This window comes from Vaginisenegalia massiliensis, assembly GCF_900604935.1.
In the GTDB taxonomy this organism is placed as follows: Bacteria; Bacillota; Bacilli; order Lactobacillales; family Aerococcaceae; genus Vaginisenegalia; species Vaginisenegalia massiliensis.
This window is the reverse complement of the sequence record NZ_UWPC01000004.1, coordinates 57,672-115,166: the sequence shown is the minus strand read 5'-3', so window position 1 is coordinate 115,166 and position 57,495 is coordinate 57,672. Positions and strand designations below refer to the sequence as shown.

The 57,495-nt window shown below is 39.7% G+C and carries 61 protein-coding genes and 2 pseudogenes (2 of these 63 running past the window's edge); 11 read left to right on the top strand and 52 right to left on the bottom strand.

Features of this window, described 5'->3' with window-relative positions; genetic code table 11:
• From gap to EIH20_RS03695, 18 genes and pseudogenes are all read right to left on the bottom strand, one after another.
• Positions 1-548 carry the 5' portion of a type I glyceraldehyde-3-phosphate dehydrogenase gene (gene gap, locus EIH20_RS03780; protein ID WP_124058032.1) on the bottom strand. The gene continues 454 nt to the left of window position 1, outside the view, so 548 of the gene's 1,002 nt are visible here — the first part of the coding sequence; it begins with the start codon at positions 546-548; its stop codon lies off the left edge, out of view.
• A gap of 32 nt (positions 549-580) precedes the next feature.
• Complete coding sequence (locus EIH20_RS03775) at positions 581-1,621, bottom strand: sugar-binding transcriptional regulator (protein WP_124058031.1); 1,041 nt, start codon at positions 1,619-1,621, stop codon at positions 581-583.
• A 335-nt stretch (positions 1,622-1,956) separates the two neighbouring features.
• Positions 1,957-2,553: pseudogene (gene clpP, locus EIH20_RS03770) on the bottom strand (ATP-dependent Clp endopeptidase proteolytic subunit ClpP); the annotation flags it as partial.
• A 137-nt stretch (positions 2,554-2,690) separates the two neighbouring features.
• On the bottom strand, positions 2,691-2,876 hold the full coding sequence (gene rpmF, locus EIH20_RS03765) for a 50S ribosomal protein L32 (RefSeq protein ID WP_124058029.1): 186 nt from the start codon (positions 2,874-2,876) through the stop codon (positions 2,691-2,693).
• Between the two features lie 34 nt (positions 2,877-2,910).
• The gene (locus EIH20_RS03760; protein WP_124058028.1) at positions 2,911-3,462 is read right to left on the bottom strand and encodes a YceD family protein; all 552 of its coding nucleotides are present in this window, start codon (positions 3,460-3,462) and stop codon (positions 2,911-2,913) included.
• A 94-nt stretch (positions 3,463-3,556) separates the two neighbouring features.
• Positions 3,557-4,735 carry a tRNA(Met) cytidine acetate ligase gene (locus tag EIH20_RS03755; protein ID WP_164470858.1) on the bottom strand — a complete coding sequence of 393 codons (1,179 nt, stop codon included), beginning with the start codon at positions 4,733-4,735 and terminating at the stop codon, positions 3,557-3,559.
• Positions 4,736-4,744: 9 nt separating this feature from the next.
• On the bottom strand, positions 4,745-5,488 hold the full coding sequence (locus tag EIH20_RS03750) for a class I SAM-dependent DNA methyltransferase (RefSeq protein ID WP_124058026.1): 744 nt from the start codon (positions 5,486-5,488) through the stop codon (positions 4,745-4,747).
• Positions 5,485-5,850 (bottom strand): ribosome silencing factor, encoded by a 366-nt coding sequence (gene rsfS, locus EIH20_RS03745; RefSeq protein ID WP_124058025.1) that lies wholly within the window; start codon positions 5,848-5,850, stop codon positions 5,485-5,487. The genes EIH20_RS03750 and rsfS overlap by 4 nt, the downstream gene beginning before the upstream one ends.
• A gap of 17 nt (positions 5,851-5,867) precedes the next feature.
• A complete protein-coding gene (yqeK, locus tag EIH20_RS03740) occupies positions 5,868-6,473 on the bottom strand; it encodes a bis(5'-nucleosyl)-tetraphosphatase (symmetrical) YqeK (RefSeq protein ID WP_164470857.1) in 606 nt (201 codons plus the stop codon).
• Positions 6,466-7,149 (bottom strand): nicotinate-nucleotide adenylyltransferase, encoded by a 684-nt coding sequence (locus EIH20_RS03735; protein ID WP_124058023.1) that lies wholly within the window; start codon positions 7,147-7,149, stop codon positions 6,466-6,468. Before EIH20_RS03735 ends, yqeK begins: the two co-directional genes overlap by 8 nt.
• 17 nt (positions 7,150-7,166) lie before the next feature.
• Positions 7,167-7,481: a ribosome assembly RNA-binding protein YhbY gene (yhbY, locus tag EIH20_RS03730; RefSeq protein ID WP_124058022.1), complete on the bottom strand. Its 315-nt coding sequence runs from the start codon at positions 7,479-7,481 to the stop codon at positions 7,167-7,169.
• 13 nt (positions 7,482-7,494) lie between these two features.
• A complete protein-coding gene (yqeH, locus tag EIH20_RS03725; RefSeq protein WP_124058122.1) occupies positions 7,495-8,595 on the bottom strand; it encodes a ribosome biogenesis GTPase YqeH in 1,101 nt (366 codons plus the stop codon).
• 4 nt (positions 8,596-8,599) lie between these two features.
• On the bottom strand, positions 8,600-9,124 hold the full coding sequence (locus EIH20_RS03720) for a YqeG family HAD IIIA-type phosphatase (RefSeq protein ID WP_124058021.1): 525 nt from the start codon (positions 9,122-9,124) through the stop codon (positions 8,600-8,602).
• Between the two features lie 211 nt (positions 9,125-9,335).
• On the bottom strand, positions 9,336-9,563 hold the full coding sequence (locus tag EIH20_RS03715) for a YkuJ family protein (protein WP_124058121.1): 228 nt from the start codon (positions 9,561-9,563) through the stop codon (positions 9,336-9,338).
• Between the two features lie 155 nt (positions 9,564-9,718).
• Complete coding sequence (locus EIH20_RS03710) at positions 9,719-10,582, bottom strand: NAD(P)-dependent oxidoreductase (RefSeq protein ID WP_124058020.1); 864 nt, start codon at positions 10,580-10,582, stop codon at positions 9,719-9,721.
• A complete protein-coding gene (locus EIH20_RS03705; RefSeq protein WP_124058019.1) occupies positions 10,575-11,792 on the bottom strand; it encodes a glycosyltransferase family 4 protein in 1,218 nt (405 codons plus the stop codon). Before EIH20_RS03705 ends, EIH20_RS03710 begins: the two co-directional genes overlap by 8 nt.
• Before the next feature lie 230 nt (positions 11,793-12,022).
• Complete coding sequence (gene ptsP, locus EIH20_RS03700; RefSeq protein WP_206424102.1) at positions 12,023-13,762, bottom strand: phosphoenolpyruvate--protein phosphotransferase; 1,740 nt, start codon at positions 13,760-13,762, stop codon at positions 12,023-12,025.
• Positions 13,755-14,021: a phosphocarrier protein HPr gene (locus EIH20_RS03695; RefSeq protein WP_124058017.1), complete on the bottom strand. Its 267-nt coding sequence runs from the start codon at positions 14,019-14,021 to the stop codon at positions 13,755-13,757. The genes ptsP and EIH20_RS03695 overlap by 8 nt, the downstream gene beginning before the upstream one ends.
• 316 nt (positions 14,022-14,337) lie before the next feature.
• On the opposite strand from EIH20_RS03695, the gene EIH20_RS03690 reads away from it, so the two are divergent.
• The 3 genes from EIH20_RS03690 (at position 14,338) to ahpF (ending at position 16,853) form a co-directional block, all read left to right on the top strand.
• Positions 14,338-14,640, top strand: a complete 303-nt coding sequence (locus EIH20_RS03690) for a DUF1827 family protein (protein WP_124058016.1) — start codon at positions 14,338-14,340, stop codon at positions 14,638-14,640.
• 102 nt (positions 14,641-14,742) lie between these two features.
• Positions 14,743-15,312: an alkyl hydroperoxide reductase subunit C gene (ahpC, locus tag EIH20_RS03685; RefSeq protein WP_124058015.1), complete on the top strand. Its 570-nt coding sequence runs from the start codon at positions 14,743-14,745 to the stop codon at positions 15,310-15,312.
• An 11-nt stretch (positions 15,313-15,323) separates the two neighbouring features.
• Entirely contained in the window at positions 15,324-16,853 is a 1,530-nt protein-coding gene (gene ahpF / locus EIH20_RS03680) for an alkyl hydroperoxide reductase subunit F (protein WP_124058120.1), read from the top strand.
• A gap of 97 nt (positions 16,854-16,950) precedes the next feature.
• On the opposite strand, the gene EIH20_RS03675 is transcribed toward ahpF, so the two are convergent.
• From EIH20_RS03675 to EIH20_RS03660, 4 genes are all read right to left on the bottom strand, one after another.
• The gene (locus EIH20_RS03675; protein WP_124058014.1) at positions 16,951-18,528 is read right to left on the bottom strand and encodes a peptide chain release factor 3; all 1,578 of its coding nucleotides are present in this window, start codon (positions 18,526-18,528) and stop codon (positions 16,951-16,953) included.
• Positions 18,529-18,648: 120 nt separating this feature from the next.
• Positions 18,649-19,317, bottom strand: coding sequence for a hypothetical protein (locus EIH20_RS03670; RefSeq protein ID WP_124058013.1), 669 nt, complete (start codon positions 19,315-19,317; stop codon positions 18,649-18,651).
• Between the two features lie 259 nt (positions 19,318-19,576).
• Positions 19,577-20,929 carry an FAD-dependent oxidoreductase gene (locus tag EIH20_RS03665; RefSeq protein ID WP_124058012.1) on the bottom strand — a complete coding sequence of 451 codons (1,353 nt, stop codon included), beginning with the start codon at positions 20,927-20,929 and terminating at the stop codon, positions 19,577-19,579.
• A 128-nt stretch (positions 20,930-21,057) separates the two neighbouring features.
• The gene (locus tag EIH20_RS03660) at positions 21,058-22,134 is read right to left on the bottom strand and encodes a M42 family metallopeptidase (RefSeq protein WP_124058011.1); all 1,077 of its coding nucleotides are present in this window, start codon (positions 22,132-22,134) and stop codon (positions 21,058-21,060) included.
• A gap of 86 nt (positions 22,135-22,220) precedes the next feature.
• On the opposite strand from EIH20_RS03660, the gene EIH20_RS03655 reads away from it, so the two are divergent.
• Positions 22,221-22,658 (top strand): GNAT family N-acetyltransferase, encoded by a 438-nt coding sequence (locus tag EIH20_RS03655; RefSeq protein ID WP_124058010.1) that lies wholly within the window; start codon positions 22,221-22,223, stop codon positions 22,656-22,658.
• An 84-nt stretch (positions 22,659-22,742) separates the two neighbouring features.
• On the opposite strand, the gene mgtE is transcribed toward EIH20_RS03655, so the two are convergent.
• From mgtE to yjbM, 5 genes are read right to left on the bottom strand one after another with little or no spacing between them, the layout of a single operon-like run.
• Positions 22,743-24,107: a magnesium transporter gene (mgtE, locus tag EIH20_RS03650; protein ID WP_124058009.1), complete on the bottom strand. Its 1,365-nt coding sequence runs from the start codon at positions 24,105-24,107 to the stop codon at positions 22,743-22,745.
• A 31-nt stretch (positions 24,108-24,138) separates the two neighbouring features.
• Positions 24,139-25,029 (bottom strand): RluA family pseudouridine synthase, encoded by an 891-nt coding sequence (locus tag EIH20_RS03645; protein WP_124058008.1) that lies wholly within the window; start codon positions 25,027-25,029, stop codon positions 24,139-24,141.
• A 3-nt stretch (positions 25,030-25,032) separates the two neighbouring features.
• Positions 25,033-25,632, bottom strand: coding sequence for a DUF6568 family protein (locus EIH20_RS03640; RefSeq protein ID WP_164470856.1), 600 nt, complete (start codon positions 25,630-25,632; stop codon positions 25,033-25,035).
• Positions 25,629-26,474 carry an NAD kinase gene (locus EIH20_RS03635; protein WP_124058006.1) on the bottom strand — a complete coding sequence of 282 codons (846 nt, stop codon included), beginning with the start codon at positions 26,472-26,474 and terminating at the stop codon, positions 25,629-25,631. Before EIH20_RS03635 ends, EIH20_RS03640 begins: the two co-directional genes overlap by 4 nt.
• An 18-nt stretch (positions 26,475-26,492) precedes the next feature.
• The gene (yjbM, locus tag EIH20_RS03630) at positions 26,493-27,104 is read right to left on the bottom strand and encodes a GTP diphosphokinase (RefSeq protein ID WP_206424101.1); all 612 of its coding nucleotides are present in this window, start codon (positions 27,102-27,104) and stop codon (positions 26,493-26,495) included.
• Positions 27,105-27,332: 228 nt separating this feature from the next.
• Here yjbM and EIH20_RS03625 point away from each other — a divergent pair, with 228 nt between their 5' ends.
• Complete coding sequence (locus EIH20_RS03625; protein WP_124058005.1) at positions 27,333-27,938, top strand: CYTH domain-containing protein; 606 nt, start codon at positions 27,333-27,335, stop codon at positions 27,936-27,938.
• An 82-nt stretch (positions 27,939-28,020) separates the two neighbouring features.
• Complete coding sequence (locus tag EIH20_RS03620) at positions 28,021-28,713, top strand: DsbA family protein (protein ID WP_124058004.1); 693 nt, start codon at positions 28,021-28,023, stop codon at positions 28,711-28,713.
• 127 nt (positions 28,714-28,840) lie between these two features.
• Here EIH20_RS03620 and rplT read toward each other — a convergent pair whose 3' ends face one another.
• The 5 genes from rplT to EIH20_RS03600 are packed head-to-tail and all read right to left on the bottom strand — an operon-like array spanning position 28,841 to position 31,353.
• Positions 28,841-29,200: a 50S ribosomal protein L20 gene (gene rplT / locus EIH20_RS03615; RefSeq protein WP_124058003.1), complete on the bottom strand. Its 360-nt coding sequence runs from the start codon at positions 29,198-29,200 to the stop codon at positions 28,841-28,843.
• 30 nt (positions 29,201-29,230) lie between these two features.
• Entirely contained in the window at positions 29,231-29,428 is a 198-nt protein-coding gene (rpmI, locus tag EIH20_RS03610) for a 50S ribosomal protein L35 (protein ID WP_124058002.1), read from the bottom strand.
• Positions 29,429-29,446: 18 nt separating this feature from the next.
• Positions 29,447-29,947 carry a translation initiation factor IF-3 gene (gene infC / locus EIH20_RS03605; protein WP_124058001.1) on the bottom strand — a complete coding sequence of 167 codons (501 nt, stop codon included), beginning with the start codon at positions 29,945-29,947 and terminating at the stop codon, positions 29,447-29,449.
• A gap of 57 nt (positions 29,948-30,004) precedes the next feature.
• A complete protein-coding gene (locus EIH20_RS08640; RefSeq protein WP_277423380.1) occupies positions 30,005-30,127 on the bottom strand; it encodes a hypothetical protein in 123 nt (40 codons plus the stop codon).
• 44 nt (positions 30,128-30,171) lie between these two features.
• A complete protein-coding gene (locus EIH20_RS03600; RefSeq protein WP_124058000.1) occupies positions 30,172-31,353 on the bottom strand; it encodes an O-antigen ligase family protein in 1,182 nt (393 codons plus the stop codon).
• Positions 31,354-31,513: 160 nt separating this feature from the next.
• On the opposite strand from EIH20_RS03600, the gene EIH20_RS03595 reads away from it, so the two are divergent.
• Entirely contained in the window at positions 31,514-32,707 is a 1,194-nt protein-coding gene (locus EIH20_RS03595) for a D-alanyl-D-alanine carboxypeptidase family protein (protein ID WP_124057999.1), read from the top strand.
• Positions 32,708-32,801: 94 nt separating this feature from the next.
• Here EIH20_RS03595 and EIH20_RS03590 read toward each other — a convergent pair whose 3' ends face one another.
• From EIH20_RS03590 to pepA, 13 genes are all read right to left on the bottom strand, one after another.
• Positions 32,802-34,220 (bottom strand): basic amino acid/polyamine antiporter, encoded by a 1,419-nt coding sequence (locus EIH20_RS03590; RefSeq protein WP_124057998.1) that lies wholly within the window; start codon positions 34,218-34,220, stop codon positions 32,802-32,804.
• Between the two features lie 128 nt (positions 34,221-34,348).
• Positions 34,349-36,283 (bottom strand): threonine--tRNA ligase, encoded by a 1,935-nt coding sequence (thrS, locus tag EIH20_RS03585; RefSeq protein ID WP_164470855.1) that lies wholly within the window; start codon positions 36,281-36,283, stop codon positions 34,349-34,351.
• A 332-nt stretch (positions 36,284-36,615) separates the two neighbouring features.
• Positions 36,616-36,816: a hypothetical protein gene (locus EIH20_RS03580; RefSeq protein WP_124057996.1), complete on the bottom strand. Its 201-nt coding sequence runs from the start codon at positions 36,814-36,816 to the stop codon at positions 36,616-36,618.
• 17 nt (positions 36,817-36,833) lie between these two features.
• On the bottom strand, positions 36,834-37,763 hold the full coding sequence (gene dnaI / locus EIH20_RS03575; RefSeq protein ID WP_124057995.1) for a primosomal protein DnaI: 930 nt from the start codon (positions 37,761-37,763) through the stop codon (positions 36,834-36,836).
• A 4-nt stretch (positions 37,764-37,767) separates the two neighbouring features.
• Complete coding sequence (locus tag EIH20_RS03570) at positions 37,768-39,246, bottom strand: replication initiation and membrane attachment family protein (protein WP_124057994.1); 1,479 nt, start codon at positions 39,244-39,246, stop codon at positions 37,768-37,770.
• Positions 39,230-39,757 carry a transcriptional regulator NrdR gene (gene nrdR, locus EIH20_RS03565; RefSeq protein ID WP_124057993.1) on the bottom strand — a complete coding sequence of 176 codons (528 nt, stop codon included), beginning with the start codon at positions 39,755-39,757 and terminating at the stop codon, positions 39,230-39,232. Before nrdR ends, EIH20_RS03570 begins: the two co-directional genes overlap by 17 nt.
• Before the next feature lie 83 nt (positions 39,758-39,840).
• Positions 39,841-40,428, bottom strand: a complete 588-nt coding sequence (gene coaE, locus EIH20_RS03560; protein WP_124057992.1) for a dephospho-CoA kinase — start codon at positions 40,426-40,428, stop codon at positions 39,841-39,843.
• Between the two features lie 10 nt (positions 40,429-40,438).
• Complete coding sequence (mutM, locus tag EIH20_RS03555) at positions 40,439-41,290, bottom strand: DNA-formamidopyrimidine glycosylase (RefSeq protein WP_124057991.1); 852 nt, start codon at positions 41,288-41,290, stop codon at positions 40,439-40,441.
• A 14-nt stretch (positions 41,291-41,304) separates the two neighbouring features.
• The gene (gene polA / locus EIH20_RS03550) at positions 41,305-43,974 is read right to left on the bottom strand and encodes a DNA polymerase I (RefSeq protein ID WP_124057990.1); all 2,670 of its coding nucleotides are present in this window, start codon (positions 43,972-43,974) and stop codon (positions 41,305-41,307) included.
• Positions 43,975-44,048: 74 nt separating this feature from the next.
• Positions 44,049-45,383 (bottom strand): UDP-N-acetylmuramate--L-alanine ligase, encoded by a 1,335-nt coding sequence (murC, locus tag EIH20_RS03545; RefSeq protein ID WP_124057989.1) that lies wholly within the window; start codon positions 45,381-45,383, stop codon positions 44,049-44,051.
• Positions 45,384-45,395: 12 nt separating this feature from the next.
• Entirely contained in the window at positions 45,396-45,998 is a 603-nt protein-coding gene (locus tag EIH20_RS03540) for a hypothetical protein (RefSeq protein ID WP_124057988.1), read from the bottom strand.
• A gap of 21 nt (positions 45,999-46,019) precedes the next feature.
• Positions 46,020-46,649: a YtpR family tRNA-binding protein gene (gene ytpR / locus EIH20_RS03535; protein ID WP_124057987.1), complete on the bottom strand. Its 630-nt coding sequence runs from the start codon at positions 46,647-46,649 to the stop codon at positions 46,020-46,022.
• 20 nt (positions 46,650-46,669) lie between these two features.
• Positions 46,670-47,746 carry a glutamyl aminopeptidase gene (gene pepA, locus EIH20_RS03530; protein WP_124058118.1) on the bottom strand — a complete coding sequence of 359 codons (1,077 nt, stop codon included), beginning with the start codon at positions 47,744-47,746 and terminating at the stop codon, positions 46,670-46,672.
• A 207-nt stretch (positions 47,747-47,953) separates the two neighbouring features.
• Here pepA and EIH20_RS03525 point away from each other — a divergent pair, with 207 nt between their 5' ends.
• From EIH20_RS03525 to trmB, 3 genes are all read left to right on the top strand, one after another.
• Positions 47,954-48,286 (top strand): PepSY domain-containing protein, encoded by a 333-nt coding sequence (locus EIH20_RS03525; protein ID WP_124057986.1) that lies wholly within the window; start codon positions 47,954-47,956, stop codon positions 48,284-48,286.
• A 105-nt stretch (positions 48,287-48,391) separates the two neighbouring features.
• Complete coding sequence (locus tag EIH20_RS03520; RefSeq protein WP_124057985.1) at positions 48,392-49,189, top strand: phosphotransferase family protein; 798 nt, start codon at positions 48,392-48,394, stop codon at positions 49,187-49,189.
• 12 nt (positions 49,190-49,201) lie between these two features.
• Entirely contained in the window at positions 49,202-49,876 is a 675-nt protein-coding gene (trmB, locus tag EIH20_RS03515) for a tRNA (guanosine(46)-N7)-methyltransferase TrmB (RefSeq protein ID WP_124057984.1), read from the top strand.
• Between the two features lie 88 nt (positions 49,877-49,964).
• On the opposite strand, the pseudogene pepF reads toward trmB, so the two are convergent.
• The 6 genes and pseudogenes from pepF to EIH20_RS03485 all read right to left on the bottom strand — a co-directional run.
• Positions 49,965-51,737: pseudogene (gene pepF, locus EIH20_RS03510) on the bottom strand (oligoendopeptidase F); the annotation flags it as partial.
• Between the two features lie 100 nt (positions 51,738-51,837).
• The gene (locus EIH20_RS03505) at positions 51,838-52,332 is read right to left on the bottom strand and encodes a hypothetical protein (protein WP_124057983.1); all 495 of its coding nucleotides are present in this window, start codon (positions 52,330-52,332) and stop codon (positions 51,838-51,840) included.
• 5 nt (positions 52,333-52,337) lie between these two features.
• Positions 52,338-52,952, bottom strand: coding sequence for a competence protein CoiA (locus EIH20_RS03500; protein WP_124057982.1), 615 nt, complete (start codon positions 52,950-52,952; stop codon positions 52,338-52,340).
• 49 nt (positions 52,953-53,001) lie between these two features.
• A complete protein-coding gene (locus EIH20_RS03495) occupies positions 53,002-53,703 on the bottom strand; it encodes an adaptor protein MecA (RefSeq protein WP_124057981.1) in 702 nt (233 codons plus the stop codon).
• Between the two features lie 166 nt (positions 53,704-53,869).
• Positions 53,870-54,268: a transcriptional regulator SpxA gene (gene spxA, locus EIH20_RS03490; protein ID WP_124057980.1), complete on the bottom strand. Its 399-nt coding sequence runs from the start codon at positions 54,266-54,268 to the stop codon at positions 53,870-53,872.
• Positions 54,269-54,452: 184 nt separating this feature from the next.
• Positions 54,453-55,004 (bottom strand): Fur family transcriptional regulator, encoded by a 552-nt coding sequence (locus EIH20_RS03485; protein WP_241152376.1) that lies wholly within the window; start codon positions 55,002-55,004, stop codon positions 54,453-54,455.
• Positions 55,005-55,186: 182 nt separating this feature from the next.
• On the opposite strand from EIH20_RS03485, the gene EIH20_RS03480 reads away from it, so the two are divergent.
• Complete coding sequence (locus EIH20_RS03480) at positions 55,187-56,281, top strand: FUSC family protein (protein ID WP_124057979.1); 1,095 nt, start codon at positions 55,187-55,189, stop codon at positions 56,279-56,281.
• Between the two features lie 72 nt (positions 56,282-56,353).
• Here the strand turns inward: EIH20_RS03480 and EIH20_RS03475 are convergent, their stop codons facing one another.
• Positions 56,354-57,495, bottom strand: partial view of a GntP family permease gene (locus tag EIH20_RS03475; RefSeq protein ID WP_124057978.1) — the 3' portion only. Its footprint extends 127 nt past the window's final position; 1,142 of the gene's 1,269 nt are visible here — the last part of the coding sequence; its start codon lies beyond the right edge, outside the window; the stop codon is at positions 56,354-56,356.

Here is a 57,495-nt window from a genome sequence, read left to right as displayed (position 1 = left end):
TCACCTGTGTAAGCGTGGATAGTAGTCATGATACCTTGAACGATACCAAATTTTTTGTTTAATACATCGGCCATTGGTGCTAAGCAGTTTGTTGTACATGATGCACCAGAGATAACTGTTTCATCACCTTTAAGGATTTCGTGGTTAGTATTGTAAACAACAGTTGGAACGTCGTTACCGCCAGGAGCTGTAATAACAACACGTTTTGCGCCACCTTGTAAGTGTAATTCAGCTTTTTCTTTTGAAGTGAAGAAACCAGTCGCTTCTAAGACGATTTCGACACCATTTTCACCCCAAGGAATTTCGTTAGGATTTGGTGTTGAGTAAACTTTAACTTCTTTGCCATTAACTTTGAAGGCACCATCTAACACTTCTACTTCACCATTGAAACGGCCTTGAGTTGTGTCATATTTTAATAAGTGGGCTAACATGTTAGCGTCTGTTAAGTCATTAATCGCTACTACTTCGATTCCTTCCAATTCTTGAATCCGACGGAATGCTAAACGACCAATACGTCCAAAACCATTAATACCAACTTTTACTGTCATAATTTGACTTCCTCCTTAAGGAATTTTTTATTTTAATGGGTTTCCCCGTTTAAAACCTTGAGTGCAATGCTTTCATCACAAATTAACCAACCGTGATGAGAAGCTAATTTAAAATAAGCGGTGACTGCTTGAGCTTTCGAAGCTCCAGCCACAATTGTTAAGAGTACCGGAATGTGTTGTAAATCTTCTAACTGTATGCCAATTCGTGGTAAACGTAAAACTTCTTGGCCGGCTTTGTTGAAGAAAACGCCAAACGCTTCACCTACCGCATCCGCTTCTGCTAAAATTCGTCTTTGTTGCGAATTTAAATCGCGACGTTGAGCCATCACTTGTGCTTGACCTACACTGAATAATAAACAATCTGCCCGTTTACTCAATTCAATCGTTTCTTTAATTTTTTCATCAGCTAAAAGGGCTTTAGACGTCGTCTCTGCTAAATTCTCAGGAATAAAGAGTGAGCGATAATGTCCATTGGTTTGCTGAGCCATAATCCCCGCAACCGTGTTCGATTGAATCGTGAAAGACCCATCGACTCCACCCCTAGCTGGGACAAAGGTTACATCACGTTGGCGACTTAATTCAGGCGTAAAACTTTGTCCGATTTGCGCAATCGTTGATCCACCTGTGACGGTGACCACAGCTTCTTTGGACGGTAAATACCGTAACAAAACTCGCTGTACCATCTTACCCAAGCTTTCATAAACGAGGAGATGAGTATCACCATTGCCAGGAACAATCCAACATTTCTGTATACCTAAACAACGTTTCAAATTCTGTTCCAATTCGTAAAACCGATTGGAAGCTTGCATAGACTGATCAACGAGCTCTAAGATTTCTCTGCCTAAGTCAGAAAGCTTAATACCTGCACGTGATACTTGGACCAATTGTTGCTCTTTAAGATCATCAATAATAGTCCGCGTCGCTCGCTCTGATAAATTAACGCTTTGTGAAAGAGCCTTACGTCCTAGCGTCTGATTAGTCTGTGATAAGGTCCGAAGAATGCTGATCCGGCTTGAAAAAGCATCACTAAGTTCGGGAACAACAACCTGCATGATTGAAAAAATATCGTCCATGTAGGCCTCCTTGTTGGTCGATATACGACCATATCATCATAAGATTATGTGCACATCTTAATCATATTATGTTTGAGAATCTTTGTCTCAACCACGGTTTAATAATACCATAGCTCAACGGTGTTCGCAAGCCTCACTCTATATCTGGCTTGTTCACCATTTCCCACCTTTGTACAAGTCGTCACAAAGGACAGTAAACGACCATATTTTCACAATTTAGGGCTAGATTTCTTTACTTTATGAAAAAATAATTTGTTATCCTTTTATGATAATCTATAAGGATTCTACTGCTAAACAAAAAAACAGATTAACATCAAGCTAATCTGTTTCGTCTTTTATTTTAAATCTTTTGAAGAGACCATCACTTCATCAATAAGGCCATACGCTTTCGCTTCTTCTGCTGTCATAAAGTTATCGCGATCTGTGTCCTTCTCAATGACCTCTAATGGTTGACCCGTCCGTTCACTTAATATCGCATTCAAGCGCTCACGCGTTTTAAGAATATGACGAGCTGCAATTTCAATCTCAGTCGCCTGACCTTGGGCTCCACCTAAAGGTTGGTGGATCATAATTTCTGAATTTGGTAAGGCAAAACGTTTACCTTTAGTCCCAGCCGTCAAAAGGAAGGATCCCATTGAAGCCGCTAAACCAATGACGATCGTCTGAACATCAGCATGAATAAAATTCATGGTGTCGTAAATAGCTAAACCAGCTGTCACACTTCCGCCAGGAGAATTTATATATAGGTAAATATCTTTCTCAGGATCTTGTGCGTCCAAAAATAATAGTTGAGCAATGACACTATTCGCTACTTGATCATCTATTGGACCACTTAACATAACAATGCGATCTTTTAATAAACGCGAATAAATATCATAGGCACGTTCGCCACGAGATGATTGTTCGATTACTGTTGGAATTAAATTCATTTTGTCTTCCTCCTCATCAAGTCAAAAGGACTTGTTGGTATATATTGCTACTGTTTGATTGTAACCTAAAGGTCAAACAAGGTCAAGCAACAGCCTCCAATAAAAAAGAATCGAAGCAGAGCTCCGATTCCATAATGACATTATTTTTCGTTTGCAACTTCTACAACTTTTTTACCATCATAGTGGCCACATGCTGGACATACACGGTGGCTCATTTTTAATTCACCACATTCAGGACATACGTTCATTCCAGGCACTTCTAATTTGAAGTGAGTACGACGTCTGTTTTTACGAGCTTTAGATGTTCTTCTTTTTGGTACTGCCATGATTTTACACCTCCTGGTTTATGAATAACTAATTTTAGTCATTCGTATGATCTTCGTTTAATAGAGCTTTTAAGTTAGCAAACCGAGGATCAATCGTTTCCGATTTCAGCTTCTCAATCTGCTCCTTGTATTCTTCTTCCGTTACAACTGTCCAATCATTCCCCGTAGGCAATGGTTGATCTTCTTCATCTGGGCCAATGACTTGCATTGGCAAATTCAAAAGAATCACATCTACGACAGCTGGTTCGAGGTCAATATAATCGTGTTCAAGAACGATTGTGGTTTCCTCGTACTCATCGGCTTCAACGTCATCTTCTACACCGACATAGCGTTCTCTAATTGGTAGCTCCATAGGCAAAGCTACAGGCTCTAAAGTCCGCGTTGACGGTAAAGTGATAATCGTCTTAAGTTGACAATGTAAAACATATTCCTGTCCCCGAGCAACGAGATCGCCGGTTACTTGAACGGGATCCAAATGGATGACAGATGATTCTCTAGCTTTCAAAGCAGCTTCAACATCAATCATGAGATCAAATGAGAGGCAACCTTGTTTACTATCACGAATCTGTTTCAGTGTCCATTTCATCTATAATCACCTCTAAAACGACAAAATTTATTATACTCAACAAACAGTCAAGTGTCAATGCTTCTAAACATTCTTAGCAAAAATCAAGCAAAGTTCATGGTGAATAAGTAATAGGATAGCGGGCACGAATTTGCTCAGCTATCTTTACCTCAGGATTCAATTGATAGACACGATCCGCTTGTAAATTGAAGCGGTATGAGTCTTCTCTATTCTTCCTTAAATTAGACCAAATGTCTAGCCCTAAATTGGCGTTATTTTGGTTGAGATACGCTTGCCCCCTCGAAGAAAAAGCTAGCAAACGTAAATTTGGCTCATGCCAAAAAGCATCTTGAGCTTGTCTCCACTCATCATCCTTGATATTCAATAAAATCGATAACAACAAGCGCGCGAATTGATTATAAGACCAACGCTTTGTTTTTAGGTCAGAAATATATTGACTATAGGTCGATTGTTCGGCCAATTTTTCTTTTAACCTATTTTGGATTCCTTCTTTTGCTCCGTAATAGGTAGCTAATTCGCTAGGAGAACTTACGGTCAGTTTATAGCGAAGAAACGGCCAATAATCTTCCATCGTAACCGGTCCATGGTTGTTTAACATTTGAGCTACAAGCATTGGTACGGCAAGCTTTAAGGAATTGGGTTGTGCCACTGCTTGTTGACGAATAGCTGATCCCGATAAGATTGGCTTGCCTTCCAAATCAACCTTGGCACGTTCTAGCGCGTAACTCTTAAGTGGTTGAGGCAACTTGGCATTAGCCGATAAATATTGCAAGCCTAATAAATGATTCGGACTAAACGGGTTAATGGCCATATTCTTTGGTGCAACTTCTTGCCATGCATTTTGAAAGGCAACATTATAAGCTTTACCTTGTTTTAATTGGGCTTGAATGTGATTTTGTAACAAGCTATGATGTTGCTCTTGCCAGTCTACAATCTGCCTTAATTGCTCATCTGTGGCTGTTTCTGTACCATACAGGAAAGATTGACACCCTAAAGCAGAAAGTAAACGAATACTAAATTCAGCAAAGTAATCAGCTGACTGCAACGTCGCTAAAAGCGGCAACTCTATTACTAAATCAGCCCCATGTTGGCAAGCAGCAGCCGCTCTTGTCCATTTATCGATGCAAGCAAATTCACCACGTTGGACCACATTTCCACTCATTAAGGCAATCAAGATACCTTCAGACCCGATTAATTGACGTCCATAGTTTATTTGACAAGCGTGACCATTATGAAAGGGATTATACTCACAAATAATTCCTAAAACTGACACAGCAATCCCCTACCCTTTTTGACATATAAAGAACCAACGCTTAACTGATTCAGCTGATTGTTCATCCAACACTTGACTGCCAAAATCCGCACAAATTTGTATCTGATTGAAGCCCGCTTGCGCCAAGGCTTGCTGATATTGAGTCAAGCCATATGTACTTTCGACTAAGTGCGTCTCTTGTTTTTGATAGTCATTTGATTCGCTCACGGGACTAAAAATCGTCAAATGATGATCAACTTCATATTTTTGTCGATCGACAGAACTTCGCCAAAGCAAATAAATCTCTTCATCTTCTTCAATATAGACATAATCATCAAAAGCTAGTAGCCCCATTGGCGACCAAACATCAAAGAGAAAGAGACCCTCTTCATTTAAACAGGTTGCCACTTGGAGGAAGGCTTGTTGAACCGCTTCGAAATCAGGCAAAAAACATAGAGAGTCGGCGTAACAAGTCACTAAATCCATCCCTTTATAGTCCGAAGATAAAGTCAACATATTCCCTTGAGCAAAGTGAAGATTGGCATCATTGTCTTGCTTTTGGGCTTGAGCAATCATCAGCGGATCTAAATCAACAGCCCATACTTGCTTAGCAAACGGGGCCATCAAGCGGGCAAAAACGCCTGTTCCACAAGCAAGGTCTAACATTTTTTCCGGTGCCTGATTTAGACAAGATAGGGTGAAATCTAACCAATCATCATATGCTTCTTGATCTGTAAAGCGATTATATACCTCAGCGATGCTTCCAAAACTCATTCTGCTTTAACCCATTGAGTGATGTCCACAAGTTTGGCGTCCTTCCATAATTTTTCTAAATTATAATGCGGACGTTCTGAATAGTAAAAGACATGGACCACCACATCGACCAAATCAACAAGAATCCACTTACCACCATCTTTACCTTCAATATTCTTTACTTCAATCTTCGCTTCATGAGCCGCTTCAACAATTGATTGAACAATGGCTTCTACTTGTTTTTCGTTTCGACCATGCATGACAACAAAATAATCTGCAATTGGCGTTAGATTACTTACTTCTAAGGCCATAATATCTTGGGCTAAACGGTCATCTGCTGCCTTAACAATTAATTCTAATTTTTCTAATGATTTTTGGGTCATAATTTCTCCTATCAAATTTAGTTTTGTTGTTGTATCCAATTATTATAAATATCAAGTGTGCCCGGGAAGATGTAGATTTGGCGAGACAATAGATGCTGTAACGTCGCAACCATCTCAAATGTCGTAGCCTTAACTAAACTATCTTTAGCTAAAAGTCGAGCTTGATCCACACCAGGAAAATCTCTTGCAGGTTCAATATAATCAGCCAAATAAATAAGCTGAGCTAAGACATCCATCTCATGCCAACCAATCGTATGGCCAGCAATCGCCTTTAAGATACCCTCATGTTGGCAGGCAAAGCTTTCTTGCGCAATCGTTGCAGCTGCCAAGCCATGCCAAACACCATCGCTTGCTTTAGGCAAATCAGGATGGTTCCAAAACTTTTGGGCTAATGGCAACATCTCTGCTTTGGGCATCTCTTTAGCATAGTCATGTAAAATAGCAGCAACTGATACAGCCTCTAAATCAGAATAGTTATGTTGCTTAGCTAATTTCAAAGCCGTTTCTTCGACCCGTAAAATATGCTTGAAGCGTGAATCCTTCATTTGCTTCTGTGTCTTATTTAATAAATCTTCCCGACTGCAATTGATGTAGCCCTTTTGATATTCGATTTTTTTACTCATCAAGTTCCTCATTTCTAGTAAAGGCATAAAGCTGATTCTCTTCAATATAATTTAAAACAGCTTCTGGCACTTGGTATTTAATCGACTGGTCCAAATAGACTCTTAATCTTAAATCGGTTGAACTAATATCAACCATTGGAGAATCTAACCAAAGAATAGGATAGGATCCTTGATAAGCTTTTTCGCCTGGCCGATGAATGCCTACAAATTGAACCAATGTCATCAACTGATCAATCTCAAGCCAAGTATGCAAATGATTGGCACTATCTGTCCCGATAATAAAATAAAAATCGGTTTGCGGATAGAGGTCACGGAAGGCTTGCATCGTTTCAATGGTATAGCTTTTGTCACCTTTGGTTATCTCGTAAGTTTGTAATTTAAACCGCGGGTTTCCTTCGATAGCCAACTGAGTCATTTGAACGCGATGATGAGCCGAGATGGTTTCTTTCCCTTCAATGTGTGGCGGTATAAACGTTGGCATAAACCACACTTCATCAAGTTCAAGTTGTGATCCTGCTTGTTCAGCCATTAATAGATGGCCTAAATGAGGCGGGTTGAATGTGCCACCTAGGATACCTATTCGATGCCGCGCTGTCTGTTCTAGCTGAGGTTGCCATTGAACTTCAAAGTCTGCTTGCGTAAACTTACGCCTAACCTGACATGAACATTGGGTCATTGACACTCCTCCTAGGTCTATTGATGTGCTAATTCTTGACTAATCCGTTGATACTTTTCTTTTGTTGATGGTCGATATAAAGTGGCTGTATTTCCAATAATCTGGAGCCACTCCGCTCCCACTGCTTGAGCGATGGATTGTGCTGCTTGAGCCAAATCTTCTTCTGAATTCTGTAAGATATTGAATTTAATCAATTCCCGCTTTTCCAACGCCAAATCAATTTGTTCAACGAAAACATCAGTTAACCCAAGTTTCCCCATCTGGAAAATTGGTTTTTCTTTTTGAGCCATTTTGCGTAAATATTTCATTTGCTTTTTATCTAACGAAGTCATAGTATCTCCTTTATTAAATGATTGCATCCCTGATTGATAAACCAACGCCTTTAGGAACCCAGACGACAATTTCAACCGCTTGATGGGTTGTGAGCCAGCCCAAACCTGAAATGGCTACATCTTGATTGGCTTTTAATTTTATGGTTTGAGGAACTAGTTTAGGAAAATCCTCACTCCGTTCGGCCGAAGGAGGACTTAATAAGCCACCTAAGTGTTTCCGATAGAATTCATCCGCTTCAGCAAATTTTGTTCGATGGATATAGCAATCATTTGAAACATAATAGGTAAAGGAATTCCGTTCACCTTTTACATAATCTATTCGAGCCAAGCCCGCTAAGAAAATAGTCTGACCCGCATTTAATTGATAGGTCTTCGGTTTAAGCGGTTTACTTGGTAAGACAGTCTTAATTTCCTTCATGCTGAGATAATGGGCTAACTGACTTGGGCGAATAATTCCCGGTGTGTCTATTAAGCTGTGTTGATCTGTAAACGGAATACGAATCATATCCAAGGTTGTACCCGGATGATTCGAAGTTGTAATAATTTCCTTTTGGCCACCATAATGACGGATTAACTGATTTATGAGAGTTGATTTACCAACATTTGTGGTTCCAACAATATAAATATCTTTAAATTGAATGGTCGCTTCAATAAGTTCGGTCAATTTCATCAAGCTTTGAGGTTTGTTAGCTGATAAGACCATAATATCGGTTGGAAAGAGTCCATTATCATGCAAGGTCTTCTTTAACCATTGTAAAACCTTATCTTCCCGTGTCACTTTGGGTAGCAAATCGAATTTGTTAGCGGCCACAATAAAAGCCTGATTGCCAATAAAACGGCTCAAGCTCGGAATCATGGAACCTTCGACGTCAAAGATATCAATCAAGTTAATAATTAAGGCATCTTGATCAGCAATTTGACTTAATTTTTCCAAAAATACGTCATCTGAAATTGGCACATCTTGCAATTCATTGTAATGACGCAAACGGAAACAGCGTTGACAATAAATATCAGCATCCGCTTCTTTTTTCGCTAAGGCTGACGCGGGTAAGTAGCCCGCTTGCTCTGAGTCAGTCGTTTGAATCATCGCTCCACATCCAACACATTGAATCATTTCTTCAGTCAAGTTCCTGCCCCCAATCTGCTTTTCGGTCAATTTTTAACACTTTCATTAATACGCGCTCGAGTCTACGGTTTATTACAGTATAAATAATATCATTTTGTGCGAGTGGTTTTACCAATACTGAATCGACACCCGTCAAATTCGCACCCACGATATCCGTCAGTAATTGGTCTCCAATTACCAAAATTTTCTCTTTAGGAAACCCCAATTGCTCAATCGCTTTTCTAAAATGACGTGGAAAGGGTTTTAGGGCATTCGCTTGATAGGGAATCTGTAAAGGTTCGGCTACCTTGGCTACCCGTTCAACATTATTGTTCGATAAAAGATAAACTTTTAACCCTGCCAGGTCCATTTCTTGAATCCATTCGGCCATTGTTTGATTATACACATATTCATTCCAAGCTAACATGGTGTTGTCCAAGTCGACTATCACCGCTCGGTAACCCTTATCCCAAATATGGTGGGGTTTTAAATCATAAACAGAATTCACCATCCAAGTCGGTTTAATTTTTAATTTCATTCTATAAATCGCTCCAATTATGTAATTAAACTAGTTTTATTCATATACACATTCTCATTATAACATACCCCTCCCTGAATTCGTTGATTAATCACTAGAGAGGACCTAGCTAAATTGATAAAAAAGAGCCTAAGAGTCTAGTGGCAGCCATCCCTACGCAAGGATTGGGCGCGCTAGCTTCTTAGGCTTATTCAACCATTTGATTTAATGTTTATGCTAATAGTTCAAAAATTTCAATCGCAACCAAATCAATATCGTCGAATTGGAATACATCACCATTATGGCTATCTACCATTTCAAATGAATCTGTCTCGGGGATAAAAGCCACTTGGCATTTTTCTACGCCATCTAATTCAAAACGGCGAACCTCGCGTTCATTATCTGTATGTGTCATCGCTTCTAATCTTGTAATAATACCGGTTAAAACTGAAGGTTTCATCGAAAAATCCTTTCCGTATCTAAATTCAGGAATCTTATTTCGCTTTAAACTCTGCTTCATATCTCCGTCAATCAGGAATCAGTCAGTAAAGCTAAAGGCTTTTTTAGGATAGTAATATCCTATCAAACTCAACGAAAATTGCAAGTAATTCCTTACTATTTCCACCATAATTTAATCAGTGCTTGAGTGCCTTGATTCTCATAACCTAGATGACATAACTGTTCATATAAGAGCAAAGCCAGCTTCGTTCCAGGTAAGTCTACTTTTAATGTCTGTGCTTCGTCGATAGCAATCTTCAAATCTTTTAAAAAGTGTTTTGCAAAAAAGCCTGGTGAATAATCTTCCTTTAGAATACGCGGCCCATAATTGGCTAAGGACCAATTCCCAGCCGATCCAGCACCAACTGTATCAATTACCGCCTCTGGATCTAGGCCGGCTGCTTTCGCATAAACTAAAAGTTCTACCATCCCTATCATTGTCGCTGCAATCATAATTTGATTGGCCATCTTGGTGTGCTGGCCTGCCCCAGCTTCACCTTGCAAGCGAACTTTTTGAGCAAAACAAGATAGTAAAGGCTCAGCAATCTTAAAAGCAACTTGACTACCCCCAACCATTACCGTTAGCCGACCTTCTTTAGCGCCTAAATCGCCGCCTGATACAGGAGCATCAAGAGCTAGAAGTCCATGACGTTCAGCTTCTTGAGCAATTTTCTTTGCCAACGATGGGGTAGACGTCGTTAAATCAATCAATAATTGACCCGGACGACTTCCTTCAAATATTCCTTTGTGATCAAAATAGACTTGTTCCACATCTTGAGGGTAACCTACAATTGTCATCACGACATCTACCTGTTGCGTAAGCTCCCGTGGATTATCCGCCCAAGTTGCTCCCATAGCCAACAATTCTTCTGCTTTGTGACGTGTCCGATTATAAACAACCAGATCATGACCAGCTGCCAGTAAATGTTTCGCCATGCTTGATCCCATCACACCTAAGCCAATAAAGCCTATTTTAGTCAATCTTGTCTCCCCCAATCACAATGTCCCGGATAATTTCTTTGACACCACCATAGAAGCGATCGAATATTTTTGAGTCGGCCTTGTTATAATTCTGAATAACTTGCTGATAGAATAATTCTACTTGCTCGCCGAAGTACTCAGACGACAAGGCGTACAAGTCATCTTGTTGAATCGGTTCAAATGCTTTATTATCAGCAGCCTGAATAAAATCAATCACTGTTTGAGCAAACGCCTCTTGATGGTCAAATAGAGCACCAAAATTAGCATTCAACATCACTGACTCAAGATAAGGATTGGCTTTAGCAATGATCGGCAACCGATTGGCAAAAGCTTCTAAGTAGGTGAGCCCTTGCGATTCGGATTCACTAGCATTCACATATAAATCTGCCATTTGATAATAGGCCGCTACATGTTCATGATCGATTTGACCGACAAACTGAATATCAGGCGCTATCGTTTTAGCTTGTTGCTCTAGTTCTTCTCGGGCTGGACCATCACCTACAATAACCAATTTTGCTCCGGGAATAGCTGCTTTCACTTGCGGAAAGATATCGATAACGCGATCGATTTGCTTCTCTTTCGATAAACGGGATAATGACAATAAAACTCTGTCTTGATCCGAGAAACCGAACTTGTTTCTCATGCTTTGACACAGGTCTGGATCGTATTGCGGCATTTCAACGCCAGTTGGAATAATTTGCATAGGCGTTTTAACACCATAGTCTTTAAGTTTGTCATAAGTTATTCGACTCGGAGAAATAATGCCACTTGTTTGACCACAATACAGGCGTGATAAGACTTTTACTTGATTTGCCGAAATTAAATGCCCGTTCCAAATATAATGGGTATAGTTCTCGTACATCGTGTGATAGGTATGAATCGTTGGGATTTTCATTCGGCTAGCGACAAATTTTCCTGCCAAGCCTAAAGAAAATTCGGTGTGAGTATGAACAATATCCAATTTGTATTTCTTGGCTATACGCAAGCAACGATCGAAACCTGCATAAGCAATGCGCCGATCCTCAAAAGAAATAAAAGGAATACTAGGTAAGCGTACAATTCCTTCTTCTACTTCGGCATCGGGATCGGTTGTGGTAAAAATGATGACCTTATGTCCCCGTCGCTCCAATTCATCACGTAAAATTTTAACGGAGGTCGAAACCCCGCTCACTTGGGGAAAATAGGTATCTGTAAAAAATCCAATATTCATATATACACCAACTTTATTTTCATTGCTTATCTCAAACAGACAAGTTTAATACAATCATTCATGTTCCATTATAAGGAATTCTTAAATGAATTAAAAGTCAAAATCCCGACAAACTGTTTTGCGCTCTCATAATATAGTAAACAAAAAACCGAAACCTCCATTGCTCAACTTACGGATCAGTAAGTTGACATAGATGTTTCGGTTAATAATTCTATTAGCTGGATAGAGAACTACGCTTGTGCTTTAGCCACAGCTTCTGCTACTAAAGCCTGAACCTCTTCCACAGTTTGGCAGTCATTAACAGCTTTTTCAGCTAAGCGTTGCATGTCGGTCAAATTAAGTTTCGCAATTAAGCTACGTGTTTTTAAAACAGAGGTCGCACTCATGGAGAACTCATCAAGACCTAAACCTAACAGAAGCGGCACTGCCGTTTGGTCACCGGCCATTTCACCGCACATTCCTGTCCATTTACCTTCAGCATGAGACGAATCAATGACATGCTTGATAAGAGTCAAAATAGACGGATTGTAAGGTTGATACAAATAAGACACGCGTTCATTCATCCGGTCTGCCGCCATCGTATATTGAATTAAATCATTGGTCCCAATCGAGAAGAAGTCAACTTCTTTAGCGAACTGATGCGCCAAAACAGCTGCTGCTGGAATTTCAATCATGATGCCAACTTGTACAGAATCTGACACCTCAACTCCTTCAGCCACCAATTCGGCTTTGATGTCTAATAGAAGTTGTTTTGCTTTTCTAAACTCGCTTAGCGTAGCAATCATCGGGAACATAATGCGCAAGTTACCATAGACTGAGGCTCTTAATAAGGCCCGCAACTGTGTTTTAAACATATCTTGCCGGTCTAAAGAAATACGAATCGCCCGATAACCTAAAAACGGATTCAATTCTTCTGGTAATGGTAAATATGGCAGTTTCTTATCGCCACCAATATCCATGGTACGTACCACCACGCCTTTGTCACCCATCGATTCAAGAACCGTTTTGTAAGCTTGGAATTGATCGTCTTCACTTGGAAAATCAACTGAATCCATATAAAGGAATTCTGTCCGATATAATCCGATGCCATCGGCCCCGTTTTCTAAAACGCCAGTTACATCTTTTGGTGTACCAATATTAGCCGCTAATTCCACTCGATGTCCATCTTTAGTTACCGATGGAGCGCTGACTAACTTGGCCCACTCTTGACGCAAAGCTTGATATTCAGATGCCTTTGCTTGATATTCTTCAATTTCAGCCTGAGTCGGATTTAAGATAACTTGACCCTCTAAAGCATCAACAATAATCACTTGTCCATCCTCTACTGAATCAACAATCGTTTTTGTACCAACAATAGCCGGGATTTCTAACGACCGAGCCATAATAGCTGAGTGAGAAGTTCGACCTCCAATGTTGGTTACAAAGGCTTTAACATAATCTTTATTTAATTGTGCGGTATCGCTTGGTGTTAAGTCATAAGCAATCACAATCACTTCTTCAGCAATCGTAGCCGGACTAGGTAATTTAACTCCTAACAAGGCCGCTAACACCCGTTCAGATACATCTTTAATGTCTGCTGCCCGTTCTTGCATATATGGATTGTCTTCCATAGCTGCAAACATAGCAACGAACATATCACTTACCTGTTTTAATGCCGCTTCTGCATTCATTTTCTCATCTTTAATTAAAGTCTTAACCTGATCCATAAGTTCTGGATCTTGAACGACTAAAAGGTGAGCTTCAAACACTTGAGCTTCTTCTTGCCCAAGAGTCTGTTTAGCAATATCACGAATAGTTGTAATTTCTGAAGTCGCTTGAACAATGGCTTGTTCAAGACGATTGACCTCATGATCAACATCATTCACGGCCACTTTCTCAAAGCTTAAGTCTGGTTCAGTTAACAGATAGACAGGAGCAATGGCAATGCCATCACTCGCTGCAATTCCCTTAATTTTACCCATATTACTCAGCTAATCCTTCTTTTTTCATTGTTTCGGTTACGGCAGCAATAGCTTCTTGTTCGTCTGCACCTTCAGCAGAAATCACAACATCAGCACCTTGACCAACTCCAAGTGACATAACACCCATAATGGATTTAAGGTTTACTGACTTGCCTTTATATTCTAAATTCAAATCAGATGAGAATTTGCTAGCAGTTTGAACTAATAAAGTGGCTGGACGTGCGTGGATACCTGTTTCTGCTACAACGTGAAATTCTTTCTTTTCCATATTAAATAGTCTCCTTTATTAAGAAAATAATGCTTGGATAAGGCCGAATTCGCCGAATGTATCCGCCTTCTCCTAGACTCCCTAAGGATACCATTATTTTGCTCAATGAACAACTAAATTCATCATAACTTGTCTAAAACTTGTCTTGTTTTTACGGAAATACCCCTCATTCTCAGATATAATATTAAAATCTAATTAAAATCTTTGTGATTTGAGTTAAGTCAAACTGTCAAATTTCTGCTTGAATTTAAACGTTTTCACTATTTTTTTTGCGATTAAAAATGATATAATACTTATAACAGAGGAGGCACAGTGTATGAAGATGATTGACGTCACAAATAGCCACTATGAACTCGTTACACAACAGTTAGCCAATACGGATGCTAGCGTCATTAAAGTATTCACCATTGGCCCTACTTCGGTAATTTATTCTGAAGCCCCAAGCCACACCAACATTGTCATGGTCAACAAGAAAAGACCCATTCGCCAAAAAGAAATCGATTTTACAATTAAACGCTTGTTACTACAAGACAACCGCGATCAAGTCGATATTCTTGAAGGTCATAACTTTATTGAGATCGAATACTATGGTGAAATGAATAAATTATCTCATGCTTAGGTCTAAGACCTAAGCTTTTTTTGTGACCATTTTACTATTCATTTTTGTTAATTAGTAGTATAGTTTATTTATAATCATTCTAATTTATGGAGGGAAAATTTTATGTCAATTATCGGAAAAGAAATCATCGAGTTCAGCGCCAACGCTTATGATCCAGTTAAGGAAGAATTCACTACTGTAACAAGCGAAGATCTTAAAGGTCACTGGAGCATCCTTTGCTTCTATCCAGCAGACTTTTCATTTGTCTGCCCGACTGAATTAGAAGACTTACAAGAACAATATGAAATCTTAAAAGGCTTAGACTGCGAAGTTTATTCTGTATCGACTGATACACACTTCGTACACAAAGCATGGCATGATCATTCTGAAGCCATCAGCAAGATCCAATACAAAATGATTGCTGATCCTAATCAAATGATTTCTTACAATTTTGATGTACTAGATGAAGAAGCAGGTCTTTCCCAACGCGGAACATTTATCATTGATCCCGACGGTGTGGTTCAAGCTATGGAAATTAATGCCGATGGCATCGGACGTGACGCATCAAGTTTAATTGACAAGATTAAGGCTGCTCAATATGTCCGTACCCATCCAGGTGAAGTTTGCCCTGCTAAATGGAAAGAATCTGGCGAAACATTGACTCCTGGTTTAGATTTAGTCGGCAAGATTTAGGTCGTGATATCATGGCTCTTACCCAGGAAATAAAGCAACAATTCGCTCAATATATGGCCTTGCTTGAACACCCAATCCAAATCCAACTTAGCTTGGATGAATCTGAGTCTTCACAAGCTATGCGAACCTTTATTCAAGAAATAGCTAGTTTGTCAGATAAAATAAGTATTGAGGAAACATCGCTTCCTCTCACTCCTAGCTTTTCCTTAAATCGCCAAAATGAATCAAGCGGCATTAGCTTTGCCGGAATTCCTTTAGGCCACGAATTTGAATCATTTGTCTTGGCACTCTTACAAGTGGGTGGCCGAGCGCCAAAAATTAGTTCTGAAGCCAAAGAGCGCATTCAGGCAATCGACCAAGAACTTCATTTTGAAACTTTCGTAAGCTTAACCTGTCATAATTGTCCCGATGTGGTTCAAGCGCTTAATATCATGTCAGTATTAAACCCAAAAATTAGCCACACGATGATTGAAGGCGGCACATTCAAAAACCTAGCTGAAGAAAAAGCTGTGATGGCAGTACCTACTGTCTTCTTAAATGATGAGGAAGTTGCCAGCGGACGTATGACTCTTGATCAACTGTTAGATAAGGTTTCTAACCCAATTGCAACTCACTCCTTTGACCAAAAACCTTGTTTCGATGTTCTCGTCATTGGTGGCGGTCCAGCTGGTGGCGCAGCCGCTATATATGCTGCTCGTAAAGGGCTCCAAGTTGGTTTAGTTGCCAAAGATTTTGGTGGCCAAGTTATTGAGACACTCGGGATTGAAAACATTATTGGTATTCCTTACACCGAAGGTCCTAAATATATGAATCAAGTAAAAGAGCATTTAAACCAATACAAAGTAGATATCATTGAAAACCAAACAGTGACTAAAATTGATTCCAACGACCTCATCACTATTGATTTAGAAAGCGGGCATCAACTTAAAGCTAAAACCCTTATTATTGCAACCGGGGCTCGTTGGCGTTTGCTAGGTATCCCGGGTGAATTAGAGTTTCGTAACAAAGGGGTAGCCTACTGTACGCACTGTGATGGGCCTCTTTTCAAAGGGAAACGAGTAGCCGTTATTGGTGGCGGAAATTCAGGTGTCGAAGCCGCTATTGATTTGGCTAGTATGGTTAAAGAAGTCGTCTTGCTTGAATTCATGCCACAGCTAAAAGCCGATCAAGTTCTTCAAGATCGGTTAAACTCCCTCACCAATGTTAAGGTGATAACCAATGCTCAAACCACTGAAATCACTGGTGACAAAATGGTCAATGGTATCCAGTATATCGATCGCGTATCTGGTCAAGCCCTAAGTGAAGATATTCAAGGATGCTTTATTCAAATTGGGTTAGTTCCTAATACTGATTTTGTTAAAGATCAATTAGACCTAACTAAATTTGGTGAAATTATCGTAGATGAACACGGGGCAACCAACCTTAAGGGCGTTTTTGCTGCCGGCGATTGTACCAATACCGCCTATAAACAAATCGTCATCTCCTTAGGTTCTGGAGCCACCGCTGCTTTAGGTGCCTTTGATTATCTCATTCGGCAATAAGCTATTTCAATACACAAAAAAGTCTGAAGTTGGCGTCACTCACTGTGACCCCAACTTCAGACTTTTTATTTACAACTTAAATGAACAACTTACTTGATTACAGCAATTGTTTCAATTCGATATCCGGATATTTATCGCGGAACCAATTTTCAGCAAAGGTATTTTCAAATAAGAATACCGGGTTACCAAAACGATCTTTGGCTAATAAATTTCGACTAGAAGACATATTTGGATTCAAATCTTTAGGATCAATCCAACGCGCAATTTTAGAACCCATTGGTGTCATATCGACTTCAGCATTATACTCATTCAATAAACGATATTGGAAGACTTCAAATTGCAAGGCCCCTACTGCCCCAATAATGTACTCTTCCGTATGATAGGTCTTATACAATTGAATGGCCCCTTCTTGTACCAATTGCTCAATTCCTTTATGAAATGACTTCTGTTTCATGACATTTCGTGGTGTGACCTTCATAAACAATTCTGGTGTAAATTGGGGTAAGGCTTTGAATTGCACGGCTTTATTACCCGAATAAATCGTGTCGCCAATTTGAAAATTCCCCGTATCGTAAAGGCCAATAATATCTCCCGCTACGGCTTCTTGAACTTCCTCACGTGAGTCAGCCATAAACTGAGTAGTATGAGCCATCCGAATGGTCTTGCCTGTTCGACCAAGTGTGACGTTCATTCCTTTTTCAAAAGCTCCTGAACATACCCGTACGAAAGCAATTCGGTCACGATGGGCGGGATTCATATTCGCTTGAATCTTGAAAATAAAACCCGTAAATTGAGACTGAGTGGGCTCAACAAGTTGATCATCAATGGTTTCGGTGACGCTAGGGCTTGGCGCTAAGTCGATAAAAGCATCAAAAAACGTTTGTACCCCAAAGCCTGTTAAAGCCGATCCAAAGAAAACAGGCGTTAATTTACCCGCCAAAACTTGGTCACGGTCGAAATCATTTCCAGCTTCGTTGAGTAGCTGAGCATCTTCGAGAGCCTGGCTATAAATCGTTGATTGTTTAAAGGAGTGGTCTCCTTCAGCTTGTCCTTCTTCATCTAAAGGAATGTAGAGAACATCATCTTCTTCATCATGGCCTTTTAATTCAACCCGTTGATTATACAAATCATATAAACCAATTAAGTTACGACCCATCCCCATAGGCCAATTCATTGGATACGCATCAATGCCAAGAACTTCTTCTAATTCGGCAATTAATTCTAATGGTTCTCGACCATCACGGTCTAATTTGTTCATAAACGTAAAGATAGGTATCCCCCGCATAGAACAAACTTCAAAGAGTTTCTTAGTTTGTGGCTCGATCCCTTTACCGGTATCGACCACCATGACTGCCGCATCCACCGCCATTAAGGTCCGATAGGTATCCTCAGAGAAATCCTCATGCCCTGGCGTATCGAGAATATTGACTTGGCAACCATCATAATCGACTTGCATGACGGAAGAAGTAACGGAAATTCCCCGTTGTTTTTCAATTTCCATCCAGTCGGATTTCGCAAATTTATTTGATTTTTTTCCTTTTGCTTTTACGGTTCCCGCTTCACGAATCGCTCCCGAGAATAAGAGAAGTTGTTCAGTAATAGTTGTTTTCCCAGCATCCGGGTGAGAAATAATCGCAAATGTGCGTCTTTTTTCCACTTGTTCTTTCAAAGTCATCTAATTGTCTCCTTTTTAGGTCTGGCCCTTGGTTCTATACTTTTTCGATAAAAAACGACCAAGGGCCTAGTCTATCTAATTTATTCTAGACAGACTCAGACCATTGCTCGTCTTAGGCTTCTATTTAGACTTAGCCATCGCAAAATTAACTAATTTACTGTCATTGGCTTTTTCTTGACTCGTTTCATTTTCTTCATCTTTAGCTTCATTGGAAATAACTTCATGAATTAATTTTTCAAGCTCTTTCTTTTCCTCTTCATTTAAGGTGTTATCTTGCCAGAGCTTGCGATTGCCACCACTGCGAAGATTGAAAATATCGTCTGCTTCGTAATGATCGGTTTGATGGGTCAATCGTTCTACTTGATCTCCTGGATACAAAGCATCAAAGTCTGTTTCTTCAATGAGTTCTTGGTATTGATTTAAGATTGTCTGCATATCTTGTTTCATCTCATTGAATCGATCGCGTAGTACCGAACCAGAATTGATTAATTCACGGCTTTGATAAGCAAATTCTTCCTTGTACTGAGTCACTTGTTCATTAGTTTGAGTTAATAATTTCTCAGCTTCTTCTTTCGACTCATTAACAATCGTTGTACCTGTCATCCGAGCGTCCACAATCCCGGCTTTGAGAGCTTCTTCTAAGCCCATATAATAACCTAATTTATCTTGAATCGTTTTAAGTTGATCCTCCAAGTTCTTAATTCGTTCATCTTTTTGCTCCATTAAACGAGTCACTTGTTGACGATTAAAACCTAAAACGCTTAAAGACAAATGATTCAATTGATCCATATCCTTCACCTTTTCTACCTATCTCTACTAGTTATCACAGCAACTATCTTCTCAACTTCAAAAACTATTTTCACGTTTTTTTCATGCTATATAAGTAATATATTCATAAATACTAGTTGATTTTATCAAAAGAATGATTAGATATCAATTTGAATCCGTATACTAAGCTGATTTTGTTACGCAAGAAGCGTGAAACACTCTAGCGGTATGGATTAAGGCAAAAAAAGGCCGGCTTTTTCCGCCGACCTTTGCGTATGAATTATTTATTTGTCTGCGCTTCTTTTTCCAATGCCGCTTGGGCTAGGATGTTTAAATAGTTCCATGGGCGATCAAAGACAGGTTGGAAGAAGAAATCAACGTAGGCTAAATCTTCAATCGTCATCTTATTTTGGATAGCTAGAGATAAGGTGTTAGCGGATGCCGTACAATCATATTTAGACATCACTTGTCCACCTACGATGCGACCCGTTTTCGCTTCGTAAACCAACTTCATATGAATTTCTTGGGTTGTTGGCATGAATTCTGGCCGATAGTTATCAACCACATATACTGCCCGCGTATCTAAGTTGAACATAGAGGCTGAGGTTTCAGTAACACCGGTTGAACCGATATTCCAACCAAAGAGATGGAGACCAGAAGTCGCCTGCGTTCCACGATATGCGACTTTATCACCCATAATATTTTTCCCTACAAGCGACCCCATCCGAACAGCGTTAGTAGCTAACGGAATGTACGCATGACCCTGATTAGGGTTGTAGTTCACTGCACAGGAATCGCCAGCGGCATATACATCCGCTACTGAGGTTTTCATATAATTATCAACGATAATCGCTCCATTTGGCATCATATTAACTTGTCCGCGAACTAGTTCATTATTTGGTCGGAAACCAACACAGAGAATGACCATATCAGCTTCATACTCGCCATTAGAAGTGATAACTTTGGTTACTTTTCCATCTTTACCTTCAAAACGGCTAACCATTTCGTTCAATTGCAAGCGAACCCCTTTTGCTCGTAGGTCTGCTTCCAAAATATCGGTAAACTCCGGATCAAGATATTTATTCAAAATACGGTCTAAACCGTCCACTAAGGTCACTTCTTTACCTTTATTAGCAAAGGCCTCAACTAATTCAATCCCAATATAACCCCCACCAATGACGACTACCTTTTGATGGTCATCTAATTTTGCAAAAATTTCTTGAGCTTGATTATAGTTTTTACATAATTGAACATTAGCTAAATCCAAACCTTCTAAAGGCGGAATAATTGGCCAAGAACCCGTTGTTAACACCAATTTGTCATAAGATTCTTCAAATTCGCGACCACTTGTTAAATCTTTAACTTTCAGGGTCTTGTTCTTCAAATCAGCGGCTAACACATCATGTAGCATATGAACATCCGCACCTAACTGTTCTAATTCACTTGGACTCGAATAGAACAAACCTTGAGGGTCCTTAACCACACCGCCAACATATAAGGCTATCCCACATGATAAGAAGGAAACATTGTCATTCCGTTCATAGACCACAACTTCTGCTTGGGGATTTTCGGTTAAAATAGTTTTGACTGCGGCTGTCCCAGCGTGGGTACATCCAATTACAACGATTTTCATATCTGTTTACCTCCGAATTATAAACTGTACCATTTATCTGGCCTAAGAATACCATGTAAACCAAACAATGAGCAACAGATATGCTTAATAAATCACAAAATTATCACAAATTTTCACAAATAGTTTTATTATTCTTCTTCAGTTTCACTTGTTAACATTGGCGAAGCTAGATAATACTTGAGCAAATGATAGGTGGCATCGACTGAATCCGCGTGCGTACGTTCATAGGCATGACTCGCTTCAATACCCGCACCAAATAAACCATGACGAACATCGTATCCTGCTCTTAATGCGCCAGATGCATCACTCGCGTAATAAGGATAAATATCTAAACGATAATCGATTTGGTGGATTTCGCATAAGTCTACCAAGTAATTACGCATGCCTAGATGATAAGGACCCGATCCATCTTTGACACAAATAGAGACTGAATACTCATCTGTTTGCTGGTCATCCCCCATCGCTCCCATATCCACTGCTAAATATTCTTCTACTTGTTCAGGGATACCGGCATTTGCTCCATAACCAATTTCTTCATTATTAGAGAAATAGAAATGAGTGGTATGAGCCAAGGTCATTTCTTGGCTATGAATTTTATGGATCAATTCTAACATCAAAGCTGCGGAAACTTTGTCATCTAAGTGGCGAGATTTGATGTAGCCATTTGGGGTAATTTGAGTTCGTGGATCAAAACTAATAAAGTCTCCGACTTGAATCCCTAAGGCAAGGGTATCTTCAGCCGTTTCAACATGTTCATCCAAGCGAACTTCAATATTCGTCTGATTGCGTTCAGCCGTACGTGCATCAGCATAAACATGTACACTGGTTTGATGCATTAAAATAGTTCCTGTAAAGGTCTTATCTAAGCGACTTGAATGAATGGTACAATATTCACCTTCAATTGCGTGATAAGTAAAGCCGCCTATTAAATCTAATTTTAATCGCCCATCAGCTTTTATGGCTCTCACCATAGCTCCTAATGTATCCACATGCGCGGTAACAAACCGATGACGCTGATCATCTTGACCCGTTAGCGAAACCATCAAGCCACCTTTAGCCGTAAGTTGATAAGCGATTCCTCGGCTAGCTAAATCTTGTGCTATGTATTGGATGATCGCTTGGGTATGACCCGTTGGCGATGGAATTTCTGTCAAGCGCTTAATCGCTTCTAATCGCTCGAAAGATTTTGGACTAATTTGATTCATAAGTTCCCTACTTTCTCAAATGTTGGCAAGCCTGTCTTTGGCTTGTTATACTTACATCATACTATACACAAAGAAAGGTGAACAGTATGCAATTCAAATGGATTGATGGCCATCAAAGCTCCGACTTCCAAGAAGCCCTTACCATTCGTCAGCGCGTTTTTATTGAGGAACAAGGATTTTCCTACGAGGAAGAAATGGATGAGCTAGATCCTCTGTGTTGGCACCTCATCGGTTATTTGAATGGTCAAGCCGTCGCGACGGCTCGTATATATTTTCTGAATTCGACTCATCTTAAGCTTCAGCGAATTGCTGTTCTTCCTGACTTTCGTGGTCAACAGCTGGGCCAAAAACTTTTAGCCGAAATCGACCATTGGGCTAGCCAACGAGGGGTACAGCAATTACACTTGGGAGCTCAAGACCAAGCTATTGGCTTCTATGAACAAGCGGGTTACTCTGTTTCAGATCCCGTCGGCTACCTTGAAGGTCATGTCCCTCATCATGATATGGTTAAAAATCTCAAATAAGCCCAAACACCAAATCCAATTGAATGTCTATAAAGGAAAGTCCTCCTTAACCTGATCTTTAAGTCTAGGCTAAGGAGGATTTCTTTATTTAATATATTGAATGAAGAACGACGCAATCGAAAAGTAAATTAATACTGAAGTTAAGTCACTTAAAGTTGAAATAAATGGTCCACTAGCAACAGCTGGATCAAAGCCTAACCGCGTCATCAACTTCGGAATAAGAGCCCCTGCTAAATTGGCCACCACGATGGCACACGTCATAGCAATCCCAATTACGGCTCCCAAAACCAAATTATGTTTCCAAAGACCGGCAACAATCGAGATAGTGAGACCCACAATTAAACCGGTAAATACACCCGTCAAAATTTCAAACCAGATTGAATTATAAAATTCATCTTCTTCTGACTTGTTGGCAATTTTCCGCACAGCTACCGCTAACGATTGAGTTCCAGCATTCCCTGCTGTCCCCGTAATCAAAGTGACAAAAGCAGAAAGAACGGAGGCTGTTTCAATGAGTTTTTCATACTGACTAATTAGGGTAGCTGTTCCCATCCCCAAAAAGAGCAAAGTAATTAACCAAGGCAAACGGCTTTTGGCGGCACCAAACGGTGTTTCAGGTTGATCATTAACATTGACGGCGGCCAAACCAGAGTAATCCGAGTCCGCTTCTTCCTGAATAACGTCTAAAATATCATCGACGGTAATAATACCAAGTAACTCTTTGTCAAAACCAACAACTGGCAAAGCAAGTAGGTCATAATCTTGTACCATCTTAGCCACTTCTTCTTGATCATCATTCACTTGAACCGAAATAATTCGACGGTTCATCACTTCTGAAATTAACCGTTGGTCTTCATGAACAATTAAATCCCTTAAAGAAATGACCCCTTCTAAGCGTTGGTTGGCATCAGTCACATACACATAATAAATGGTCTCTGCTTGAACCGCTTCCCGTTTAAGATGAACATAAGCCTCACCTACCGTAGCCGTCACCGGCACCGTAACAAACTCAGTTGTCATAATCGAACCAGCCGTTTCATCAATGTAATTAATTAATCGACTGATTTCGCGCGCACTTTGCGGTTTCATCAGGTGCATATAAATATTCACCCGTTCCCGATCACGAAGTTGATTCAAAACATCGACGGCGTTATCGGCATACATTTCACTTAAGACAGCCGCTGCATAAGCATTGGTCATGTCTTTGAAATAGTCATCAATTTGCCCATCTTCTGATTCGGCTGCGTCGAGAAAGTTGGCCACTTCAGATGGCGAAAGATACTCAAAAACACGCTGACGATCTTGTTTAGAAAAAGCAGCAAATAATTGCGACTGGTCATAATTATGATGCGCTAAAAACTCCGTACGAAAACGGGTCATGCGATTATTTGCTAGTTGATGCTGCATAGTTTTCACTCGTTCTTCAAAGGGTCTTTCAAATACTTCCATCTTTCTCCTCCTCCGATTTACCATTTATGCGTTATTTACGCAGATGGCACCATTGGGCCATATCCTGTGCAAGGGGTATGGATAATTGTATCCTCTCCTGACTGAATGGTTGACTGAAATTTAGTTGTCCACAGTGTAGTGCTTGGCGATTTAAAGGTTCAATAAGCGGTCCGCCATACAGATCATCGCCCACCAAAGGGCCTCCTTCGTAAGTTAAATGGACCCGAATTTGGTGCGTCCGCCCCGTATGCAGTTGTAATTTAAGCAAACTACTATCCTTAAATCGGTCTTCAACCCAATATTCCGTCAATGCCGCTTGACCGGACTCATGAACTTGGCGAGTTATAATTGAATGATCATGCCGAGCAATCGGCTGATTGATCAGACCATGATCTGGCCAACCCACTCGACTAGAAATCGCCCAATATATTTTTTCAATTTGTTTAGCCTGTATTTGCCGATCTAATAAAGCATGAGCAAGTCGATGTTTAGCGATTAACATTAACCCTGTCGTATCCCGATCCAAACGGGTGACAATATGTATCACTTGGTCATCATAGCCTTGTTGAATATAATAACCCTTTACCCGATTAGCCATGGAGGAAGCCGGATTTAAACGAGAAGGAATAGAAACTAAATCAGCTGGTTTGTTAACCACTAAGACATCGCGATCTTCATAAATAATATCAATTGCTTCATATGAAGGAATGACCGTGTCGTGACCCGTCTCACTTGGCGCATCTAACTGTAAGATATCACCCGAATGAATTCGGGCACGTACGGTCACCGCTTCTTGATTTAGACGGATCAGACCCGGTGCTTGCTTAAGGTGAGTCACAAAGCTACGAGGTAAGCCTAATTCCCGTAAGTAGTCACGAATAAGCTGTGGTTGGGCCTGATCATAAACCCACTCAAATAACATGGGTTAGTCCTTTTGGGCTTTCAAAACAAAGTCTTCAATGTCTTGCATCTTGCTTTGATCATTGATCGTTGCTTCTACCTTACCCTTCTTAACAATAAACGCATGGGGAACGGTGGTTACCTTAAAGAAATCAATATGTTGACGAAAGGCTGGATCTTGGACCCGCTTCTTAACATCATAAAAATAAACCGTTTGTTTCGTTTCTTGGGTTAAATGAGTTAATTTAGGAGAAAAAGCTTTACAAAACGGACACTCATCATAGCCCAAATAGATAATAACCGACTCTTTTTCAGATTGCTTCATGATTTCATCGAAGGCTTTATCAGAGTCGATTTCCTTAATCGTAGGATAGGAATGAATTTCATGTTTACCCTTTTCGTCTTTATTAATTTGATCCAATTCAGCATATAATTTGTCTTTCGCTTTTGCGTCAAGTTTAAGAATCGCTAAATTCGGATCAATTTTGACCGTTCCTTCTTTAGCTTGTGTACTAGCAATTGTCGTTTCAGTCGACTCCGAAGCAGCCGCCGCCAAAGGAAGTCCACAAGTTAAATTCATGACAAGGCTACTTAAACAAATTAATTTTTTATAAGTGTGTTTCATTGACATCCATCCTTTATCTGATCTGTTGATTGATTTTTCAAACCAAGGAACGAACGCTCAACTCGATTCCAAAAATCGCGATGTTGAGCACTGGCAAATTGAATACGTTGGTCAGCAATTGTCACCTTGATTGATTGAATTTCTAAATCACTCAAACTAGTATTATCAATCATTAAGAGTAAGCTCTTATCTGTATCATGGGGTTCTAATTCAAAACTCGCTTCTTTAGGGATAATAATCGGCGACCCTAGGGTGCGATAAACTCGATTGTTTAAGGCAGCCATTTCGGTCATTTGTAGACAATCTAAACTAGGATGAATGACCGCCCCACCCAGGGATTTATTCAAACCCGTAGAGCCCGTTGGCGTCGCAATACTTAGACCATCTCCCCGAAACGTCTCAAAAAAATCTCCACTAATTTTAACATCGCAAACCATGGTACCTGTTAAAGAACGTAAAGAGACTTCATTTAAAGCCAGTTTGTTAATGACTTGCCCACTCATTAGGCCGATTTCAACTTCAAGCACCGGATAAGAAATGATTTCACTCGGCATCTGATCCAAGGCCGTGATCAAAGCTTCAATTTGATTGGTTTTCCAATCAGTATAAAAACCCAGATGGCCTGTGTGTACACCCATAAAAACGGTTTGATCCAAGCGATTATTAAATAAATGAAAGGCGGTAATCAGCGTCCCATCTCCACCAATCGTCACCACGATATCTGGTTGTTCATGACCTTGCACTAGGCAAAATTTAGCCGGATTGATTCGTTCTTGTAAGACTTGCCGACAATGTTGCGAACAAGACGTATCATTGGCATGAATATAGAGTTTATGTTTCATAAGATACCCACTTTCCAGCTATTTCTTATCAAAAATACGAATGGCTTCACGAATTTCGTCGCGAATTTCTGACATTTCTTCATCCAACATGAAGGCCGCTTCAGACGCCCGTTCTAACCTTCGCAAGATTTCCTCAGGATAATCATTATGATATTTGTAATTGAGCGAATGTTCGATAGTCGCCCAGAAATTCATGGCTAAGGTGCGAATCTGTACTTCGACAATCACTTTCATTTCTCCATTGGCTCGTTGAACCGGATATTCTAAAACCATATGATAAGATCGATAACCACTAGGCTTGTGATTCTGGATATAATCTCGGATTAACAAAACTTTAAAATCATTCCGATTCATAAGCAGTTCGGCTACTTCGTAAATGTCTTCGACGAATTGGCACATGATTCGAATACCAGCGATATCTTGTACCCCTATTAACATATCCTCCGGATTAATTTTGCGGATTTCCATTTTTTCTAAAATACTTTCCCGTGTCTTTACTCTCCCTGTCACAAATTCAATAGGAGCATGTCGATTTTGGGCTAAAAATTCCTTGCGGATATTTTTTAATTTTAATTTTAATTCTTCAACCGCTTGGCCATAGGGAGCTAAAAAGACCGACCAATCATCAATAAAATTATCCTCTATCACTGCACACACCTCATTCGCCGCTGATATGTAAAAATACCCACTTTATAGTTTAACATATCCGGTCATATTGGAAAGGTTTTTTGCGAAAAAAGCATCCTTTTTTCACCTTCTTTAGACAAGCTAGCAAAGGCCATTAGAACGCTTTCCATTGGCTTTTATGATGGATTGTAGTACAATAACAACGTTGTTTTAAATTAAGGAGGTAGGCTAATGGCAACAAGTATTGAACAAGAATTAAAAGTCCTATTAAATCATGATAGTTATCAACGTCTCTTCCAATATTTTAACTTAGACAATCAAGCTGCTATCCGTCAAAGTAATTACTATTATGATTTCCCCGATGGCAGACTTAAACAAGTGGCTGCGATTTTACGGTTACGTAATTATGAAACGAAAAGTGAGTGGACTTTTAAGCAACAAACTCAGGATCATATCGCTCAAGAAATTTCGCAATTTAATCCTCAACCCATTGCCCCTCAACCTAACCATGCTCTACAAGACTATATACATGATTCTGAACTTTTAGCCCAGCTTAAAGCCTTAGGTCCACTTGAACAACTAAGAGCGACTTACGATTTAACCACCATTCGCTATCAAATCCCTTGTTCATTTGGCGAATTCGCGCTCGATGAGAGTCACTACCTTAATCACATAGATTATGAAATTGAACTAGAGACGGACGATTTAAATGCAGGGTTGGCTGGCTTCCAAGCCTTATTAACTGAGTTAAATATTCCTTGGCAAGTGGCTGATAAGAAAATCGCCCGTGTCGCTCGTCGCTACCAAGAGCTTCAAGACCAAAAGGCAAATAATTAGAGACTCATAAGTCTTTTTGATAGAATGACGGTAAGAAAGAGACTGTTAGAATTTTGACCAGAAGAAAAGGAGGTGTCAGTCGATGATGAATAGTTACCAAGTGGACTACCATACTAATGGCGTGAGTAAGGTCTTTGAATTTTACCTTTTCGTTAATCCATTGGGTCGTATCTGTTATTATTCCCAACAAGAAATGATGAATGCTGTTGATCGAATTTCGTCTAAAACTGACATTCATATACTTTGCTTCCACAATCAACGAACCGTCGTGGACTTTATGAAACAACTGAAAATTCCAAGTCACGATTTAGCAACCCGTAACAAAATATATAACGTTATTTACAATGCTTCCCTAGCTTATAAGGCAGCTTGTATGCAAGGCAAAAAAAAGGGGCGGCTTTTCTTATTAAAAATGCAACAACAACTCGACCTACAAATTGACCGTTACAACGACGAATTTGTGCTAGATATTGCCAAAGAGGTCGGCTTAGACATTGATATGTTTTTGATTGACCGCTCTTCGGCTTTTATCAAACAACTCCATTTGAATGATCAAAAGATTGCGACCGATATGAAAGTCCAGGCTACACCTACCCTCGTGCTTTTTGAACATTCAGCCTCCCAATCTGGCTTGGTAATCGAAGATCATATTACCCAGGACCTCATTTTCGATCAATTAGACTATATGACCCAAGCAGATTTTGATTCTTACCCTGGCTATAGTCCCGAAATGCAAGTTATCAAACGTCAACCTCATTTACGACTTTTGCCTTAATTCAAATTCCTATACGATAGTAGAAAAACTATGTTGACCACGTTCAAGTGAATGAAATCAACATAGTTTTTTTGTTAAAACAAATTTTTTCTCAACAAAAAAACCACGCTTGCGCGTGGTTAACTTATTATTTATTTAAAGCTTTTTTAGCTTGTTCTACTAAAGCCGTGAATGCTTGAGCATCATTAACGGCTAAATCAGCTAACATTTTACGGTTAACTTCTACACCAGCCACTTTTAAGCCGTTCATTAATACGCTGTAGCTTAATCCGTTCATACGAGCAGCCGCATTGATACGTGTAATCCATAAACGACGGAAATCACGTTTCTTTTGACGACGGTCACGGTAAGCATACATGTATGATTTCATAACTTGTTGCTTAGCTGTTTTAAATAAAGTATGTTTTGAACCGTAGTAACCTTTTGCTAATTTTAATGTACGTTTACGACGTTGACGCGTAACGTATCCACCTTTAACACGTGCCATTTAAGTTTCCTCCTTAGAAAATATCAGTGATTATAAAGCTGCGATTTGTTGTTTGATCCGTTTGATATCGGATGCAGATACTAAGCCACCTTTACGTAATTGGCGACGTTGTTTCTTAGTTTTACCGTGGAAACGGTGACTTGTGAACGCAGAATCGCGTTTTAATTTACCTGAACCAGTCTTTTTAACACGTTTAGCTAAACCGCGGTGAGTTTTTTGTTTTGGCATGAGAATTCCTCCTAATTATTAATCTTGTGATAATGGCGCTAACATGATGTACATGCTCCGTCCATCCATTTTGGGTTGTGATTCCACTGTTGAATACTCTTTCGTATCTTCAATAAAATCGATTAAGACATCGCGACCAAGTTCCTTATGGGTAATAGCACGACCTTTAAAGCGAATAGACGCTTTAACTTTGTCACCATTGCTAAGAAACTTAATAGCAGCGCGTAATTTGGTTTGATAATCATGGTCTTCAATCGAAGGGCTTAAACGCACTTCTTTGACGCTAACAATTTTTTGATTCTTACGTTGTTCTTTTTCTTTCTTCTGCATCTCAAAGCGATATTTACCGTAGTCTAAGATTCTAGCTACCGGTGGATTCGCATTAGGAGAAACAAGAACAAGATCGAGTCCAAACGTTTCTGCAATTGTTAAGGCATCATCTAGTGATTTAAGTCCGATTTGTTCCCCATTGTCACCAATAACCAATAGTTCACGGGCTCTAATATCTTCATTGATGATTAATTCTTTAACGATGATTGGCCACCTCCATAGTTTTTATTTGATCATTCAAGCAGATTAAAACAAAAAAGCCAGCTTATCCGTAGATAAACTCGCCGAAATATCCTGAATTAACAGTAGTATTTGCCAAGTCACTCGTGTGATTGGCGAGAAACGGCGTGTTTCTACTTGTTTTCTCAACTTAAACAGTTTAACACACCATTTCTTTACTTGCAAGAAAATATTTAACTATTTTCAACAGATCGTAAAACACGTTCGGGAGTGAGAGCAACCAAGAGAAAAATGTAACCCGTTTGCACCCAAAACACTGACACATCCATCATGCCGTGAATAACCACTGCCAAAATGAAAGCTGTCACTAAGCCTAAGCCTTTGCGCAATTCTCCTACTCTTACTCCGCTCGCTAACCAACGCCAAAAATCAGCTGTGGCTACACTTAGTAACATTAAGCCAACGAGACCATAATTGGCTAAGCTATCGATTAAAATTTGATGGGCATGCATCTGCGGTTTACCATCAAACAAATAGTAATAGCGGACATAAGACATTGCCCCTCGACCCGTTAACGGGCTAGTTGTAAAGATTTTCCAACCCGTTTCCCATAACCAAAAGCGATCCTTAAAACCATACTGTAAGGACTGGAAACGCGGAATAACATGGGGATTTAGCACAAGTAAAGCTGTAGCTAGACCAATCAAGCCGAGAACATATAGTCCCAACTTCTTATGCATAAAGTAAATTAACCAAACACTGGAAATAAAAAGTGTAGGTAGTAGCATACGTGATGCCGTTAAAACAATCGCAATTAAAGTCAGCAAAAGACAGAAAACACTGATTAGCTTCCAAGCCAAAGATGTTTTGGATAAGAGAAAATAAATGGCGATTAAGGTGCAAAAGATACAAAACAAACCAAAATAATTAGCATTGAAAAAGGTAGACTCCGCCCGAAAGTTTGGGCTAGAATCCTTCAAAATATACAACCAAAAATAATGATGCTCCTGGATGAATTTCCAATAATTTCTTAAGGCAAACCCTTGGGTAAATAGGCCCCCAATCAGACAGATTTTTAATAATTTAAGCCATAGCGTCGGCTGAACATAACGACGATATATCACAAAAAATAAGGAAAAGGCCGTTAAGGCCACCATCACACCCACGCCAATAAAATTTCGATTAACTAAAGAAACAATAGCACCAAAAGCAAAAAATAAACTCAGGCCCCGAATAGCATAAAAGTGTTCACCTAAGTGAGCGCGATCTCGAATTAAGAGAGTCATTAAGACCCCAATCAGAATGGGAGACCCAATATAAAAGGGTAGGAGGATACCAATTGTAGCAATCACCATCAATCGTTCAAAGCTAGCATACCAATTAATCTCGCAATGATTTTCTTGTTTTTGAGCCATGATTGCCCTCCCTTTTTGTTCATTTCTTCTATTATAAAGATTATTCTATAATTTTAATATACCTAGTCTATAATTTTAACAGAAAAAGCAATAAAATTACTATTTTTATCAATAACTTTTTATTGGAAAGTTATCCTGTCTCCGCTATAATGGTGAGGTAATGACTAACGGGGGGTTATCCATCTTGTCTTGGACCAAAACATATAAAAAATTACTCATACTCAGTTTAACTTGTACCAGTGTCTTGTCTACTCTACCAACAGTCGCTGCTCAAGAGGAGCTATCTAAAACACCTAATTTAACTCAAGATACACCAGTCAAAGCACCCATTCAAGCACTACAAATGCCGAAAGATTATCCCGAAGCATTGAATAACGTTCAAGTTGATGGTCGTTCTTATGTCGTCGTCGACCAAGAAACCAATAAAATTTTAATGGAAAAAGAAGGTAACGTAGCATATCCTATTGCTTCCATGTCAAAAGTCTTATCCATGTATTTAATCTATCAAGCAATCGAACAAGGAAAACTAAAAGAAGACGAAAAAATCGTCATTCCGGACACCATTGTTCAGAACATCTCTTCTAATCCTGATTTGTCCAATGTTGGCTTAGAATCGGGTGTTGAATATTCAGTGAAAGACTTAATGAATGGTATTATGTTATCTTCAGGTAACGATGCCACCTCCGCTTTAATGTGGAAAATTTATGGTTCTGAACAAGAAGGCGTCAAAGCCATTCGTCATCAGTTAGATGAATGGGGCATTGATGACTACTCATTTTATTCAACATCGGGCGTTCCAGTGCAATATTTGCCACAAGATTATTGGATCGATGATGCCAAAGAAGGCGACGAAAATAAATTATCTGCCAGTGATATGGCTTTAGTGGCTAAATACACAATCGAAAAGTATCCTCAAATTCTTGATATTACATCTCAATATGAATACACCTTTATGGCAGGAACCCCTCAAGAAAAACAATTAGTAAATCCAAGTGAATTACTTGATGGTAAAACCTATGGTCGTAAAGGAATGACCGGATTAAAATCTGGTCTCACTGACGGAGCGGGACGATGCTATGTAGCCACTGGTACTGAAAATGGCCGTAAGGTTATCACTGTTTTAATGGGTGCCCAAGAATCAAGCTATCCGGGCATCTATACTCTATTAGATACCTTGAGTCAATATCCTGACCTCTATAAAAAGGACGGCTTCAGTATCAACAAACGTTTAACTAAAGCGGAAAAAGAAGCTGCAAAAGCCAAAGCTGATGAGAAAAAAGACGGCAAAAAAGAATTAAAAAATCAACGCGATACTGGTTTAACTAAACTCATGCGCGATATCTTCAAATTCTAAAACTCAAATGAAAAGCCAACCTTCTTCTTGAAGGTTGGCTTTTTTGTGCATTAAATGAAGCAATCCATGGCATTTATCTTGCCTCAAGTGTTCTTTAATTACCTAAAACGGCTTGGATATTCATAACCCCATAAATAAAGAGAATGGCTACACCAGCTAGAATAAGCCATTCGTATTTTTTGAAAATAACTTTCCCAGCTTGTTTGCGAGTATATATATATAGACCTACACCTGGCAAGAGGGTTAACATATCTAAAATTAAGAATTGACGTCCGGAAGCATAGAAGACCCACATCAAATAAACAAAGGCACTGATTGTCAAGACTAAAGGTTTGAGCCCGTTATCTAAGCCCTTCTTCTGATGAAATTCTTTTAATTGAAAAAGAACAACTAGGAGATATGGAATTAATATAACCGCGGACGAGAGTTGAGAAAAGAAAGAATAGGCTCCATTGACCATCACAAACAAGAAGAACAAACATTGAACAATTAAGGTTGTCACGGTCAAAGCAGCAATCGGAACATGGTGACGGTTGATCTTGGTAAATAATTTAGGAAACAAACCTTGGATTCCAGCTTGATAGGCAACTTCTTGAGCCAACATAGTGCCTGAAAGCCAAGCCCCAAAGACCGACATCATCACACCGGCATTAGCTATCGAAGCTCCCACTTTACCAAGGAAACGTTCCAAAATATAACCCATAGCTGGATTAGGTAAAGCCGCCAATTCTTGTCGACTCATCACTCCATAAGCTAACACGGTCACCATCAAATAAATCATACTGACAGAAATAAAACCTAGTAAAGTCGCCTTCCCTACATCTGATCGTCGTTTGGCCCTACCTGAAAAAACAACGGCACCTTCAATGCCCACAAAGGCCCATACCGTTACTAACATCGTGTTTTTCACTTGATCAGTGACAGAACCGACAACCAAGTTTTCTTTTAGATTCCCCCAAATATCCTGGTTAAAGATATCTTGTTTGAATCCAAAGAAGATAATGACAATAAAAAGAAGAATAGGAACAATTTTAGCAATCAATACGACGGTATTTAATAAGGCTGCTGACGAAAGCCCTTTAGCTAACTTATAATGTATCAGCCAAAGTATCATACTTGCCCCGAGGACTGAAATGAGGTTTTCTCCCCCACCAAATTGAGGAAAGAAGAAAGAAACCGTCCCAAAGAATAGAGTCCCATAAGCCGCATTTCCAATAATGTTGGAAATCCAATAAGCCCAGATGGAATTGAAGCCTACATAGTCTCCAAAGCCCGCTTGGGCATAGGCAAAAATACCTGAATCCAAATCTGGCCGTTCTTCATTTAAATGTTGCAGAACCAGCACAAAGGCGCCCATGCCAAGGAAAGCTATCAACCAACCAATTAGCATGGCCCCTGGGGAAGCCACCCGCCCCATTTCTTTCATTAAATTAAAAATTCCTGAGCCAACGACCTTGCTGACCATAATACCAATCAGGGCAACTAAGCCGATTTTTTGTTGGTTTTTATCCATTTATATCACCTATATGTAACCTTTCCATCCCGAACCGCATAAAAATGAGATAAAAAAACAATAAGCTATTTAACAATAATTTGCAATAGCTTATTGTAAAAATCATTTGTTTAATGGTTTATCTCAGCTTATGCGCGGCTTTTCTTAGCCACATCTTCCTGAAGTTTTTGAACAAAGTCATCGAATGATAACGATTCCGATTGGTTTGAACCGTAACGGCGAATATTAACCGTTCCGTGTTCGACTTCTTGGTCACCGATAACCAATTGATAAGGAACTTTCGATGTTTGGGCCGAACGAATCTTATAACCTAATTTTTCATTACGTAAATCCATTTCAACACGGAAACCTTGAGCTTTCAATTCATCATAGATTTCTTGAACGCGGTCTGCATGGGCATCAAGGCTTACTGGGATAATGACCGCCTGAACCGGTGCCAACCAAGTTGGGAAGGCTCCTTTGTATTCTTCAATCAAATAAGCCACAAAACGTTCCATTGTTGACACTACTCCACGGTGAATAACGACTGGACGGTGCGTGTTTTCACCATCTTCACCCACATAAGTTAGGTCAAAACGTTCTGGTAACAAGAAGTCTAATTGGATAGTAGACATGGTTTCTTCAATACCAATGGCTGTTTTGAACTGAATGTCCAACTTAGGTCCATAGAAGGCTGCTTCTCCTTCAGCTTCAAAGTAATCATGTCCCGATTCATCCATAGCTTCTTTTAACATAGCTTGAGCCCGTTCCCACATTTGATCATCATCAAAATATTTATCCGTATTGTTCGGATCACGATAACTCAAGCGGAAGCGATAATCGGTAATATTAAAGTCAGCATAGACATCTTCAACTAAACGTAAAACACGCTTAAACTCTTCTTTGATTTGATCAGGGCGAACAAAAATATGAGCATCGTTAAGGGTCATTTCTCGAACCCGTTGTAAACCTGATAGGGCACCTGATTTTTCATACCGGTGCATCATCCCTAGTTCAGCAATCCGAATCGGTAATTCACGGTAAGAATGAATATCATTTTTATAAATCATCATGTGATGCGGGCAGTTCATTGGACGTAGAACCAACATTTCACCATCGCCCATATCCATTGGTGGGAACATATCATCCCGATAGTGATCCCAGTGACCAGATGTTTTATAAAGGTCAACCTTAGCCATGATTGGTGTGTAGACGTGGTCATAACCTAAACTAATTTCTTTGTCCATAATATAACGTTCGATAACCCGGCGAATGGTTGCTCCTTTTGGTAACCAGAATGGTAAGCCTGATCCCACTTCTTGCGAAACCATGAATAAGCCTAACTCTTTGCCTAGTTTACGATGATCACGTTCACGAGCTTCTTCACGAAGACGCATAAATTCATCTAAGTCTGCTTGTTTAAAGAAGGCCGTTCCGTATACCCGTTGCATCATCTTGTTATTTGAATTTCCACGCCAATAAGCTCCTGCTAAAGACAATAATTTGAATACCTTAATTTTACCCGTCGATGGAACGTGTACACCACGACATAAATCAGTAAAATCTTCTTGTTGATAAACCGTGATGACTTCATCTTCAGGCAAATCTTGAATTAATTCTACTTTGTATGGATCATTAGCAAATAAAGCCAAGGCTTCTTGACGAGTAACTTGACGTCGTTCAATCGGATAATTTTGACTGATAATTTTCTTCATTTCTTTTTCAACTTGAACTAAATCATCTTCCGTTAATTGAACTTCTTTATCAGTATCATAATAGAAGCCAGATTCAATGGCTGGTCCTACGCCAAAATGAATATCAGGAAATAGACGTTTCATAGCATGAGCCATTAAGTGTGCGGTCGAATGACGCATAATTTGCAAAGCTTCTTCACTCTTATCAGTGATTAATTCAATTGATCCGTCCTCTTCAATTGGTCGGTTATGGTCAATTAATACCCCATTAAATTTCCCAGCTAAAGTCGCTTTAGCTAAGGAAGAGCTAATCGATTGTGCAACTTGAACGGGTGTGATCCCTGCTTCATACTCGCGAATGTTTCCATCTGGAAAAACTAATTTTATCATCATTATTCCCCTTTCTTATCTAACAAAAAAGTCCCATTGACTCCAAGGAGTCAATGGGACGTTAACTTCATTACGTGGTTCCACCCAAATTTATTATAAAGCCATGCTTTATAACCTCAAACGAACTTAACGCGCTCCGACGGCCAAAATTACTCAACCTATTTTTAGGTTTTTCCAAATGGCTTCCATGAAGGGGTCATATTAAACCATGATAAGATGTTGCACCAACCCATCTCTCTCTCTAATCAATCTGCTTAACATGCTGTCTTCATTAAGAAATTATAATCCCTTTATACCATGAATTTTTGCTCGTGACAAGCAAGGTTCAATAATTAACGCCGTTGCCGATCAATTTTAATTAATTTAACGAGTGCTCCAAGGGTCATAACCAAACCCAATAACATTGGAAAAGCAAGAATGGTTTGCTTCTCTTTGAAGTAATAGGCTAATAGAACCAAGATTTGGATTAAAGTTGCCACGCCTAAATAGACGATAATCAAACGGTTAGTTTTAATGTATTCTTCTGTATTCATTTATCTCTATCCTTTGCTTAGTTAGTCGCTTGGCGACGACGGTTTTCACCGTTAAAGGTCATTTCTTTTGCCAAGTAATAAAATCGTTCCATCAATCTCTTAGCTTTGACCCGCTCGACCGCATCACGTGTCGTAGCCAAATGATGTTCAATTTCTGCCATATTAAAGTTGGACGTGAAGAAAGTTGCTAAGGATTCCTTCATTCGATGTTCTAATAGAACGGTTAGCACCTCATCGCGTAACCAAGCTGAATTCGATTCAGCTCCAATATCGTCGATAATTAAAACGGGAACATTTTTGATCTGATTCACCATGTCTAAAGTCGTGTTGTTGGCAATCGAAGCCTTTATTTCACTGGCAAAACTTGGATAGTGTAACATGGTTACCCCAATTCCTTTATCGACCAACAAATTAGCCATGGCACCTAATAAATAGGTTTTGCCTACACCGAAAGGTCCCGTAATAAAAAGACCTTTCGCTTGGCGGGGATTTTCTTCATAAGCTTGAATAAAGTTTAACACCTCATCAAATAAGCGCTGCCGGTTGGCACTAGATAGATCAAACTGATCAAGTTGAGCGAGGCGAACATCTTGTGCCATCATGCGATTATCCATTAAAGATTGCCGTTTTCGTTTGGCTTCCTGATCTAAATAAGCTTGAGTCGGTACATAAGTGATATCGATATAACCCTGATTGATAAATAAGTGTGGGACAAAACCTGGATTTTGACCTGGACGCCCCTCTTTAATGGCTTTCATTTCTCGCACATATTCATTGAGTTTCGATAAACTATTGGTAATCATCTGGCTAGATAGTTGGTCAGCATGTTGATGAATGAAGCTTTGAACCTCCGGATAGTCGCGTACTTCTTGATAAGTTCGCTCCAAACTGGCCTGATAGTTAGGTTGTGCGCTCAAATTAGCCATTAGTTCACGCATCGTTTTCATAACATCACTCTTTTCCCGAAAGTTTATTTAAGCGTTTGATTAATTCTTCTGAGTTAATCGGCTTCCCACTCGCATCTGATTGTGGATTTGCTGGTAATTCATTGGCTGTATCTTGTTTCATCCATGAGGGAATGGCTTCCTCATGTTTAGGCCGAGAATAATTTGTCCATGACGGCCGCTGACTAGATTGTTTTTGTTGCTTTTCTTGCATTTGTTTAACTTTATCTTGCGCTTTGACATACTGCAAAGCTTGAGCCACAGATTGGATGGCTTGTTCTTGCCAAATGGAGGCTAATCTCTCTAAATTTGACTTATACAAAACTTCTTTCTTCTCAACAACGAGCAAGGTATATATCAGAAAATTCAGAACTGGAATAGGCAAAGTCGACTTATTGGCTTGCAAATCATTCAGGTAATAAATTTCACTATCCGTCGCAAAACCACCCTTAGCCGCTTTTAAATTGACTAAAAAATCTTGGCAGTTTAATTGCTCACAGGCAAGGATTAAATCAATCTCTTCAGCACTTAAATCGGGATAATTTTCCTTTAATGCCTGCTGACGCTGCTGACGATCGGACGGATTATAGGTTCGAGGATAGGTCGCTTGCAATTCTTTTTCAGCTTCTGGTCTCTCAGCCACAAACTTATCTGACCGTTGTTGGGCAAAATAATGCCGTTTCTGGGCGATCAACTTAAGTTGGTCAAGCTCGATTTGGTTGGTTGAAGAATTAAGAGCCAAACGTACCAACTGCGTCATTTGTACTTCATCCAAATCAAACACTTGATGGCAAGCATAGACTTCTTCTTTTAAAGCTTGAGTCAATTGACTTTGCTCGATTCCTTCCGCCATTAAGTAACGTAAAAAGCGACTATAGTTAAAGCTGTCTTCACTGAGCATTTGATTAACTTGAGCACTTTGATGACGAAAAGCTTGATTAGTTAATGATTCAGAAATGGGTCCGTAATTGTCTAGGTTCGTTGTATGGAATACTTCTTCAAAACTAGCGGTGATTTCACTGTAGTGTTCTAAGTCAAACTCTTCCAGAGTCCAATATTTAAGTAGCTGATAGTAGGCCTGATCACCAATTTGATTAAACAAGGCTGTACTCAATAAGGGATGCTCCAGAAATTGATGGATATCCAATGGTAACATCACGTCATAAACTAAACTTTGATTAGTCCAATCAACATGAGAAGTTAAGTCACGATAGGTTTTTAGAAGCCCCACGGCCTCAAGAGATCGTCTAGCTTGGTCACATTCTTGGATACCCATATTTAACATTTGAATTAGCTGGGCGTGAATTTGTCTTTGGCTCCATTGACTATTTTCTTTGGGTAAATTTAGCAAGCTCATGTATAGGCTAACCGCCTGTGGTCCAACTAAAGGTTGGTATAATTGCAGTAAACTTTGAACCTGCAAGGGGGCTAAATCTGACTGGATACGTACCTGAAAGGGTTGAAAAGCTTTAATGATCATTCTCATCTTGTAACTGCTCCGACTGGTCTTTATTGGTCGAACTCAACTGATTATGGGTCAAGAGTCCGTTCGTTTTCATGGCTTCTAATTCCTTTAAAAACATCTCGCGTGATTGGAATTGACGGTAAACACTGGCGAAACGGATATAGGCTACTTCGTCTAATTCCATTAACAGGGGCATCACATATTCCCCAATGCGTTTACTATCGATTTCATGATCGTTGGCTTCGCGAATAGCATTCTCAACATTATTTACTAAGTGATCCATCTGTTCACGTGTAATCGGCCTCTTTTCAGCCGCACGAACAATTCCGCGCAGAAGCTTATCACGATTGAATTCTTCCCGCGTACCATCGCGTTTGACTACTAATAAAGGTATCCGTTCAACTCGCTCATATGTATTAAAACGATGACCACATAATAAACATTCCCGCCGTCTGCGGATAGCTGCCCCATCATCTGCGGGACGTGAGTCAATAACCCGTGATTGGGCTTCATGGCATTTTGGACATTCCATCTAAGCTTCGCCTCCTTATCTTAATACAGCTTCATTTTATCATAGCTTGCTTGCTTTGTATGCCTTGATTGTCCTCTTAAACTCTAAATTTGCTCTAACAAGGTATCCACTTGATGATAAGCTTCTTGATAGCTACCGTTATTATCAATCACCACATCAGCCAAGGCTCTTTTATCAGCCAAAGGCATCTGACTCTTGATTTTTGCCAAAGCTATGGGTTCATCTATAAGATCTCGTTGCATCAACCGCTCTACTTGGGTTTGGGCATCTACCCACACGAGCCAAACTTGGTCACATAAGCGATCAAATTTCGCTTCAAACAAGAGGGGAACGTCCACAAAAACCCTAGTTACTCCCCTCTGGCGATATTGATCCAATTCATAGAGGATTTGTTGATGAATGAGCGGATGGGTCACGTTATTGAGGAGCTCGCGTTTACTTTCATCATGAAAAATGAGCTGACCTAACTTTTGACGATCAATTTCTCCCGATGGCAAAAGAATATTGGAACCAAAGGCTGCCACAATGGCTTGATAAGCTAATTCCTGTGGTTGACTTAGCTTATGTGCAATTTGATCGGCATCAATCACCGAGTATCCTTTCTTGACCAAATAATGGCTAATCGTTGATTTTCCCGATGCAATGCCACCAGTAAGTCCAATAATTTGCATGCGTCTCCTCCTAATTCAATGGCTGACACTGAGGACAATAATGCGTTCCTCGTTGTTGAACTTTCATCTTTTCAATTTTATGTCCACAACGCAAACAATCTTGTCCTTGTCGACCATATACACAGAGTGAAAGTTGAAATTCGCCTGCTTGTCCCAAGGTGTTACGATAAGTTCGAATACTAGAACCCCCTAATTTTACCGCTTGGTCGAGCACCTCAATGACGGCTTCGTATAGAGCCTCAACTTCATCTACCTCTAAACTAGCACAAGTCCGCAATGGATGGATCCCTGCTCGGAAAAGACTTTCATCCACATAGATATTGCCTAATCCGACAACGAGACTTTGATCAAGTAAGGTCGGTTTAATCGGTCGCTTAATGGTTGCCAATTCAGTCCTAAACATCGCTAATTTGAATTGGTCACGAGTAGGTTCTGGCCCCAATTTTTTCTGAACAAAATATGAACCAAGCTCATCTTTAGCTACCCGTTCAATCCGGCCAAATTTGCGCACATCATGATACAGCAAGCGCGATCCGTCCGTAAATGTAAAAATCAGATGGACATGTTTGTCTAACTTATCATTCCACTCTTCACTGTTCCTCGCTTGATAAAAGTATTTACCTTCCATCCTTAAATGAGACACTAAATAACTGTCATCTAATTCAAAAATAAGATATTTTCCCCGTCGATGAACAGTTTGAATTTGTTGACCAACAAGAGACTGTTCCCATTCTTGTAAGTCTTCTCCATCAGGGCGGTTAACAATCTTATCCCACAAGACGCTTACAGCTTGGATGTTTTTACCTGAAACCGTCGCTACTAAGCCTTTACGAACTGTTTCTACTTCTGGTAATTCAGGCATCCTAATCCTCCTGTCTATTTCAATTCATACCAATTGTCGCCGTGATTGAATTCAACTTTTAAAGGAATACTCAATTCAACGGCTGATTCCATCACTCGTGGCACCATTTCATTCAAGATATCCAATTCTTCCGCAGGCGCTTCAATAATCAACTCATCATGGACTTGCAATAAGAGCTTGGCTTGTAATCCACGTTGATCAATTTCATCCTGCAAACGGACCATCGCAATCTTCAAAATGTCAGCGGCTGTTCCTTGGATTGGTGAGTTCATGGCTGTTCTTTCTGCAAAGGATCTGACGTTAAAATTACTTGCGTGAATTTCAGGTAAAAAGCGGCGACGATTGAACAAGGTGGAAACATAACCCTTTTCGCGAGCCTGTTCAACAATATCTTCCATATATTGGGCTACACCTGGATATTTAGCAAAATAACGATCGATAAATTCTTTGGCTGCTTTACGAGTAATATTTAAATTTTGCGACAAGCCGTAATCACTGATTCCATAGACGATACCAAAATTAACCGCTTTGGCTTGACGACGGTGTAAAGAAGTAATTTCCGCATCAGGATCCAAACCAAAGACACGACGAGCTGTCGCCGAGTGAATGTCTTCATCATCAATAAAGGCTTGGCGCATATGTGGATCCTCACAAATATGAGCTAAGACCCTGAGTTCAATTTGTGAATAGTCCGAACCAAACAGAATCCAGCCCTCTTTCGAAGGAATAAAGGCCTTTCGAATCTTACGCCCTTCTTCTAAGCGAATCGGAATATTCTGTAAATTAGGATCGGTACTTGAAAGCCGTCCGGTCTGAGTAAGGGTTTGAACAAAGCGAGTATGAATTTTCCCGTCTTCAAGAATATAACGAGGTAAGCCCGCTAAATAAGTCCCTTGCAATTTAGCTAATTGGCGATAATTCAATAACTCATCAATAATCGGATGCTGACCGCTCAGCTTTTCTAAAACATCGGCCGCAGTCGAATAACCGGTCTTAGTTTTCTTGATGACAGGAAGTCCCAAATTTTCAAACAATATCTCGCCCAATTGCTTAGGTGAATTGAGATTGAATTCTACACCCGCATAACGATGAATATTCTTCTCCATCACCGCTAATTGGGCTAGTAAATCTTCATTCATAATTTCTAAAGTCGCCGCATCAACTTTGACCCCTTGAATTTCCATTCGAGCCAAAACGCGAGCAAGCGGCATTTCGATAGTCTGATAGAGATCCCACATTTCAAGTTCACGTAATTTGGTCTCTAATGGGGTTTGAACTTGAGATAAGGTTAGAGCCTTATTCACAATATGTTGACTGAACGATGTTTGGTCATCTGGAACAGCCCGTTTAGCCCCTTTCCCATAAACAAGTTCATCATACTGGACAGAGCTTGGCAACTGTAAAAATTGAGCAATATCAATCAATTCTTGACTTAAGTTGGTATCTAATAAATAAGCGGCCAATTGCACATCAAATTCACAGCCAGCCATTTGGATACCATATCGACTGGCGATGACCTGTTCGCGTTTGAAGTCTAAACACACTTTAGTCTTACTTGCATCCTCCAACCAACTGACAAATAGCGGATCGTGTAAGACATGATCATCAAGACTATAGTATACACACTTGGTAGCCAAATCGACCCAAGTCACCGCAACTACTTGGCCCATATGGTAATTTTCTTCTAACATTTCACAATAATAGGCCCCATGATTAGGAAGATAAGCTGGATCTAGCGTCTGATCTACAAATACTTGGTCAAACTTTGCCTCTTCATCTTGTTGAGCAGTCGTTAGTTCCTCTACTGGTAGGTCTCCCAATAAATCTTTTATGAAGCTATTAAATTCCATTTGCCGATAAAAAGCTAACAATTGCTCAGGATTTTTACCCTGATAGCTTATATCGTCCAAACTAAGCTCGATAGGCGTATCTAATTTGATACGCGCTAAATCCTGACTCATAAAAGCTTGTTCCCGATCGTTAATAATATTTTCTTTCATTTTGGAAGCTTTTAATTGATCAAGGTTTTCATACATATTAGCCAAACTACCAAATTGCGTTAATAATTTGATTGCAGTTTTCTCGCCAATCCGCGTAACCCCTGGATAATTGTCCGATGGATCGCCCATTAAGCCCTTTAAGTCAATAAATTGTTCAGTCGTTAGTCCATACTTTTCCATAATCGTTTCAGGCGTATAGGCTTCTAGATCACTGACCCCTCGCTTAGTGACATAGACAGTCACATGGGGCCGCGCTAATTGAATCAGGTCTTTATCCCCCGATACGACAATAACTTGGTCGTCATCGTCAGCCATTTGAGAGAGTGTCCCAATAATATCATCTGCTTCATAATTGAGGAGATCATAATGGCGAATTCCGTATGCATCCAATAAAACGCGAAAATAAGGCATTTGTTCTTTAAACTCGCTAGGGGTCTTCGCCCGTCCACCTTTGTATTCCGCATATTTTTCGGTACGAAAAGTAACATTACTTTTATCAAAGGCCACTAAAATATGGGTTGGATCAAATTGAGTTAACACGCTATCTAGCATTCGATTAAAACTGTAAAGGGCATTCGTATGTAAACCCGCTTTATTTTTAAAGCGTTCAATATCTAAAATAGAGAAAAAAGCTCTAAAAGCTAAACTAGATCCATCAATTAATACTATACGTCGATTCGCCATAATATCTCTCCTTTGTTAGCTACTATGTAGAAAAGGCCAACGAAATTATTACCTAACATCGCTGGCCTCAAATTTTATAAGGTATTAGCATTCAATTGGGCATATGCCACTTCAAATGAACGCGAAATCATATCAATATCACCCGCACCCATAAATAAGATGACAGCATCTTGATATTTCATTAATGGAGATAAATGTTCACTCGAGACAATTTCTACCTCTTTGTCAATTAAATTAGCAAGATCATCAATGGTCACTTCTCCATGTGATTCACGAACTGAATGGAAAATATCACATAAGTAGACTTGGTCGGCCATCGACAAGGCTTCGGCAAATTCTTTCAATAAAGCCACTGTCCGACTGAAGGTATGCGGTTGGAAAACAGCTACACATTCACGTTCAGGATATTTTTGTTTCGCAGCATCAATGGTTGCTTTAATTTCCGAAGGATGATGAGCATAATCATCGATGATAATCAAATCATTCACTTGCTTAGCAGAGAATCGGCGTTTAACGCCGCCAAAGGTTTTAAGATGTTCGGCTACTAATTCAGCTGAAAAGCCTTCCAGTTTCAAGACGGTAATCACTGCTAAAGCATTCAAAATATTATGCTTACCGTAGGCTGGCAACTCAAAATGGCCCCATTTTTCACCATCAACATAAACGTCAAATTCCGAACCATTAACGGTTCGTTCAATATTTGTAGCCATAACATCATCTTGTTCGCTGACCCCATAATAATAGATCGGAACATCTGCTTCTAACTTCCGAAGATATTCATCGTCTCCGCAAGCCACGATGGCTTTTTTTGTTTGACGAGCAAAGGTTTGGAAGGCTGAAAATACATCTTCAATCGATGCATAATAATCAGGATGATCAAAATCAATATTGGTCATAATAGCATAGTCCACTTTGTAAGCTAAAAAGTGACGGCGATATTCACATGCTTCCAAAGCAAAATATTGAGCCCCTTCGTCTCCACAGCCTGTCCCATCACCAATTAAATATGATAATGGCGCTAAGTGTTTCAAGGTATGAGATAACATACCCGTGGTTGAAGTTTTACCGTGCGATCCAGTAACTGCGATACTAGTATAGGCGTTAATTAATTCACCCAAAAAATCATGATAACGATAAATTGGCAGTCCTAGTTCTCTAGCCTTAACCAATTCAGGATGTTCATCAGTAAAGGCATTTCCAGCAATAATTGTTAATCCTTCATGAATATTTGCTTCATCAAAGCCCATCATTTGGATGCCTTGTTTTTCAAGTTCTTGCTGGGTAAAGAAGTATTTAGTTAAATCACTTCCTTGCACTTTATATCCTTCGCCGTGCAAAATGAGCGCCAAGGCACTCATGCCAGACCCTTTAATGCCGACAAAATGGTAGGTGGTATCTTTTGAAATCATATAATGTCCCCTTTATTTTTCAAACAATAAAAACGAATCTTTCGTTTTAACTAATCGCTTTGCTAATTGGCGCGTCTCAGCTTCTAATGAGTCGTACGCTTGAGTCTTTTGATATGGCTTCGGTAACACAGTCGCTGGTCGAGACTGAAAAGCCTCTTCTGGCGTCTGCTGCCGCTGACGAAAACTAGGCTCATACTCAGCTCTAGGGCTAGGCTCGGGTCTAGTAGATGTTGAAGCTAATTCTGCTTCCATTTCTTGCTTTGCTTCAAATTGTTGCCGATCGAAAAGGGATTTGGCAGACGAGGTCTGCTCAGATCCTTCTTGATCCTTTTTTGGCCACGAATTCAAATCCTGTTTAACGTTTTTGAAGGGAATCTGATATTTAGATTCACTTTTTTGGTTCAGGTCGTCATGAGCATCGAGTTCATGCTGGTAATTCTTATTTATTAATTTTTGGTTTAAACGTTCCTTTTTCTCACTCTCAGTCTCACTTGTCCCCTTATGATAAGCGGGTTCGAAGTGACTCCGCTGCCCAGCTTCATTAATCTGGCGAATAAACCGCGGTTCCTTATGTTGGTTTGACTTAGGCTTATTAAAAGCCGGTCCTTCATACATCTTCTTACCCCCTATTCAGGATTAAGCAAAACGAGCGACAACGTCCTCTAATGGAGTTCCAACTTCAAAGTGATCTGGCAAGACCCAGATGCCTGGTTGGTTTTCAATCGCGGTTAATTCTAACTCGCGGGTTGAACAAATCATGCCATGACTCTCTTCTCCCCGCAATTGACCTGGCCAAATAATGAGGCCGTTGGGCATAACAGCTCCTGGTTTGGCTACTAAGACCTTTTGTCCTTGCGCAATGTTAGCTGCTCCACAGACAATTGGCAAGACTTGATCAGCTGCCACTTGAACTTTGGTTACGTGCAAGTGATCACTATCAGGATGGTCTTGGCATTCTAGGACGTGACCCACGACTAATTTCGGACTTGGATCAACCGTTACTTGAACATCCAAATTCAATTTAATGAGGTGTTCATTCACTTGCTTAACTTGTTCAGACGTTAAGGTTACTGGCCCAACTTGATCAATTGTCATCATATTTGAAACATCAAAAATATTGATTGCGACTAATTCACCCGTTTCAGCATTGAAAATTTGGGTGACATTTTCGCTAGTTTTGGTTTGTAAAACTAGATCTTGACCATTGGCACAAGTCAGCATTAAAACATCGCCTACCCCATTAGGGTTATAAAAGGCTAACCACATCCTGTATTTCCTCCTCTTTACTAACCGTTTTGTCGAATCGTTGCTAAAGTGGTCGCATCAAATGTTGTTACAATCTTTGTAACCATTTCTTTAGCAGCCTCATAGTCACTGATATGGAACAAGGATTGGTGTCCATGAATATAACGAGCAGGTACCCCAATCACCGCACTAGGTACACCTTGATTCATAGTGTGAGCCGCTCCAGCATCGGTTCCGCCTGGCGAGAAGAAGAATTGATACGGGATATGGTGAGTTTCAGCCATATCCAAAAGATATTCTCGCATACCTTTATGCGTAATCATAACTGGATCTTGTACCCGTAACAAGAAGCCTTCACCTAAACGGCCAAATTTTGATTTGTCTCCATCGGCATCAGAAGCTGGTGAGCAATCCACAGCAAAAAAGACATCAGGTTGGTGGGTGTGGATAGCCCCTTTAATTCCCCGTAAGCCCACTTCTTCTTGAACCGAAGCACCAGCAATCAAGGTTGATGGCAAGTCTTGGCCTTGAACGGCTTTCAATGTTTCAAGCATAACAGCACAACCATAGCGGTTATCCCACGCTTTAGCCATGATCGCTTTCTTATTAGCTGTATAAATAGTTTCTGTTAAAGGAACAATGGCATCACCTGGTTTAACGCCATATTCTTGCGCTTCTTCTTTAGAGGTAAAGCCCGCATCAAATAGAATATCTTCCGGCTTAATAGTGCTACCTTCTGGTTTCCCTCTTAATAAATGCGGTGAGACCGCACTCGAAATACATGGGTAATCCCCTTTGCTTGTTTGTAAGGTATAACGTTGCGCAGAAATAACATAAGGATTCCAACCACCAATAGCAACGACTTGGAATAGTCCGTTATCGGTAATACGGCTGACCATAAAACCAACCTCATCCATATGTGCCCCTAACATAATACGAGGTGCATTCTCAGTTTTACTATGTTTAATCCCAAATATATTGCCTAAACCTGACACATGCAATTCATCAACTAGAGGTTTCATTTCCTTCTCAAGGTATTGACGAACACGGCCTTCATTGCCAGAAATGGCTTGTAATTCGGTTAATTCTTTAATTAATTTAAACGTTTCTTGTTTCATCATTTTCGCAGCTGAGCTGCTCGCCTCCCGTATTTAACTTATTTCGTTCGAATTATCCCCTCTATTTTGTCACAAACCATAAGCAAAATCAATGTTTTGACTAGGACAAAGCTCGACTAAAGTCAGCCAAAAAGTGGCCAAATTTACTAATCCTCTATCATCCATGGTACAATAAACGTAACAAAATATTTCTTAGGAGGCTCAACGATGGCACAAAATAAAAACGACAATTTAGCGAATAGTCTCATCCTACTTGCTGGCGTCCTTTTTGGAGCTGCTAGTGCATGGTTAATCAAAGAAAATAAACCTATGCCTGCGGGTAAAGTCTTAGAAAAATTAAAAACCCAATTTGCTCAAGAAGGAGAGATCGAAGGTTCATGGATTGATTATGATCCAGTTGAGTCCCATGCCTTTGATAGCCGCCCGTTAGTTTATCAAGGTGGAATTACGCGAAAAGAAGCCTCGGGAACTGTATACTATGAATTCACCTGTGATTGCTACACCGGCGAAATCCTCACAATTAACGAACAAGCGCTCTAATCCTAACAAAAAAGGTTGACCCTTTCTATGTAGATGGTAAAATGAGGATTACTGATTTCATTTTTTGTCCTCACCTTCACGCCAAAACAAGAAAGGAGCCTCATAATGGGATATGGTCAATCAGAAGACTGGGAATTCCATCCTTTAGAAGCAGGTGCCACCGGCCAAGCTTTTATGGGTGTCAAAAGTGACGAAAAAGTCTTCTTTAAACGCAATACCTCCCCTTTTATTGCGGCTCTTTCCGCTGAAGGTATTGTGCCAAAATTAATGTGGACACAGCGCACCTACTCTGGTGATATCCTCACCGCTCAAGAATGGAAAGATGGTCAACTTTTGGATAAAGAAGAGATGGCTTCATTAGAAGTCTGTCAATTAATCCACAAGATTCACCATTCAACTAACCTATTTTGGATGTTGCGCAAAGTGGATGGTCACGTCTTTCGACCACTCGATTTTATCGACTTTTATTTCAGCGAATTGCCAACTTCCCTTCAAAACAATCAGTTTCTCAATCAAGTTGTCGCTTATCTTGAAGATTCTATCGAGGATTATTTTTACCAAGTAGACTACACTGTCTGTCACGGTGATCTTAATCATCACAATTTCTTACGCGACCAAGAGGACTATCTCTATTTAGTGGATTGGGAAAATGTCCGCATTGCTGATCCTTTAAGCGATTTGACCTTTATCCTCTGCCAATACCTCAATCCAACAGAATGGACAGATTGGTTGAATCAATATGGTCTAACAATTGATAAAGAAACCTATACCCGCATCCGCTGGTATAGCTTGGTGAATTGCTTATTAGCCATCAAACAATATTATATGGAAAATCGCCATTACAAAGTAAATGAAACCATTCTGCTGATTAAACGTATTTATCAAGAAAATCACCCATCCTAGAAAGGAAATGCTATGCGCCTCAGACACAAACCTTGGGCTGAAGACAAGCTCAAAGAATATCCCCAATACGTCATTACCGATGCCAACGACTTAAAAGGTCATTGGCAAACTCGTTTCGCTCAGAACCAAGCTCTTCATATTGAAGTAGGATCCGGCAAAGGCCAATTCACTATCGAAATGGCCAAAGCTCACCCTCATATTAATTATATTGCGGTTGAAATCCAAACAAGTGTGATTGTTAGTATCCTAGATCGGCAGTTGGAGGCTCAACTACCCAATTTACAAATTCTTCATGCTGACGGTCGCCACCTCTCACAATATTTTGCAGACGGGGAAGTTGACCTCGTTTACTTAAACTTTAGTGATCCTTGGCCTAAGACACGCCATGCTAAGCGACGCTTAACATCTCCTGACTTCTTAAGTCAGTACGAAGCCATTCTGGTTCCTAACGGCCAATTGCATTTCAAGACAGATAACCAAGGCCTTTTCGAATATTCACTTGCCAGCCTGTCAAACTATGGTCTGATTCTCAACCAAGTTTGGCTTGACTTACATCATTCCGACTATGTCGGCAATATCGAAACCGAATATGAACACAAATTCGCTGCCAAAGGTCACCGTATTTACCGACTTGAAGCGACCTTTGATCAACAACGCTTAATAGCCTTACGCCAAACAGCAAATTAATCTAATAAAACAATCTAATAATTACAAAAAGGCTGTCATCCACGTAACCAAACGTGGATGACAGCCTCTTTTTTATGCAGTTTGTTCATTAATTAGAAAGATGGTTCTCGGCAAGTGCCCGTTCAAATTCATTTAGACGTTGTTCGAAGACATCTAAAGCTGAAATGATATACTCAGCTTGAGTCATATCGAGACCGGCACGTTTCATTGTTTCGATTGGATAATAACGTTTCCCCGATTTTAAGAAATTCTTGTAGTTTTCCAGAGCACTTTGATCACCTTGGCAAATTTTATCAGCGAAATAAGTGGCTGCCGCAAAGCCTGTTGCATATTGGAAAACATAATAGTTGTAATAGAAATGAGGAATACGGCTCCATTCCACTCGAATCAAGGAATCTGAATTCACTTGTGGACCATAGTACTTTTCATTTAAGGCTTGATAGGTTTGTGAGAGATAATCTGCTGTAAGTGGTTGCCCTTGTGCATCAGCCGTATACATGAAATGTTCAAATTCCGCAAATTGTGTTTGACGGAACATCGTACTCTTCATACGATCAAGAAAATTATTCAAAATATAGAGTTGAATTTGCGGATCGGTATATTCCTTCAAAAGATAATCGGTTAATAAATTCTCATTTGTTGTTGAAGCTATTTCAGCTAAGAAAATCGAATAGTCTCCATATACATAGGGTTGATTAGCATGGGTCAAATAGGAGTGAGCACTGTGACCTAATTCATGAATTAAAGTATATAAGCAAGAAATATTGTCTTGCCAATTGAGTAAAATATAAGGTCGGCTATCATAGGTTCCTGATGAATAAGCACCTGAGCGTTTACCTTGATTTTCGTAGACATCAATCCAGCGTTGATCAAAGGCCGCTTGGATAATCGCCACATAATCCTCACCCATTGGAGCGACTGCCTTAAGAACAATATCTTTCGCCTTTTCATAAGTGATATCAAAGTCTACCTGTCCTAATAACGGTGTGTACATATCATACATTTCTAGATCATCTAATTCCAAGAGTTGTTGCCGCAAAGCAACATAACGGTGAAGGAGACTTACTCGACTTCCTACCGTTTCTACTAAAGTATCATAAACAGCTTCCGGAACATTATTTGCAAATAAGGCCGCTTGGCGCGCTGAATCAAATTTTCTAACTTTAGCTTGGAAATTGTTGGCCTTAATGGTGGTCGAGAGGGTCGAAGCCAAGGTCGATTTGAATTGATTGTAAACGGAATTAAAACCTTCGAAGGTCGCCTTTCTTACTGAACGTGAATCCGATTCTAAGAATTTACTATAAAGGCTATGGGTCAATTCAACGGTCTGACCGTCTTCATCTTGGATGGTTGGGAAACGGAAATCTGCATTATTTAATTGACCAAAAGTCCTAGATGAAGCAGAAAGAACTTCGCTTGCTTGGGCTAGCATTTCTTCTTCTACTTGAGTCAAAGTATGAGGAGCTTTGCGCAATAAATCATCAAAATAATGATCATAAAGAGCTAGGTCTTTTTCCGAAGCAAGCAGTTCCTTGACTTGGTCGCTAGGCAAGCTTAAGAGTTCTGGTTCAAAGAAGGCCACTGCTTCAGAAAATTGACTATACAAACTGGTCACCCGAGCGAAGTAATCTTGATAAAAGGCATTGCCCTTATCTTGGTCGCTTTTACTAGCTGCATACACATAGAGATTTTCACAAATTCGCTCAACTGCTAAGATGTCTTGTAATGCAGCTAAAAGAGTTGCTCCACTTTGATGAAGCTGTCCTTTATATCGTACGAGCTCTTGAATCTTTTCTTGACAGGCCTTTAGACTTTCTTCAAAAGATGCATCATCTACAAATAAATCACTTAAATCCCAAGTTTTTTTCTGCTACTTGATCTCGTTTTTGTACCATGCTATTCACTCCTTTTTACTGTCCCTATTTTAGCACAAGTATTCCCTTCTCGAAAGATTGTCCAAATTACCTGACTAACCAGCCATTTTTTCCACTCGCTATTAAAACACCCCTTTTTTCATTCACATGAATCAAATGAGTGGCCAATTGCTCTAAGTAAAAATTCGGTTGAGCCTTAATTAATGGAAAGGAGGAGAGCTCTAAGTCTTTTGCTTCATAGCGCTCTAAGAGATAAACAATCAATTCGTTATAGGTAAAGGCCTTTTTATCCGCGATGAAGTGATAAAACCAAACAAATACGGCCCAGACGGGCATCTTTAAAATTAAGCAATGTTTGGGCAAAGACCAAACCCACTTGGGACACCGATAAATATCAATTTGCGCTTGATAAAACCGCTTAAACAGAGGCCGATAACAGCTTTGACGACGCAAAGCAAATAAGACTCGGTCACGACTTTGTCCACTGCGTCCTTGATATATTCTCGAAAACGAGTCTATCTTGGTGTTTCTTTCTAACTCAATAGGAATAATTCCTCTTGGCACTTGTTTAAAAAACACCATATCCTCTACAACCTGTTGCTGCAATAGCTGTTTTGTATCAGTCTGCAAAAAAGAGGTAAATGATGCGTCAACACGAAGGCCGCCCTTCGTATATCATAAGACCATCGATGATAACCTAACTCTTCCTGGTAATAAATTAAACGTCTGGACCAAGCGGTTGCCAGGGTTTCTTTGATATCTTGATAATTATAGAGCCAAAGACAGGTTAAACCCGCTCTTTCATAATCGCCTTGTCTTTGATGAATTTGTTGACAGCTAATCGGTGATTGCTGAAACTCGATAACCCTTGCTAGATGATCCAGTTTATAATAGCAATCAGCAATTTGATGACCTTGACATAGGGAATATTCTAGCCTGACTTTAATTCCTATCCGATGACCTGCTTGTAAAATTTGTTGCTTGGCTAATTGATGGGTCCGACTCTCTTTGCATACGCGCTCCCGTCTCTGCCCAGATCCACAGGCTTGATAATGGGCAAAATAATAGCCCCCATTCGGTCTTGCCTTTACATAGACGGCTTGCTGACATTGTGGACAATAAAAACGGTTCGATTTTTGTTTCTTAAGGTCACTCGCCGTTGCGTATACCAACTCGCGATGCTGATTATAAGCAATAAGCATAAAAAATCCCTCCTATTCAGTAATAACCGAATAGGAGGGGAAAACTTTATTAAAAATGTTGACCGAAGAACTTAATCGCATCATCTTTACGAATCAATTGTCCGTATTCCTCTAAAATACCTTGAGTTGTTTGATGAATTTCACCATATTCCAACAAATCCATCAGTTGTTGGTAAGCGACTGCTTCATCAATTTCTTCATCGATATCCTCGATGAGTAAGTAATAGCGATTATTCATCGTATAGAGACTATTTAAGAAATCTTCGTTCTGCCAATCCCTAGCCATCTTGATGAAGTCATCTAGATGATTAAAGACAAATACTTCATCTCCTACTTCATCCTCTGTCAGAATCTCTTGATTATCTGATTTAGCCGCAACTTGATCTACTTGCTTGGCTGTTCCTTCTGAGTCAAGCTGAGCATCAGCTACTTTTCTCTGCCCTTGTTTTGCTTCACGTTTCTCTTTAAGACGTTTGGTTAATTCATCTTCCCAAAAGGCATCCATCTCTTCAAAGTTAGTTCGACTAATATATAATTCAAGTCCTTGAGAACTTGGCATTACTTGAAAGGTAACGGCTTCAGAATCATGGAAATGATGATCCACATCGACTTCTTCTAAAATTGAATAAAAGAATTTCTCAATGCTACCTTGGTCGCCAATCAAATCAAGGAAATTAATCCCACGTTCTTCCAAGTCTTCTACCCCAATCAGAACTTTGATTAAGTTGTCATTAATTTGTTCCATTTCCATCTTTCATCACCTCCATTAAGCGCTTGAGACTCTCAAGTATTGATACATTCTACATGAAGCCTCTTATCTTTTCAAGAGGGAATTCTCAAAGGCTCCCCTTCATTATAGCATAAATAAATAAAGGGCAATAAAAAAGAGCTAACGAATTGTTAGCTCATAAAAAATTCTAGTCATTAGCTAAGGCGCGTGCTTTTTGTAATTCTAAAGCACGAACTTCACGTGGCAAGAAACGACGAATTTCATCTTCGTTATAGCCAATTTGTAGACGTTTCTCATCAATTAAAATAGGTCGACGTAAAAGCCCTGGTTCTTGTTGAACCATCTCAAAGAAATCACTCATCGGTAATTCGCTTAATTCGATATTTAATTCAGAGAAAGCTTTTGAACGAGTTGAAACAATATCTTCTGTTCCTTCTTCGGTCATACGCAGAATTTCTTTAATTTCATTTATAGTTAATGGATCAGTAAAGATGTTTCTTTCGACGTATGGAATTGAGTGCTCCTCTAACCAAGCGCGAGCTTTACGACAAGAAGTACAACTAGGAGTGATATACAATGTTACCATAGTATCTTCCTTTCTTTTGTTTGCTTATGAGAGACAGATTCCAATCCAATAACTATGTGTCTATTATACGATACTTAGTAAGCTTAAATCTACCTTCTTAATAAATTCATAATAAAACAATATTGAAATTATCATAAATAAATTGCTAAAAGAAAGAGATTTTTTCATAAAGCTTTTCAGCATTTTATTGATCTAACTTGAATTCGTCTACTTCCTTTTGACGACGTCTTTTCGCTTGGCATTCCGGGCAAATACCATATAATTCTAATCTGGTTTGTAAGACTTCATAGCCTGTTTGACGTTGCGCAGGCTCTTTAATAAACGATAAATCCGAGTAAACAAAATCAGAAATTTTTCCACATTCTTTACAGATAATGTGAAAATGCTTATGGCCCATAAAGTCATAGCGACTCGTAATTCCTGAAAATTTCATCTCATGGATGATGCCTTCTTCAACGAAGAAATTGAGATTATTATAGACAGTTGCTAAACTCATATTGGGATAAAGTTTAAGCATTTCTTTATGAATTTCTTCTACGGTAGGATGGTGATGACTATCTACCATAAAGGTCAAAATGGCCTTGCGTTGAGGCGTCATACGAACATTTTTCTTCTTAAGGTCACTTATAATATGTTCAACCATCATTTCGCTCGTATCAACCAATCCCTCATAAAGGTTCGGTGTATCCTCATCAGTATTGATGTTATGCAAAGCATGATCATGGTGATATGACATCCTAATCCCCCCTTTTCTAAATCGTTGTAGTTAGTAATTATATCACTTCACGGTTTATTATACTAGAAAATCTTATTTATTATTAGATTCTAATCTTAAAGACGGACTTGGCTACTTGTATTTTTGGCTAGATTAGCTATTATATTAGAGAACTCGCAATTTAAAATTTAGGAGCCGATAAAATGAAAATAGGTGCTCGTGTTTTGAAAACCGGCCTAGCAATCTCTTTATCTATCTTTGCCGCCTTAGCCTTAATACCAGGTAGTGATGGCATGTTGGCGGGGATTGCAGCTGTCTATTCAACACAACCTTCTGTTAAAAAAACGTTCGAAACTTTTGTAAGTCGAATTGCTTCCAATGTCATCGGTGGGATTTTTGGTGTACTGATGATGCACTATTTAGGTAGTTCCTTTATCGCGATTGGGATTACTTCCATTCTGACCATCGCCATCCTTAATTCGTTAAAGTGGGATGAATATATTGGTTTAGCTGTCGTGACATTAATCGTTATTATGCTAGGTAATGGCGCACACGACCCTGTCACACAAGCGATTATTCGGGTAGCTGACACTATTGTCGGTGTCATTATTTCCTTCTTAGTCAATTGGTTAATCTATCCTCCTAAGTATGATGATCGTTTCTTCTCGACACTTGATTTTGCCACTACTGAAGTCCTAATTTGGATTCGCGCTTCTCTTCGTAAGAATGCCGAATATTCCGTGATGCATCGCGATATCAAGTGGGCTTTCAAACAAATGGGTAAGTACAACACATATTTTGATCTCATTAAACACGAAATGATCTTCTCTAAAAAAGAAAAAATAAATACCCAACGCAAACTCGTTGTGTATCGCCATATGGCGGCCACTTCTGATGCCGCTATTACTCTCTTGTCTGCTCTTCATAATAATGACCAAATTTATCGTGATTTTCCTGTCGATTTACGGGTTCAGATTCGCGAACGGGTTGAAACCCTCTTAAGTGCCCATGAACAAATCCTAATGAAATTCAACGGTAAAGTTCCACCTGAACAAGTTAACTTTATGAAAATGAATTCGGAGCACCGTGAAGACTATATGCGTATCTTCTTTGAACAAGCCCGTTTACAAGAAAGTAATAAATTAGAGCACCATTTTGAAGGTAACGGCGTCATCCATATCATGTCTGCCATCTATCTATATGAAGAAGAATTAACCAATCTCAACCGCTTAATTCGAACCTTTAAAATGCGAAACAATCCAGAAGCATACTGTAATAACCACATTGATCATGAATAACCTAAACCGGCATAGACTCGATATCGAGTTTATGCCGGTTTTTTAGGATTTAATTATTAATATGAATACTTCTTATCCAAAGAATAGCTGTGCCACGAAAATCGAAGCTAGCGTAGCAGCTAGTCCAATCAGGCTTTCAAACGGAATGAGTTTCATCCGATTGGTAATATCAAGTTGCACAGAACCAGCTGTCGCATGGAAGAAAGATCCATGAGGTAAATGGTCTAATACTGTCGCGCCTGTATGAGTTGTCATAGCAGCTGCCATCGGCGTCATGCCCATTTTCAATATGGCTGAACCAAATGATTGAGAGGCAACCGTGGAACCGGCTGTCGTCGATGCTGTCGCTCCACTCATCAAAATACCTGATAGGGGTGCTAATAATGTACTTGGAATTCCCATTAAATTAATAAGGTTTATAATATCCTGTTGAAGATAACTATTCTTAATGATTCCCGCAATCGTCCCCGTACCAATTAATAACACCGCTACCGGTATCATCTTATTCAAACCAAAACTGGCAAAGTCATTTAATTTTTTAGCGTGACCCATAATAATCAATCCAAGTATCGCTCCTAATGGCAAGGCAATCAATGGATCAATCGTAATACCCATTAAAGGACGTAACATTAATAAAACAATAACAATCACTGGACCTGAAATGGCTTTGGCAAAACTTGGTAATTCAGTAATTGAATCGTCATTAGCCACTAACCCAGCTTGCTTCTCATATACAAAAGTCCCTTTAGCCTGTAACATTTTGACTAATAAAATCGTCACGACCAAGGCCACAATAGCCGGAATAATATTGGCACTCATCAAAGAGAACAAATTGACTTTATATGCTTCTGACAAGGCAATTGTGTTCGGATTAGGCGACATAATATTTCCTGCTTTACCGCCACCAATCATAGCTAATAATAATATAGGACGAGGAATCTCTAATTCATCCGCTAAAACTAAGCCGATAGGAGCCACCGTAATAACAGCAATATCAATGAAAACGCCCACCGCTGTTAAACATAAAGTAGCAATAGCTAGCGCAATTAAGGCCCGTTTGCGACCTAAGCGTTGAATGATGGTTTTCGAAATGGATTCAGCAGCCCCAGACTTGATTAGGACCCCAGCCAAAATACCTGCTGTCAAAATTCTGAGGACTGAACTCATCATGCCAGAGGCTCCTTCTACAATAGTGGTGATAGTTTGCATTAAGC

Excerpts from the sequence above, each read along its gene's own strand:
- trmB (WP_124057984.1), top strand. The coding sequence starts at position 49,202 with ATGCGCCTCAGACACAAACCTTGGGCTGAAGACAAGCTCAAAGAATAT.
- mutM (WP_124057991.1), bottom strand. The coding sequence starts at position 41,290 with ATGCCTGAATTACCAGAAGTAGAAACAGTTCGTAAAGGCTTAGTAGCG.
- mgtE (WP_124058009.1), bottom strand. The coding sequence starts at position 24,107 with ATGGAAGTATTTGAAAGACCCTTTGAAGAACGAGTGAAAACTATGCAG.
- thrS (WP_164470855.1), bottom strand. The coding sequence starts at position 36,283 with ATGATAAAATTAGTTTTTCCAGATGGAAACATTCGCGAGTATGAAGCA.
- ahpF (WP_124058120.1), top strand. The coding sequence starts at position 15,324 with ATGGCTCTTACCCAGGAAATAAAGCAACAATTCGCTCAATATATGGCC.
- EIH20_RS03720 (WP_124058021.1), bottom strand. The coding sequence starts at position 9,124 with ATGAAATTAAAAATTAAACCGACTTGGATGGTGAATTCTGTTTATGAT.
- rsfS (WP_124058025.1), bottom strand. The coding sequence starts at position 5,850 with ATGACCCAAAAATCATTAGAAAAATTAGAATTAATTGTTAAGGCAGCA.
- EIH20_RS03735 (WP_124058023.1), bottom strand. The coding sequence starts at position 7,149 with ATGACCCAATGTTCATGTCAGGTTAGGCGTAAGTTTACGCAAGCAGAC.
- EIH20_RS03665 (WP_124058012.1), bottom strand. The coding sequence starts at position 20,929 with ATGAAAATCGTTGTAATTGGATGTACCCACGCTGGGACAGCCGCAGTC.
- EIH20_RS03480 (WP_124057979.1), top strand. The coding sequence starts at position 55,187 with ATGAAAATAGGTGCTCGTGTTTTGAAAACCGGCCTAGCAATCTCTTTA.
- EIH20_RS03655 (WP_124058010.1), top strand. The coding sequence starts at position 22,221 with ATGCAATTCAAATGGATTGATGGCCATCAAAGCTCCGACTTCCAAGAA.
- coaE (WP_124057992.1), bottom strand. The coding sequence starts at position 40,428 with ATGCAAATTATTGGACTTACTGGTGGCATTGCATCGGGAAAATCAACG.
- ahpC (WP_124058015.1), top strand. The coding sequence starts at position 14,743 with ATGTCAATTATCGGAAAAGAAATCATCGAGTTCAGCGCCAACGCTTAT.
- EIH20_RS03690 (WP_124058016.1), top strand. The coding sequence starts at position 14,338 with ATGAAGATGATTGACGTCACAAATAGCCACTATGAACTCGTTACACAA.
- EIH20_RS03595 (WP_124057999.1), top strand. The coding sequence starts at position 31,514 with ATGACTAACGGGGGGTTATCCATCTTGTCTTGGACCAAAACATATAAA.
- rpmI (WP_124058002.1), bottom strand. The coding sequence starts at position 29,428 with ATGCCAAAACAAAAAACTCACCGCGGTTTAGCTAAACGTGTTAAAAAG.
- EIH20_RS03640 (WP_164470856.1), bottom strand. The coding sequence starts at position 25,632 with ATGAAACACACTTATAAAAAATTAATTTGTTTAAGTAGCCTTGTCATG.
- EIH20_RS03635 (WP_124058006.1), bottom strand. The coding sequence starts at position 26,474 with ATGAAACATAAACTCTATATTCATGCCAATGATACGTCTTGTTCGCAA.
- EIH20_RS03695 (WP_124058017.1), bottom strand. The coding sequence starts at position 14,021 with ATGGAAAAGAAAGAATTTCACGTTGTAGCAGAAACAGGTATCCACGCA.
- rpmF (WP_124058029.1), bottom strand. The coding sequence starts at position 2,876 with ATGGCAGTACCAAAAAGAAGAACATCTAAAGCTCGTAAAAACAGACGT.
- EIH20_RS03520 (WP_124057985.1), top strand. The coding sequence starts at position 48,392 with ATGGGATATGGTCAATCAGAAGACTGGGAATTCCATCCTTTAGAAGCA.
- EIH20_RS03540 (WP_124057988.1), bottom strand. The coding sequence starts at position 45,998 with ATGTATGAAGGACCGGCTTTTAATAAGCCTAAGTCAAACCAACATAAG.
- EIH20_RS03670 (WP_124058013.1), bottom strand. The coding sequence starts at position 19,317 with ATGGATCAATTGAATCATTTGTCTTTAAGCGTTTTAGGTTTTAATCGT.
- murC (WP_124057989.1), bottom strand. The coding sequence starts at position 45,383 with ATGATTTCAAAAGATACCACCTACCATTTTGTCGGCATTAAAGGGTCT.
- EIH20_RS03660 (WP_124058011.1), bottom strand. The coding sequence starts at position 22,134 with ATGAATCAAATTAGTCCAAAATCTTTCGAGCGATTAGAAGCGATTAAG.
- EIH20_RS03705 (WP_124058019.1), bottom strand. The coding sequence starts at position 11,792 with ATGAATATTGGATTTTTTACAGATACCTATTTTCCCCAAGTGAGCGGG.
- EIH20_RS03760 (WP_124058028.1), bottom strand. The coding sequence starts at position 3,462 with ATGAAATGGACACTGAAACAGATTCGTGATAGTAAACAAGGTTGCCTC.
- yqeH (WP_124058122.1), bottom strand. The coding sequence starts at position 8,595 with ATGATTCAATGTGTTGGATGTGGAGCGATGATTCAAACGACTGACTCA.
- EIH20_RS03715 (WP_124058121.1), bottom strand. The coding sequence starts at position 9,563 with ATGAAACCTTCAGTTTTAACCGGTATTATTACAAGATTAGAAGCGATG.
- dnaI (WP_124057995.1), bottom strand. The coding sequence starts at position 37,763 with ATGAAAACGATGCGTGAACTAATGGCTAATTTGAGCGCACAACCTAAC.
- EIH20_RS03600 (WP_124058000.1), bottom strand. The coding sequence starts at position 31,353 with ATGGCTCAAAAACAAGAAAATCATTGCGAGATTAATTGGTATGCTAGC.
- EIH20_RS03775 (WP_124058031.1), bottom strand. The coding sequence starts at position 1,621 with ATGGACGATATTTTTTCAATCATGCAGGTTGTTGTTCCCGAACTTAGT.
- nrdR (WP_124057993.1), bottom strand. The coding sequence starts at position 39,757 with ATGGAATGTCCAAAATGCCATGAAGCCCAATCACGGGTTATTGACTCA.
- polA (WP_124057990.1), bottom strand. The coding sequence starts at position 43,974 with ATGGCGAATCGACGTATAGTATTAATTGATGGATCTAGTTTAGCTTTT.
- EIH20_RS03570 (WP_124057994.1), bottom strand. The coding sequence starts at position 39,246 with ATGAGAATGATCATTAAAGCTTTTCAACCCTTTCAGGTACGTATCCAG.
- EIH20_RS03625 (WP_124058005.1), top strand. The coding sequence starts at position 27,333 with ATGGCAACAAGTATTGAACAAGAATTAAAAGTCCTATTAAATCATGAT.
- EIH20_RS03485 (WP_241152376.1), bottom strand. The coding sequence starts at position 55,004 with ATGTCATATCACCATGATCATGCTTTGCATAACATCAATACTGATGAG.
- EIH20_RS03675 (WP_124058014.1), bottom strand. The coding sequence starts at position 18,528 with ATGACTTTGAAAGAACAAGTGGAAAAAAGACGCACATTTGCGATTATT.
- spxA (WP_124057980.1), bottom strand. The coding sequence starts at position 54,268 with ATGGTAACATTGTATATCACTCCTAGTTGTACTTCTTGTCGTAAAGCT.
- EIH20_RS03525 (WP_124057986.1), top strand. The coding sequence starts at position 47,954 with ATGGCACAAAATAAAAACGACAATTTAGCGAATAGTCTCATCCTACTT.
- EIH20_RS03580 (WP_124057996.1), bottom strand. The coding sequence starts at position 36,816 with ATGAATACAGAAGAATACATTAAAACTAACCGTTTGATTATCGTCTAT.
- EIH20_RS03505 (WP_124057983.1), bottom strand. The coding sequence starts at position 52,332 with ATGGTGTTTTTTAAACAAGTGCCAAGAGGAATTATTCCTATTGAGTTA.
- EIH20_RS03495 (WP_124057981.1), bottom strand. The coding sequence starts at position 53,703 with ATGGAAATGGAACAAATTAATGACAACTTAATCAAAGTTCTGATTGGG.
- EIH20_RS03590 (WP_124057998.1), bottom strand. The coding sequence starts at position 34,220 with ATGGATAAAAACCAACAAAAAATCGGCTTAGTTGCCCTGATTGGTATT.
- EIH20_RS03645 (WP_124058008.1), bottom strand. The coding sequence starts at position 25,029 with ATGTTATTTGAGTGGGTTTATGATCAGGCCCAACCACAGCTTATTCGT.
- EIH20_RS03750 (WP_124058026.1), bottom strand. The coding sequence starts at position 5,488 with ATGAGTTTTGGAAGCATCGCTGAGGTATATAATCGCTTTACAGATCAA.
- yqeK (WP_164470857.1), bottom strand. The coding sequence starts at position 6,473 with ATGAGTAAAAAAATCGAATATCAAAAGGGCTACATCAATTGCAGTCGG.
- rplT (WP_124058003.1), bottom strand. The coding sequence starts at position 29,200 with ATGGCACGTGTTAAAGGTGGATACGTTACGCGTCAACGTCGTAAACGT.
- yhbY (WP_124058022.1), bottom strand. The coding sequence starts at position 7,481 with ATGACTTCGTTAGATAAAAAGCAAATGAAATATTTACGCAAAATGGCT.
- pepA (WP_124058118.1), bottom strand. The coding sequence starts at position 47,746 with ATGAAACAAGAAACGTTTAAATTAATTAAAGAATTAACCGAATTACAA.
- EIH20_RS03620 (WP_124058004.1), top strand. The coding sequence starts at position 28,021 with ATGATGAATAGTTACCAAGTGGACTACCATACTAATGGCGTGAGTAAG.
- ytpR (WP_124057987.1), bottom strand. The coding sequence starts at position 46,649 with ATGTGGTTAGCCTTTTATAACCCTAATGGGGTAGGCGATGTTTTAATG.
- EIH20_RS03500 (WP_124057982.1), bottom strand. The coding sequence starts at position 52,952 with ATGCTTATTGCTTATAATCAGCATCGCGAGTTGGTATACGCAACGGCG.